Below are 56898 nucleotides of genomic sequence, written 5' to 3'. Positions count from 1 at the left end.
GATGGGGACGGTATCGAGCGGCGGCAAGGCGACGACCTTCGCGGGCCTCACTGCGGGCGCCTGGTTCGGCGAGGGCTCGATGCTCAAGAGCGAGCCGCGCCGCTACGACGTGGTGGCGCTGCGCGACACGCGGCTGGCGCTGATGGACCGCACCACCTTCTTCTGGCTGTTCGAGAACAGCGTCGGCTTCAACCGCTTCCTGGTCCGCCAGCTCAACGAGCGGCTCGGCCAGTTCATCGGTGCGCTGGAAATAGACCGCACGCTGGAGCCCACCGGCCGCGTCGCCCGTTCGATCGCCTCGCTGTTCAATCCGATCCTCTATCCCGACCTGACGCGGCATCTGGAGGTCACCCAGGAAGAGATCGGCGCGCTCTCCGGTCTCTCCCGGCAGAATGCCAATCAGTGCCTGAAGCGGCTGGAGAAGGAGGGGCTGCTCCGGCTGGAATATGGCGGGGTGACCATCGTCGACCTCGAAAGGCTGCGCCTTTACGGCGAGTAGTCCCGGTGGTCCGAACTAGCGCCAAACGCCTGATTTTCAATCGACTTCCGGGTTAGACTTCGGGAGGCGCGGATGCTATGGCCTGCGCCGCGCAGGGGGGGCTTCCGGCGCACCCGACAGATGGGGCCAAGTTGTCCTCGATTGCCCTTAAATTGCCCTTGAATTTGCCCCTGGGCCCGCCCGGCAGGCTCCTGGAGAGACCATGACGGCTCAAAATCCCAAGCGCGTTGCGCTGATTACCGGCGTTACCGGGCAGGACGGCGCCTATCTCGCCGAATACCTGCTCGGGCTCGGTTACACCGTGCACGGCATCAAGCGGCGCTCGTCCTCCTTCAACACCGCGCGCGTCGACCACCTCTATCAGGACCCGCACACCGGCAACGTGCCGTTCCTGCTGCACTATGGCGACATGACGGACTCGACCAACCTGATCCGGCTGATGCAGCTGATCCGGCCGACGGAAATATATAACCTTGCCGCCCAGAGCCATGTCGGCGTCAGCTTCGAGAGCCCGGAATATACGGCCAATGCCGATGCCGTCGGCGTGCTGCGCCTCCTGGAAGCGATCCGCATCCTCGGCATGGAAAAGGAAACCCGCTTCTACCAGGCCTCGACGTCGGAGCTTTACGGCCTGGTGCAGGAAGTGCCGCAAAGGGAGAGCACGCCGTTCTATCCGAGGTCGCCCTATGGCGTGGCAAAGCTCTACGGCTACTGGATCACGGTGAACTACCGCGAGGCCTATGGCATGTTTGCCTCCAACGGCATCCTGTTCAACCATGAGAGCCCGATCCGCGGCGAGACGTTCGTGACGCGCAAGATCACGCGCGGCGTGGCGCGCATCGAGACCGGGCTGGAGCAAACGCTCTATCTCGGCAATCTCGAGGCCAAGCGCGACTGGGGTCATGCGCGCGACTATGTCGAGGGCATGCACAGGATCCTGCAGGCGGATGCACCCGATGATTTCGTGCTGGCGACCGGCGAGACCCATTCGGTGCGCGAACTGGTGGAACTCGCATTCGCCGAAGTTGGCCGGACCATCGAATGGCGCGGCACCGGCAAGGACGAGACCGGCGTCGACGTCAGGTCCGGCAAGACGGTCGTGCGCATCGATCCCGTCTACTTCCGGCCGACCGAGGTCGACCTTCTGATCGGCGATGCCAGCAAGGCGCGGGAGAAGCTCGGCTGGAAGCCCAAGACGACCTTCAAGGAGCTTGTCAGGGAAATGATGGCCGGCGATCTCGCGATCGCCCGGCGGGAGGCGGCCAATGGCAGGGATCCCGTTTGAGCTGAAGGGCAAATCGGTCTACGTCGCCGGCCACCGCGGCATGGTGGGCTCGGCGCTGATGCGACGGCTGGCGCGCGAAGATGTCGAACTGGTGACCGCTACGCACAGCGAACTCGACCTGTGCGACCAGGCGGCGGTATTCGAATGGTTCGGCCAGCGCAAGCCGCAGGTGGTGTTCCTGGCGGCAGCGAAGGTCGGCGGAATCGTCGCCAACAACACGCTGCGCGCCGAATTTCTCTACGACAATCTCGCGATTGCGGCCAACGTGATCCATGCCGCCCATCTCAACGGGTGCGAGAAGCTGATGTTCCTCGGTTCGTCCTGCATCTATCCCAAACTGGCAGCCCAGCCCCTGCGCGAGGACAGCATGCTGACGGGACCGCTGGAGCCGACCAATGAACCCTACGCGATCGCCAAGATCGCCGGCATCAAGATGGCGGAGGCCTATCGCAGCCAGTATGGCAGCGATTTCATCAGCGTCATGCCGACCAACCTCTACGGGCCCGGCGACAATTATCATCCGGAGTACAGTCATGTCGTGGCGGCGCTGATCCGCCGCTTCCACGAGGCCAGGACCTCAGGCGCGCGCAATGTCGTGGTCTGGGGCACCGGCACGCCGCGGCGCGAATTCCTTTATGTCGACGATCTCGCCGATGCCTGCGTCCATTTGATGAAGAACTATTCGCAGCCCGAGCTGATCAATATCGGCACCGGCGAGGACATCACCATTGCTGAATTTGCGCGCTTGGTGGCGGCCGCGGTCGGCTACGCCGGCGAGATCAGCTTCGACACGTCCCGGCCCGACGGCACGCCGCGCAAATTGCTGGACGTCAGCCGACTCGCCAGGCTCGGCTGGCGCGCGAGCACGCGGCTGGAGGAGGGAATCCGGTTGGCATATCAGGCATTTCTCAGCGAGCAAAGGCCGGCGGCAGAATAGGAGACAGGGCGTCGGCTCGCACGCGCCCAATGTCTCCTTCTAGGAAGTAAGCATTATCCGCTTTCGAATGAGAAGCAAACATGCATTGGCATTCGGCCACTGGCGAGTTGTTCCGTAACATCTATTCTTGGAGTCCGGACCCGTTCTCGACAAAGCGCCTATTCGCCTCCTCCTCAAGGCTCTCCCAGGTCGCCTGAACAGAGTTCTTGGGATCGAACCGTCCGGCAACCCTAAGCCGGTCGAAGATCAGTCGCAGCAGGGCGGCGCGATACGCCGGATCGTTGCGTTCTGAAATCATCCAGCGCCCGGCGACAGATGTAGCAAGGTACTTGTGCTGTTTCAGCCGGTTCAGGAAGGCGCGGAGCGGGTGCAGCGCCCCGGCCTGAGTGAGGGCGAGCCGCCGCGTAATGGGGGAAAACCACCTCCACGGGCTGGCTCTCGCGACCAGAAAACGATCCAGCACGGCATCGAACAGGCGCCGGCGTTCACCGGAATTTTGTCCCGCTTGTACAAGCACTTCAATCATCCACGCCGCCAGACACGACCATGCCATCAGCTTTTGCTGGTCAGTCCAGCTCTCTCGCTTCAGATGCAGGTTCGCGCCATGCATTCGCTTGTAGTAGATCGGTCCCGGCACGAACTGGAACTCGCCCTGGAGGGCGAGTTCTGCCATCAGTCGGATCTCGGTGCCATAGCTGTCAAAAGGATCGAAATCGCTCAGCAATAGCCCGGATGTCTGCGCCAGCGCCGAGCCCCGCATGAGGCCTCGAAACGGCACGCAGTCCAATGATTCCAGATAGGCGAGCGCGCGCTCGACCGCAGACCCGGTGACGGAAAATCCGTACTGGGTGAAGCTCGAAACACCCGACCAGTCCATTTTGGCGAAGCAAACTGCAGCGCGCGGTGAGCGAGTGGCCGCCTCCACCAGATCGGCCACATAAGTCGGCGAAACCTGGTCGTCGTGTTGTTGATAGATATAGAAATCGCCGCGCCGCTCGCGCATCGTCCAGTCGGTGTTGCCAGCCCACCCAAGACGAGACGGCTGGACCTGCATCCGGAACCGCGGATCGAGACGCAAGAAAGGTTCGCATGCGCGGGCCGTCTCCTGATCGCCGGCGTCAACCGAGATCAGCACATCCAGATTCTGATAGGTCTGCGTTCTGACACATTCCAGGGTGACCGGTAGCGCGTCCTGCCCCCGATACACGGGCACACCGATTGTGACGAGAGGACTGCTCATCGAATGTCGCCCTGCAGGGTGCGGGCGCTGCTGACCTCCACGAAGTGAGGAGCCATCGTGAGGCTGGGATCATTGGCGTACATGCAGCCGAGGTGGACCTTGCCTTCGTTCGCGATCGGTTTCCGGTTGAGCAGTCGCTCGTTGCGATCAAATAGCGTGACGCCGATGCCGCGTTCGGCCAGTGACGATGCCATGCAACAACCCTGAAACCCTCCACCCAAAATTCCGATGCGCATTTACTAAACCGAATTCCATCCTGAGGGCTATCTCAAACAGTGGGCGTCGCCAAGTCGATCGACGTCCCGACTGCGGTTACATGCCGGCCTTTGCCACGCGGGGCGGATTTCTTGCCAGCGCCGTCGCCATCGCCGAAATCAGCGGCCTCATGAAAAATGCCTCGTCCGCCGGATAGATCGCGGCTTGCAGGCCGTGCGATTTGAGCTCGTCGGAGACCGCCGGCCCGACGGAAGCGATCGGCGTTTGCGCCAGGCCCTCGCGCAGCTTTTGCTCCCAGCCATGTTTGCGGGCGGTGTCGATGAGGCGTCGGATCTGGCCGAGATTGGTCAGCGCAACCGCATCGATCCGGCCGCGCGCCATCTCTTCGATCGCGGTGACGATATTGGTGTCTGCGGCCTTGGCGTCATAGACATAAGGCAACACGGTATCGACCTCGGCGCCTTGCGCCCTGATGGTGCCGATCAGCGCGCCGTGGTCCTTGTCGGGATAGAGCTGCAGGCCGACGCGGCGGCCGGCAAGGTCGAGGCGCGACAGCATCTCGGCGACGCCTTCGGACGTTGGTTTTTCCGTCGTCATCTGCGGCTCGAGCCCGATGTCGCGCAAGGCCTTGCCGGGTTTGGGGCCGCGCGTGAATTTCCTGCTCTTGCCGAGCGCGGCCACGAAATCCTGCTCGACGCCGATCCGCCGCACCACCTTCATCAGGCGGCGCAGGCCTTCGCCGGTCATAAGCACGAGGTCGTCGAAGGGGTTGTCGATGGCGCGCCTGATCCAGGCTTCGATCGGCGCCGGATCGGGCGCATCGTTGATGGTGAACATCGGGCATTGCAGCACGTCTGCGCCCTGTTCCGACAGCAGGCGGGAGAACTGCGCCTCCTCGCGCGTTTCGAGGATGAGGACGCGATAGCCGTTCAACTTGTCAGCCATGATTCCGCTTCTTCCGTGCAGAGGTTCGATTTGTTCATTTTGGTCCCCCGGACGGGGTTGGCGCAAGAGTTCCGGCAGTGTTAGAGCAGGGCCGCAACCTTGCCCGTTCGTTTGGGCTCCTGTCTGCCCGAATTCTGCTCGCCCAAATTCTGCTCGCCCAAGCCTTGATCAAATGCCCCACAGCCAATTTGTTCTGACCCTGTCCTGTCCCGATCGTCCCGGCATCGTGTCGGCGGTCTCGACATTCCTCGCCCAGAACGGCCAGAACATCCTCGACGCGCAGCAGTTCGACGACATCGAGACGAAGAAATTCTTCATGCGCGTGGTGTTCACGGCCGCCGATCTCGCGGTCGAATTGTCGGCGCTGCAAACCGGCTTTGCCGCGATCGCCCAGCGCTTCGCCATGGACTGGCAGATGCGCGACCGCGCCGCCAAGCGCAGGGTGATGCTGCTGGCTTCCAAATCCGACCACTGCCTTGTCGACATTCTCTACCGCTGGCGCACCGGCGAGCTCGACATGATTCCGACCGCCGTCGTCTCCAACCATCCGCGCGAGACCTACGCTGGCCTCGACTTCGGCGACATCCCGTTCCATCATCTGCCGGCGTCGAAGGAGAACAAGCCGCAGCAGGAGGCGGCGATCTGGAAGCTGGTCGAGGATACGGACACCGATCTCGTGGTGCTCGCGCGCTACATGCAGATCCTGTCGGACGACCTCTCGGCAAAACTCTCCGGCCGCTGCATCAACATCCACCATTCCTTCCTGCCCGGCTTCAAGGGCGCGCGGCCCTATCACCAGGCTCATGAGCGCGGTGTAAAACTGATCGGCGCCACCGCGCATTACGTGACGCGCGATCTCGACGAGGGACCGATCATCGACCAGGATGTCGAACGCATCAGCCATCGCGACACGCCCGACGACCTCGTGCGCAAGGGGCGCGACATCGAGCGCCGCGTGCTGGCGCGCGCCGTGCGCCATCACCTCGAGGACCGCGTCATCCTCAACGGCCGCAAGACCGTGGTGTTCATGGATTGATCTGCCGTTCAGTCCGGCGATTTGAACGTCGGCCTGAAGCTGCGCGGACTCCAGCCGAGATCCTCGATCGCGGGCGCGGCATCGAACGTCATGTCTTTCATCATGCGGATGCCCATGGCGACATTGGCGCCCGGAAACAGCGGCCTGACGGTCACGAAGCCGGCTCGCCACAGCCACGGCGGCATGGACACGAAACGCCTCGGCAGCGACAAGCCGTCGAACACTCGCCCGATCATTTCCCGGTAGGTCACGGTGTCGGGGCCCGGCAGGGAATAGAACTTGCCGGTTGCGGCTTCGCTTTCGGCTGCGGCGATCGCAGCAATCGCCAGGTCTTCGGCATGGACGGGCTGGCGCAGGCCGGGGCCGCCGCCAACCAGCGGCATGAACCTGAACCTTCGGATCAGCCGCGACAGCGGCGTGATGTTGGTGTCGCGGCCTTCGGCGTAAATCAGTGTCGGCCGCAGGATGGTCCAGCCGATCCTGTGCTGCGCGCAGAGATCCACGATCTGCTGCTCGCCGGCCGCCAGCCGCCGGATCATGGTGCGCTCGGCTGCAACTTCGGTGTCCTGCTTCGTGATTACGCTGGTGGAGCTGAACGCCACCAGCCGCTTGAGCGCCGGGTGGATCAAATGCGGCAGGGCCTCCGCCAGCAACACGGCGTCGGTTGTGCAGAATAACGTCGCGAACGGCGGAAGTTTCAGCGCGTCTGCATGGTGCAGATCGCCGCGATACCAGTCCACACGACCATCGCTGCGCGGCACACGCGACAATGCGAGCGGCCGCTGACCGCGTTTCATCAGATGCTCGACAATGTATCCGCCGACGAGTCCGCTGCCGCCTATCACCAGGCTGCTGGTCGGCTGTGTTTCTCCTGACACTTCCTCAATCGTCCCCGGTGCAGGAATTATTCTCGCGTGCAAAGCCTTGCCTAATTCGTTGCGGTGCTGATGCGCACAATTGACATGCAAATACCCGATCTGTGACACGGTCGATAGTTCTTTGACCGACGCTCGTTAACGGTTTTCCTCCTGTGTCTGCCCTGGATGGACCGCCCCGTCCCTCGGCGCATCACGCTCCGATGCCGGCAGCAATCGTTGTCGTTCGCGTTCCCTCATGTACTCGTCGTATTTCGCCGTGCCGGGGCGCGGCGGGGCGTCCGCTGGCATCCCGCCCGCCCAGACCGGGATGGCGTCGCTGACGCCGGCCGCAAGCCGCTCGTTGATGGTTCCGCAGCCAGCCAGGCCGCCCGCTTGGGCCGCGATGCAAATCACCAGGAGGATTGCGCGGTCATATGGTAGTAGTCTGGTTATTGCTCAACTTTCCGTAGCGGAATCGGGTGATGCTGTATAGACCACCCGACAGCGGCCGGTGAAAGATACGGAAAAATTGATAATCGGGTTTCGACGGCGGGGAAGCGCCAGCCCGCCAGCCGTTAGCGGTATTATTTTGCTGCACCGCTTGGCCTCCCGTTACGGTCGCCTGCCGGCCGGGTTCCAGGGGCAGGGTTCCAAAGGCAGGGACGGCCCCCCGTCAGAAGGGCAGCCCCACATAGTTCTCGGCGACCAGCCGCATCGCCGTCTCGGACGAGAACAGGTAGGACATCTCCGTGTCCTGCAGCCTGTCGTCATAGGAAATGCGGTCGGGAAACCGGTGCAGCAGCATCGTCATCCACCAGGAGAAGCGCTGCGCTTTCCAGACCCTCGCCAGCGCCTTTTGTGAATAGGCGTCGAGGCCGGCATCGTCGCCCTTGCGGTAATGATCGATCAGGGCGTGATACAGATAATAGATGTCGGAGGCGGCGCTGTTCAGGCCGCGGGCGCCGGTGGGTGGCACGATATGCGCGGCATCGCCGGCCAGAAACAGCCGGCCATGCCGCATCGGCTCGGCGACGAAACTGCGGAGCGGAGCGATGCTCTTTTCGATCGATGGTCCGGTGACGAGCCGCCCCGCCACTTCCCCCGGCAGGCGGCGCTTGAGTTCGGCCCAGAAGGCGTCGTCCGACCAGTCTTCCGGCTTGTCGGTCAGCGGAACCTGAATGTAGTAGCGGCTCAGCACCTGAGAGCGCAGCGAACACAGGGCAAAACCCCGCTCGTGCTTCACATAGATCAGCTCAGGTGACACCGGCTTGGTGCGCGAGAGGATTCCGAGCCAGCCGAAGGGATAGACCTTTTCGTGCTCGCGCAGCACGTCTTTCGGAATCGACTTGCGGCTGACGCCATGGAAGCCGTCGGCGCCGATCACGAACTCGCAATCGACGCGCACGACCTTGTCGCCCGAGCGATAGGTTACGTAAGGCGCATCGGAGGCGATGTCGTGCGGCGTGACGTCTTCGGCGTTGTGGACCACCTGGCCGCCAAGCCGGTCGCGCGCCTCATAGAGGTCCCGCGTCAGTTCGGTCTGTCCGTAGACGATCACCGAATTTCCGCCGGAATACTTGTGGAGGTCGACACGGTCGAGTCGGCCATCATGAGCGATTTCGAAGCCGTGGTGGATCTCGCCTTCGCGGTCCATGCGCTCGCCGCACTGCGCCTCGCGCATCAGCTTGGCGAAGCCGTGCTCCAGCACGCCCGCGCGGATGCGGGAGAGGACGTGGTCGCGGCTGTATTTTTCCAGCACGATGGTGTCGATGCCCCGCAGATGCAGGAGCTGCGACAACAAGAGCCCCGACGGCCCGCCGCCGATGATGCAGACCTGTACCTTCATCCTTCGTATCCTCCCTGAGCCCTGCAACATTGCCCGGTCTGCGACCATAAGCGGATGGAGGGATCGGCCTTTGTCTTGTACAATTCGAACATGAGGTCGGCACGGTCGAATACGGCCATTCAGGTCTACAATCTGTTCGGCGAGTCCAGCGACCTGCCGGACGTCGTGCATTGCGAGACCATCGCCTCGCGTGCGGTGCTGCATGACTGGAAGCTTGCGGTGCACCGTCATGCCCGGCTGCACCAGGTGCTGCTGATCGAGCGCGGCGGGGGCGAGGCGACGCTCGACGGCCGCGTGCACCCGCTGCGTCCGATGCATGTCGTCAACGTGCCCGTCGGCGACGTGCATGGTTTCAGGTTCCTGCCGGGCACGCAGGGCTGGGTGGTTACCATCGCCGCCGAAATCCTCGACGAGACGCTGCTCGCCCCGGAGGGCCTGCGCGGCGTGCTGTCGCGATGCGCGATCGTGCGCGGCACGCGGCAGATGCGCGCCACCATGAAACAGATTTTCGCCGAGTTCGCCGGGCGGGACTTTGGCAGGGCCCATGTGCTTCGCGCGCTTTCGGCGAACCTGATCGGGCTCGTCGCGCGCGAACTCGCGGGCGAGGGAGGCGGCGACGGCGCGGCGGATTCCGAATTGTTCCGACGCTTCGAGGCGTTGCTCGAGCAGCATCATCTCGAGCGCTGGAGCGTATCGCGCTATGCCGCGCAGCTGTCGATCACGCCGACGCATCTCAACCGGGTCACGCGTGCGGCGACCGGGGACACCGCCTCCCATCTGATCCTCAACCGGCTGATCCGCGAGGCGCGGCGCAATCTCGTCTATACCAACCTGCCGGTGTCCACGATCGCCTACGCCCTTGGCTTCGATGACCCGGCCTATTTCAGCCGGGTCTATGCCGCCGCGACCGGGCTGCCGCCACGCGCCTTTCGCGCCCGGCTGCACGGCGGCGAGGAGTGATAGTTGGGAGGCCGGGGGAGTGCATCGCGGCGCGCCCGGTGCCCAACCCATTGCTTTTTCGTTCGTTCTTCTCGGCTTGGGTTTCTTGTTGACCAGTCCTATTGATTTGTACAATAGTACAAATATCATGCTTAGGGGGAAAACGTGAAGACCGCGCAGACGGTCCCACGACGTCATTGAGAGGAGGAGAGAGTGCCCACACCGACATTGTCCCGCCGCGCCGCAGTTGCCGGCGCGTTCAGTCTGGCTGCGCTGTTCAGCGTGCCTGCCCACGCCCAGGAAACGTTCAAGATCGGTCTCATCGTGCCGATGACCGGTGGCCAGGCCTCCACCGGCAAGCAGATCGACAACGCGATCAAGCTCTACATGCAGCAGAAGGGCGACACCGTCGCCGGCAAGAAGATCGAGGTCATCCTCAAGGATGACGGCGCCGTCCCCGACAACACCAAGCGGATTGCGCAGGAGCTGATCGTCAACGACAAGGTCAACGTCATCGCCGGCTTCGGCGTCACGCCGGCTGCGCTCGCTGCGGCGCCTCTGGCGACGCAGGCCAAGATTCCGCAACTCGTGATGGCGGCGGGCACCTCGATCATCACCGAGCGCTCGCCCTATATCGTGCGCACCAGCTTCACGCTGGCGCAGTCCTCCACCATCATCGGCGACTGGGCCGCCAAGAACGGCATCAAGAGGGTGGCGACGCTGACCTCCGACTATGCGCCGGGCAACGATGCGCTCAACTTCTTCAAGCAGAATTTCACCGCCGGCGGCGGCGAGATCGTCGAGGAAGTCAAGGTGCCCCTGCAGAACCCGGACTTTGCGCCGTTCCTGCAGCGGATGAAGGATTCCAAGCCGGATGCGATGTTCGTGTTCGTGCCGGCGGGGCAGGGCGGCAACTTCATGAAGCAGTATGCCGAGCGCGGGCTCGACAAGAGCGGGATCAAGGTCATCGGTCCCGGCGACGTCATGGATGACGACCTGCTCAACAACATGGGCGACGCCGCACTCGGCGCAGTGACCGCGCACCTCTATTCGGCGGCGCATCCCTCCGCGATGAACAAGGAATTCGTCGCCGCCTACAAGAAGGCCTTCAACAACCGTCCGGGCTTCATGGCGGTCGGCGGCTATGACGGCATCCACCTGATCTACGAGGCGCTGAAGAAGACCGGCGGCAAGACCGATGGCGATGCGCTGATCGAGGCCATGAAGGGGATGAAGTGGGAGAGCCCGCGCGGTCCGATATCGATCGACCCGGAGACCCGCGACATCGTGCAGAACATCTACATCCGCAAGGTCGAGAAGGTCGACGGCGAACTCTACAACGTGGAATTCGCAACCTTCGAGGCCGTGAAGGACTCCGGCAAGACAAAGAAATGACGCGCGAAAAACGCGTCATTGCCCCGCTCTCTCAGTGCGTCATGCCCGGGCTTGACCCGGGCATCCACGTCTTACTCAATCTAAGTCGTGAGAGAGACGTGGATGGCCGGGCCAAGCCCGGCCATGACGGCTAACTGAATTCGCCTCGTTGCTCGTGTTGACTATCGCGCTCCCATGACCACCGTATTCACCATCCTGTTCGACGGCGTGGCCTATGGCATGTTGCTGTTCGTGCTCGCCTGCGGCCTGGCGGTGACGCTCGGGCTGATGAACTTCGTCAACCTCGCCCACGGCGCCTTCGCCATGGCCGGCGGCTATGTCTGCGCGGTGCTGGTCAACAGCCAGGGTTGGCCGTTTTTTGCTGCGCTCCCGCTTGCCTTTGTCGTCAGCGCGGCGATTGGAGCGGCGCTGGAGCGGATGCTCTACCGCCACCTCTATACCCGCAGCCATCTCGATCAGGTGCTGTTCTCGGTCGGCCTAACCTTCATGTCGGTGGCGGCGGTCGACTACATCATGGGATCGTCGCGCATCTTCATCAAGCTGCCTGCGGCGCTGGAAGGGCAGTTCGACCTGTTCGGCGTCGGCATCGGCCGCTACCGGCTGATGATCATCGTGATCTGCGGGCTCCTGACGGTGGCGCTGCAACTCATCCTGGCGCGCACCCGCTTCGGCAGCCGGCTGCGTGCTGCGGTGGACGATCCCCGCGCGGCGATCGGGCTCGGCATCAACGTGCCGCAGGTGTTCGCCTTCACCTTCGCCTTCGGTTGCGGCCTCGCCGGACTCGGCGGCGCGCTGAGCGCGGAGATCCTCGGACTCGACCCGTATTTTCCGCTGAAATTCATGATCTACTTCCTGATCGTGGTGACGGTGGGCGGCTCCTCCAGCATCACCGGGCCGTTTCTCGCTTCGCTGCTGCTCGGCATCGGCGACGTTGCCGCCAAGTATTACGTGCCCAAGATGGGGCCGTTCGTGATCTACACCATCATGATCGTGATCCTGATCTGGCGCCCCAACGGCCTTTTCGGCCGCAGCGCTGCGCGGTGACCCCATGAGCGCGGCAAACGATGTTTCCACTTCCGCAATGGCCGGCAGCCGCTGGCGCATCAGCGAGGTTCTGTTCTGGGCGGTGGTGCTGGCCTGCCCGTTGCTGTTTCCGTCGCGCTATCTGATCATGACGGATATCTTGCGGCTGGCGCTGTTCACGCTCTCGCTCGACCTGATCCTCGGCTATGCCGGCATCGTCTCGCTCGGGCACGCCGCCTTCTTCGGCGTCGGCGCCTATTCGGCGGGCCTTCTTGCCCTTCATGGAATCATCAACGAGCCGGTCATTGCGCTCGTCGTTGCGGGCCTGGCCGCCATGGTGCTCGGTTTCTTCACGAGTTTCCTCGTGATCCGCGGCGTCGACCTGACGCGGCTGATGGTGACGCTCGGCATCGCGCTGCTGATGGAGGCGCTTGGCGAGCGCTTCTCCAACATCACCGGCGGCACCGATGGCTTGCAGGGTATCGAGATGCAGCCGATCCTCGGCCTGTTCGCCTTCGACATGTTCGGCAAGACCGGGTTCTGGTACTGCCTCATCGTGCTGTTCCTGCTGTTCCTGCTGGCGCGGCGCATCGTGCACTCGCCGTTCGGCCTGTCGCTGCGTGCGATCAAGAACAATCCGCTGCGCGCCGCCGCCATCGGCATTCCCGTCAATGGCCGGCTGATCGCCGTCTATACGCTGGCGGCCTTCTATGCCGGCATTGCGGGTGCGCTGTTCACCCAGACCACGGCGCTCGCCTCGCTCGACGTGTTCTCGTTCGAGCGTTCGGCCGACCTGATGCTGGTGCTGGTGATCGGCGGCACCGGCTATCTCTATGGCGGGCTGATCGGCGCGGTCGTGTTCAAGATGCTGCAGGAGCTGTTCCAGGCGATCACGCCGCAGTACTGGCTGTTCTGGATCGGTCTCGTGCTGGTCGTCATGGTGATGGTCGGCCGGGAGCGCATCCATCGCTGGGTGCTGTGGCTGCCCAATCTGGCGATCGCGAGGTTGACCGGCCGCAAGTCGGCGATTGCCGTGCCGGAGGATGAGGCATCATGACCGCGGCGCTGGAAACAAGGGGCCTGCAAAAATCGTTCGGCGGACTGAAGGTCACGCGCGACCTGTCGCTCAGGGTGGAGCAGGGCGCGCGCCATGCGCTGATCGGCCCAAACGGCGCCGGCAAGACCACTGTGATCAATCTGCTCACCGGCGTGTTGCAGGCCGATGCCGGGAGCATCCTGCTCGAGGGCCAGGACATCACCGATCTCGCCGTGCACAAGCGGGTGCTGCGCGGCCTGTCGCGCACCTTCCAGATAAACCAGCTCTATGCCGATCTGACCCCGCTGGAGACGATCGGGCTCGCGGTTTCCGAACGGCTCGGCCGCGGCGGCGACTGGTGGCGGCGCATGGGCACCCGCAGCGACGTCAACGAAGAGCTCGCCGACATCCTGTCGCGCTTCCATCTGCTCGACGTCATGAACGAGCTGACCGCCACGCTGCCCTATGGCAAGCAGCGGCTGCTCGAGATCGCGGTGGCGATTGCCGCCAAGCCGCGCGTGCTCCTGCTGGACGAGCCCGCGGCCGGCGTGCCCGAAAGCGAGCGTCACGACATCCTCGCTGCGGTCGCGGCGCTGCCGCGCGACGTCACGGTGCTGCTGATCGAGCACGACATGGATCTCGTGTTCTCCTTTGCCGACCGCATCTCGGTGCTGGTAAACGGCGCGATGCTGGTGGAGGGGCCGCCGGAGGCGGTGGCGCGCGATCCGCAGGTGAAGACGGTCTATCTTGGCGAGGGCGCCGATGCCTGAACTGCTCACCATTGAAAACCTGCGCGCCGGCTATGGCGAGGCGGTGGTGCTGCCCGGCATGACGCTCAGTCTGCGCGAGAGCCAGGTGCTGGCGCTGCTCGGCCGCAACGGCACCGGCAAGACCACGTTGATCAATTCCATCGTCGGCATCACCCGCCGCTTCGGCGGCCGCCTCGCCCTTGGCGGCGCCGATATCACGACACTGCGGCCCGACCAGCGGGCGCGTGCCGGGATCGGCTGGGTGCCGCAGGAACGAAATATATTCCGCTCCCTCACGGTGGAAGAGAACATGACGGCCGTGGCGCAGCCGGGGCCGTGGACGGTGGACAGGGTCTACGAGATGTTTCCGCGCCTGAAGGAGCGGCGCAACAATTACGGCAACCAGCTTTCCGGTGGCGAGCAGCAGATGCTGGCGATCGGCCGGGCCCTGACCCTCAATCCGAAGGTCCTGCTCCTGGACGAGCCGACCGAGGGGCTGGCGCCCATCATCGTCGAGGAATTGCTGCGGGCGTTGGGCACCATTACCCGCGCGGGTGGCATCTGCTCGGTCATTGTCGAGCAGAATGCGCAAAAGATTCTGGGGTTGGCCGACCGTGTTGTGATATTGGAGCGCGGCGCCATCGTTCACGATGCGCCGAGCAGCGCGCTCAAGGCCGATCCTTCGGCGCTGGAGCGCCATCTCGGCGTCTCCGGCGGCGCCGGCCACTGACGAATTTTCGGAGCTAACGACCATGCAGCGAACCAAGCCCCCCTTCCGCGCCGACGAGGTCGGCAGCCTCCTGCGCCCGGCCAAGATCAAGGAAGCCCGCGCGAAGCTGGAGAAGGGCGAGATCGGCGCCGACGAGCTGCGCAAGATCGAGGACATGGAGATCGAGAAGGTCGTGCACCGGCAGGCCTCGGTCGGCCTGAAGCTGGCAACCGACGGCGAGTTCCGCCGCTCCTGGTGGCATTTCGACTTCCTGGCCAAGCTGACCGGCTGCGAGCTGTTCCACCCGGACCAGGGCATCCAGTTCGCGGGCGTGCAGACCCGGCACGACGCGGTGCGCGTGATCGGCAAGCTCGACTTCCCCGACAATCACCCGATGCTGGACCACTTCCGCTTCCTGAAGAAGCACGCCGACACCGCCCACGTCACGCCCAAGATGACGATCCCTTCGCCGGCGGTGCTGCATTTCCGCGGCGGCCGCAAGGCGATCTCCAACAAGGTCTATCCGGACCTCGAGGAATTCTACTCCGATCTCGGCAAGACCTACCGCAAGGCGGTCAAGGCCTTCTACGACGCCGGCTGCCGTTATCTGCAGTTCGACGACACGGTGTGGGCCTATCTCTGCTCGCAGGAGGAGTTGAAGAAGGCGCGCGAGCGCGGCGACAACCCCGACGGCCTGCAGGAGATCTACGCCCGCATCATCAACTATGCGCTGGCCGAGAAGCCGGCCGACATGGTGGTGACCACCCATGTCTGCCGCGGCAATTTCCGCTCGACCTGGATTTCCTCCGGCGGCTACGAGCCGGTGGCGGAGGTCATGCTGGGCGGCACCAATTACGACGGCTATTTCCTCGAATATGATTCCGATCGCGCCGGCGGCTTCGAGCCGCTGCGCTATCTGCCCAGGGGCAACAAGGTCGTGGTGGTCGGCGTCATCACCTCGAAGTTCGGCGAGCTGGAGAAAAAGGACGACATCAAGCGCCGGCTCGAGGAGGCCTCGAAATTCGCCCCGCTCGAGCAGCTCGCGCTGTCGCCGCAATGTGGCTTTGCCTCGACCGAGGAAGGCAATATCCTTTCCGAGGAAGAGCAGTGGGCGAAGCTGCGACTGGCGGTGGAGATCGCCAACGAGGTGTGGGGGAAGTAACACCACGCTTTCGATTCGTCATTGCGAGGAGCGATAGCGACGAAGCAATCCATCTTTTTTGCCGTGACAAGGTTGGATGGCTTCGCTGCGCTCGCAATGACGGAGTAGGTGGACGTCGTCTTGGTCAGATCGCCTTCAGCTTGCGATAGGCGAACCACACCATCTTCAACAGCAGCCAGCCGTCGCGGAAGCGCGAGATCTGCGTCTCGCCGAAGGTGCGCGCCTTGTAGTGGATCGGCGTCTCGATGATCTTCAGGTTCTGCTTGGCCGCGCCGAAGATCAGGTCGAAATCGCCGAACGGGTCGAAATTGCCGAAATACTCGCGCTCCCGCGCCAGCACTTCGTAATCCCTGCGCAGCAGCACCTTGGTGCCGCACAGCGTGTCCGTCATGCGGGTGTTGACGAGATAGCTGAACAGATAGGCGAAGCAGCGGTTGGCGATGAAATTGAGCGGCCGCATCGCCTCGTTCTCCATGGGGTAGACGAGGCGAGTGCCGTTGACGAACTCCGCCTTGCCGCTTTCGATCACCGCGTGATATTTCGGCAGCGCTTCCGGCGGCATGGTGAGGTCGGCGTCGAGGATCATCAGCACATCGCCGGTCGCCGCCGCAAAGGCCTTGCGTACCGCATCGCCCTTGCCCTTGCCGTCCTGCCGCAGCACCTTGATGTCCCACTGGTCCTTGTAGGCATCGCGGACGCGCTCGCATTCGGCAAAGGTGTCGTCGCTGGAATTGCCCTCGACGAAGATGATCTCCTGGTGCGAGCCGAATTTCGGCATGCGCAGGATGGCATTCTCGATGTTGCCGCGCTCGTTGCGGCAGGGGATGACGATGCTCGCCGAATATTTGCGGTCGGGGAACAGCCGTACCGGCCGGCCGACGACATAGCTGCGCAGGGCCAGCTGCCGGATGCCCGGCAGCGGCGCGATATACTTGTTGATCAGCGGCCCGAGCCCGAGCCAGCGCCGCGGCAGCAGCTGCCGCTGCTCCTGGCTGATCATCTCGAAATCGGCGAGGTCCATCAGGTTGAGGAAATCGGCGGTGGCGATGTAGTTGACCTGCGGTTGCCTGTTGCGGAGGCCGACGGCCTCGGCCGCCTTCAGGATCGGCTCCCATAGATGGGAGTAATAGGCGATGATCAGCCGCGTCGACGGCGCGCAGAGCTGGTGGATCAGCCGCAGCGTGCCGTCGATGTCCTCGAGCAGGCCGATCGTGTCGGCGAGCACGATGTAGTCGAACGGGCCTTCGATTCCCTGCAGCGTCGCGGGATCCTCGACGTCGCCGAGCACGAAGTCGAGATGCGGATAGAGCAGCCTTGCGCGTTCCACCGCCTTCGGGCTGAAGTCGACGCCGACGCCATAGGACGGCTGCAGCGCCGCCAGCATGTGACCGCTGCCGCAGCCGAGCTCCAGCACGCGCTTGCCCGGCGGGATCAGGAAGCGCATGAACTTGCGGTCGTCGTCATGATAGGCGGCATTGAACCTGCGCCAGCGCTCGATCTCCTCGAGCGTGGCATCGACGCGCTCGCGCAAGGCGCGCTTGCGCGGATTGTCCGGTTGCGGCGTGGTGACGGGTAGCGGTGCTGAATTCATCTTGAACTCGAACGGTCTTGAAGCTGCGTCGCTTTAAGCCCATCGCGGCGCCGCTTTCCAGACCTGAAGGCCGGGTTTTGTTGTTCTTTTTTGATGGTTATTGCGGCTTCTCCGCCAGATAGACCTCGCCGAGCAGCGAGGAATTCGACCACGGCACCTGCTGGCTCTTCGTCGCAGCGACGACTTCGGCGCGCACGCGCGTCAGCATTTGCTGCACTTCGAGGCCGGGCGTGCCGATGTGGCGCGACAGCGCGGCGGAGAACGGACTGTTGGCGCCTTCGCCGTCGAGCGCGACCTTGCCGGGCGCGGTCGCGAACGCGATCAGCGTGCCTGCGCCGAGCGTCGAGCCCGATCCGAGCGAGGAGGGCGCCGCGAGGCCGCTCGCCTCGATGGCGCGGCCCGTGCCGGCTGCGGCGACTTGCGGCGCCATCGGATTGTTGCGGCAGGCATCGAGGATCAGGATGTTGGTGCGGAGCTGGTCGTCGAGGCCCGCCATGATGGTGTCCATGTCCATCATGGTGTCGGTCATGCTGGCGCCAGTCTTGAGCTGCGCGTCGACCGGTACCAGATAGTTGCGTCCGTCGATCTGCACGCCGTGGCCGGCAAAATAGACGATGGCGACCTGCGAGCGCGTCGCCTCGCGCAGGAATTCCCGGATCATGGTCTGCATGCCAGCGCGGTCGAGATCGATGCCTTCGGTGACGGCAAAGCCGATGTCGCGCAGGCCTTTCGCGACCGCGCGCGCATCGTTCGAGGGATTGGGCAGCGCCTTGACGTGGGTGTAGGCGCCGTTGCCGATCACCAGCGCCACGCGGCGGCCTGCCACGGCGCCGGGCGGCGACGCAGGCGAGGGTGCTGCCGTCTTGGCCGGCGATGTCGACGCGGGTGCCGTCCGCGGCGGATCGGCTTCCGACAGCAACGCCAGCCGCACCTTCGCGGTCGCCTGATTGGCCTTGCTGTTGGCATCGGAAGCTGTGCCCTGCAGCGTGGCGGCATAATCCTGCTTCGCGCTGGCGGTGTCGCCCTTTGCCTCATGGGCGAGGCCGCGCTGGATATAGGCCGAGATCAGCACGCTGCCGGGCGGCGTCATGATGTTGACCGGCACTTTCGCTCTCGCCAGCCGGATCGCCTCGGTCGTGTCGGCAATCGCGCGGTCGAAGTCGCCCCTGGCGCGCCAGATCACGGCGCGGTTGGTCAGCGGCTGCGGCAACGCCGGATCGATGCGGATCGCTTCATTGATGTCGGCGAGTGCGCCCTCGATATCGCCCAGCGCCTGTTTCGAGGCGCCGCGGTTCTGGTAGGAGAACGCCGACTTCGGCCCCATCTTGATCGACATGTCGTAGTCGGCGATCGCCCTGGCGTAGTCGCCCTTGCCGCGCCAGGCATTGCCGCGGTTGTGATAGATGATGCCGACGTCGCCGGTGGCATCCATCCGCAGCGCGTCGTTGAAATCGGCAATCGCGATGTCGTACTCGCCCTTGTCGTAATAGGCCGAGCCGCGAAGATTGTAGGCGGGCACGCTGGGGTGCAGGCGGATCGCTTCGGAGGCATCGGCGATCACCTGCGTGTAGTTGCCCTTCTTGTTCCAGCCGACCGCGCGCCAGAAATAGATGGTCATCAGCTTCTCGCCGGTGAAGACTCTCAGCGCGATGATCTTGTTGCAAGCATCGATCTGCTGATCGGGCGGCGTCGTGTCGGTGGTGCAGAGCGGCCCGAGCTGGTTGCGTTGTTGCGCGGAAGAGGGGACAGGCCATAGCGCGGATGCCAGCAGCACGAGCAGCACAATGAACCGGCGCATGAGGTTTCGTCCCGCCAACCGCGATGAGAGCCTTGCGGTTTGGTTGCGGGCCGCAGGATCGGGGTTCAAGCTGCCGGACGGGCGACGCATGGCATTTGGCCGGTTGGGCAGGGGATGATAGGACAGGCCGGACAGGACCAGCCTGCCCACCGGCATCCCACCTCGATTCCCATGAAAAACGACCAGATACTGGCTGAGATCACCGAATTCTGCCGCCGTTCGGATATGGCGGAATCGACCTTTGGGCGCTGGGCTGTCAATGACGGCAAGCTGGTTCACCGCCTTCGCGAGGGCAAGCGCATCACGATCGACACGCTGGAACGGATCCAGGCCTATATCGCGGCCTCCACGCCCGGCGGGCTGCCGCTGGTGCGCGGGCTCGAAGTGGTGCCGGAGAAGCGCGATCCGCGCGGCAATTTCCGCTTCTTCGAGAACCGGCAGAAATACCTGCTGTTCGTCCACACCTGCAGCGAGAAGCGGGTGATCGCCGACCGCGTGGCGCTGGAGCTTGCCAGCATCCACCCAAGGCCGCCGGCCTTGCGGGTGTTCGACGCCGGCGTCGGCGACGGCACGGTGCTGGCGCGCGTGCTGCGCGCCATGCACGGGCGCTTTCCCCACATGCCGTTCTATATCGCGGGCAAGGAACTGAGCCTGGAGGACGTCCGGCTGACCCTGGACAAGGTCCCCGACCGCCTGTTCGAGCATCCGGCGACCGTGTTCGTGCTGACCAACATGTACTACGCCGAGGCGCCGTGGCTGGCGCCTGCCACGCCTGCCGCCGCGGCCGGCATGATCTGGCATGAGGTGGCGCTGCAGGGAGCCTCTTCCGGGGAGTTCGAGGCCCAGATCGCCGAATTGGGGCCGTTCCTGGAGCAGAACTGGCGGGCCAATATCAGCCCCAAATCGGGCATGCCGATCTATGAACGGCCGGTGGCGCTGGTCCTGTACCGGGAGGACCACCGGTTCCTGCTCGATTCGATCATCCCGCGGGCCGGCCGGACCGAGGCCAATTTCGACCTCGTCATCGCTTCCCAGCCCTACCGGGCGAAATCCTCTGTGAATTTCAGGGCCAAGCGCATCATCGCGCCCCTGGCCCGGGCCCTGCGGGCCGGGGGCCGGCTGATCGGAATCCACTCCTATGGCCACGATCCGGGCCACGAAATCATCCAGGCGGTCTGGCCGGGAGAAAATCCTTTCACAGTGAGCCGGCATGAGCTATTGCGCGCGGTGAAATACGAGCTGGGGTCGGCCGGGCGCGATCTTAACTTTAATGCCTATGCCGATAACCGTTCCATCTTCCGATATGATATGGAAGCGCTGCCCAACGAGGTGACCGGCGCCATCGGAACCTCGACGGCCTTTGCAGCGTGGAATGCGGCGGTGTATGTCGCCCAGATCGAAGACGACCGGTTGGCGGAAATGACTGAAAACAGCAAAACCCTCGAGGCGACGCGAGAGGTTCTGCGCAAGCATAACGGGCTGTGGTTTTACGACGAATCCTACGTCATCTCGCGCCGTCGAGACTGACATCAACACTCCACTCATGAACGAAAGCCGCCGGCGGTCCGGCGCAAGAAGAGGTTTTTGATGCGCGCGTCCTATCTGTTCACCAGCGAGTCCGTCTCCGAGGGGCATCCGGACAAGGTTTCCGACCAGATCTCCGATGCGATCCTCGATGCCTTCATCGCCAAGGACGTCGAGCTCGGCATTGCCGACGACAGCCTGATCAACACCCGCCTCGGCTGCGAGACGCTGTGCACCACGAACAAGATCGTGATCGCCGGCGAGGGCCGCGGCCAGCTGTTCCGCACCATCAACGGCAAGTCGGTGGTCGACCGCGAGCTGATCAGCAAGATCGCGCGCGATGTGGTCAAGGACATCGGCTACAACCAGGACGGCTTCTCCTATCACGGCGCCGACATCGAGGTGCTCTTGCACGGCCAGTCGCCCGACATCGCGATGGGCGTCGACGCCAAGAAAAAGAAGAGCGGCGAGGAAGAGGGCGCGGGCGACCAGGGCATGATGTTCGGCTATGCCTGCACCGAGAGTGAGGTCTACGAGAAGGGCACCTTCATGCCCGCACCGATCTTCTTCGCGCACAGGGTCTTGAAGACACTCTCCGAGAAGCGTCGCAACGGCCAGCTCGCCGATTTGCAGCCGGACGCCAAGAGCCAGATCACCGTCAAGTATGTCGACGGCAAGCCGGTTGGCTGCACCAAGGTGGTGGTCTCGACCCAGCACAACGAGAAGAGCCGCAACAACAAGAAGTACACCCCCGGCCTGATCAAGGAGATGATCTCGACCGCGGTCGAGTCGGCGCTGCCCAAGGGCTGGATGCCGCAGCGGCCGAGCGACTTCCTGGTCAATCCGACCGGCAATTTCGTCGTCGGCGGTCCCGACGGCGACTGCGGCCTGACCGGGCGCAAGATCATCGTCGACACCTATGGCGGCTACGCCCCGCATGGCGGCGGCGCGTTCTCCGGCAAGGACGCGACCAAGGTCGACCGTTCGGCCGCCTATGCCGCGCGCTATCTCGCCAAGAACGTGGTCGCGGCCGGTCTTGCCGACCGCTGCACCATCCAGGTGGCCTATGCGATCGGCGTCGCCGATCCGATGTCGCTGCTGGTGGAAACCCACGGCACCGGCAAGGTCGACGAGAAGAAGCTCGAGAAGGTTCTGCCCGAGCTGTTCCGCCTGACGCCGACCAACATCCGCCGCACGCTGCAGCTCAACCGGCCGATCTACCGCCGCACCGCCTCCTACGGTCATTTCGGCCGCAAGCCGGACCGCGACGGCGGCTTCTCCTGGGAGCGTACCGACCTCGCCGACGCGCTGAAGCGCGCGGTTTGATCTTTTCACCTCGCCCCGCTTGCGGGGAGAGGTCGCCGCGAAGCGGCGGGTGAGGGGGAGCCTCCGCGAATTCAGTGCGCGGATAAAGCCCCTCACCCCGACCCTCTCCCCGTAAGGACGGGGAGAGGGAGTAGATCGCGCCATAAAGCGTTCAGCCTGCCTTGCTACTGACACGCCAGATTTCACTCGATCAGGAAATTCCAAATGACCGCCGCCGCCAAGAAGCCCGCCTTCACCGATTACATCGTCAAGGACATCGCGCTCGCCGACTTCGGCCGCAAGGAGATCTCGCTGGCCGAGACGGAAATGCCCGGCCTGATGGCGACGCGCGAGGAATACGGACCGAAGCAGCCGCTGAAGGGCGCGCGCATCGCCGGCTCCCTGCACATGACGATCCAGACCGCGGTGCTGATCGAAACGCTGGCAGCGCTCGGCGCCGATATCCGCTGGGTCTCCTGCAACATCTACTCGACGCAGGATCACGCGGCCGCTGCGATCGCAGCCGCCGGCATTCCGGTGTTCGCCGTCAAGGGCGAGACGCTGACCGAATACTGGGACTACACCGCGAAGCTGTTCGACTGGCACGGCGGCGGCACGCCAAACATGATCCTCGACGACGGCGGCGATGCCACCATGCTGGTGCATGCCGGCTACCGCGCCGAGCAGGGCGACACCGCCTTCCTGGACAAGCCGGGCTCGGAGGAAGAGGAAATCTTCTACGTGCTGATCAAGAAGCTCCTGAAGGAGAAGCCGAAGGGCTGGTTTGGGGAGATCGCCAAGAACATCAAGGGCGTCTCGGAAGAGACCACCACCGGCGTGCATCGCCTCTACGAGATGGCCAACAAGGGCACGCTGCTGTTCCCCGCCATCAACGTCAATGACAGCGTCACCAAGTCGAAGTTCGACAACCTCTATGGCTGCCGCGAGTCGCTGGTCGACGGCATCCGCCGAGGCACCGACGTGATGATGTCGGGCAAGATCGCGATGGTCGCGGGCTTCGGCGACGTCGGCAAGGGCTCGGCGGCTTCGCTGCGCCAGGCCGGCTGCCGCGTCATGGTCTCCGAAGTCGACCCGATCTGCGCGCTGCAGGCCGTCATGGAAGGCTATGAGGTCGTGACCATGGAAGATGCGGCGCCCCGCGCCGACATCTTCGTCACCGCCACCGGCAACAAGGACATCATCACCATCGACCACATGCGCGCGATGAAGGATCGCGCCATCGTCTGCAACATCGGTCACTTCGACAACGAGATCCAGATCGCGGGGCTGCGTAACCTGAAGTGGACCAACATCAAGCCGCAGGTCGACGAGATCGAATTCCCCGACAGGCACCGCATCATCCTCTTGTCGGAAGGCCGCCTGGTGAACCTCGGCAATGCCATGGGCCATCCGTCCTTCGTGATGTCGGCGTCGTTCACCAATCAGACGCTGGCGCAGATCGAATTGTGGGCCAACAACAAGAACGGCAAGTACGAGAAGAAGGTCTATGTGCTGCCGAAGTCGCTGGACGAGAAGGTCGCCCGGCTGCACCTCGCCAAGGTCGGCGCCAAGCTGACCGAGCTGCGCAAGGACCAGGCCGACTATATCGGCGTCAAGCCGGAAGGCCCGTACAAGAGCGATCATTACCGGTACTGATGGGCCGGAGGCCTTTCCTCCGTCATTGCGAGCGAAGCGAAGCAATCCATCCATCCCCGCGGGGATAGATGGATTGCTTCGTCGCTTCCGCTCCTCGCAATGACGGTGGAAAGACACACGCCTTCGTTCTCACGGCCTGAACTCGCCTGAGTTTTGCCAATTCGTTGGCCCTCTCTCGTGAAGAGGGCGCAGGGAAAGCCGGGCGCTGACTGCGCCCGCATCGCCGTGTGCGAAAAGTGCTACAGAAAGTGCACACGGGTTTGACAGGTACAGCCGAGACATCCCGGCTTTCCCCGCGCAATGGCTTTACGGCTTATGTCGCGCTCTCCCCGGGGAACGGCCTTTCTTGCCCCCGTTGCCCTGCCAGCACAGGCCGGCGGGGATAGACGCCAGGGTCGCGGCGCCAGGACCACACGATTTCACCGTACGCTGCCAACGTTTCGTCGGGCAGAAGTGTTTCCGCCTGACGCCGCAGCGTCCATCGCAACCCGCGCCACGTTCCGTGACGATCGCGCGAACGCCCCTCATGGTGGCGCGGGCTGAGGCGCTTATGCCGCAAATCAGAATTTATGTAAAGCAGAATATTTTTCATTCCGGGGCTTGACGCGATTCCGTCAATCCGAAGGTGATTTGCCCGTCGTGCCGAATTGGCGACATTGTTGAATCCCATGCCGTTTCCCCGGTCGATCCTGGAACCGTAGCCGCGGGAGTGCGCCTTGCCGAAATCCAATCCGGGGTTCTACGTGGGCCGTGTGGCCGGCAAACCACAACCGCTCCGCGATCGTTCAACGCAATCGATCGCGCAATTGCGGCGGACGAATCGAATCAACTAGACCCATCGATGGGGCTGGGAAGCGGAGTAACAGTATGAGAGTCGCTTCCTTGGAAAGTGTACTGACGGCGGCCACACTGGTTGCGGCCATCGTTGTCGTGTTGTGGGGAATGAAGATTTTCTACGGCGCGTGAACTGGCAGGAACTGGCGTCGAACAGAGACCTCCGGTCAAGAAGGGGTTCGCGACAAAGGCAACACTTCCGCGGCGGCGGAAGCTCTCTTTTTTCGCAATGCGGGGATTTCGGCCGGCCGAGGCGAGCCGAGCACTGTTCGAAGCATTGCGACCCACAAAGCCAAGAAGAAACCGATTTCAAGCCCTCATGCATTTCAGCTTCTATCTGATGATCGCAGCCCTGGTCCTCATGGGCTTGCAGCTCGCCTACGCATTCTATCAATTGGCGGCGTTCGCTCTCTGAGCCGGCCAGAGCATCTCGGTTCTGATTGAAACAGTCCCTAGGATGGGTTGAGCGTTTGGCGAAACCCATCGCTTTTGCTGGACCAATGATGGGTTTCGCTGTCGCTCAACCCATCCTACGGGCTACGCTCCATTCCGGAAGCGCCAGACTAATGCGCCATCAGGACCGGCAGGTCGGCGTGCTCCATGATGTGGCTGGTGGCGCCGCCGAAGATCATTTGCCGCAGCCTGTTGCGCGTGAACGCGCCCTTGACGAGGAGATCGCAGCCTTCGGCCCTGGCGGCGTCGAGTACCGCTTCGCCGGTCTCGCGGTCGCCGAGCTTGACGCGCAGCGGCCTGGCGGCGATGCCGTTGTGTTGCAATTGCTTGAGAATGTCGTCGGCGGACGGGCCCGGTACATCCTGCCCGCCGATCACGGTCAACAGCGTCACCCGGTCGGCCAGATGCAACAGCGGCATGGCAAAGGCGTTCGCGCGCGCCTGCTCGGTGCTGCCGTTCCAATGCACCATGACATTGCTGGCGATCTGCTTCGGCGCCACGGGCGGCGCCAGCAGGACCGGCCGGCCGCTCTCGAACAATGCGGATTCGATGGCGCGCCGGTGCAGGCCCGACGAATCCCCATCCAGCCGGCTGATGACCGTCACATCGAACGCGCGGCCAAGGTTGCCGATGAAGCTCTCATCTTCGGGGGCTGTGGCAAGCCATCCGCAGCTCGGATGCTCGGCGGGCGTGCCGGAGGGCGGGATGCCGTGCTCCTGCATGAAGGCTTCGAACAGGCGGCGCAGCTCCGCGACCTCCTCGTCGCGCTGCGCGTCGTAGGCGTCCATGGTGAGGCCCGCAGTCAATTCCGCCACGACATAGGGAGGAATGGCAATCCGCAGCGGAAAGCCCTCGATGTAGGCGCCGGTTCGGCGCGCCAGCAGTACGGCCGTCTCGAGGGCCGATTTCATCGTTGCAATGTGTTGGGTCGGCGCCAGGATCGTCTTCATCCCCGGATCTCCACTTCGCTTCGCGCGCCTGAAGGGACAGGCGACATCGATGCCGACAGGCTAATCCCTGGAAGGGGACAACGAAAGTCCGATCGCGCGGGTGGCGGAAGCCTGCACACAGGCGCAAGCTTCCGCTTCGGGTCGAGCCGCAGCTTTCAGGCTCCGCGGGTCACTTGATCCCGAGGCCGGCTTTGGCGCATTGCTCGTCCTGGTCGCCGGTGACGCCGCTCACGCCGACGCCGCCCGTGACCTTGCCGTCGACCATGATCGGCAGGCCGCCGGGCGAGGCAAACACGCCGGGGAGCGTGGCCGTGGCCGGCCCGCCCTTGTTGATGACATCCGCAAAGACGCGCGTCGGCCGCCGGTAGGTTGCCGCCGCCCGGGCCTTGCCGACGGCGATATCCACGCTGGCCGTCTGCGTGTTGTCCATGCGCTCGAAATAGACGAGGAAGCCGTGATTATCGACCACGGCGACCGCCACGTTCCAGCCGTTCTTCTGGCATTCGCCGACGACGTCGGCTGCGATCTTCTTTCCGCCCGCAGCGTTGACCGCGGTGCCGTAGTCGGGACGCTTGTCCTGCGCCGATGCGGCGGTGGCAAAGGCTGCGAGTGCGGCGGCGACCAGAATTGCCTTCATCTTGTGACCCCTCCCTTGGGATTGTTGTGTGGGGGAACCATAACAGACGGAGAGCCATCGCGGTGCGATCAATGATCGCACAGCCTCGCCAAGCCAATCCTGGCTTGCAGCGGTCGCACTTTTTGCTGCGACGCGGTGCCGAGTGCGCACGGGCAGGCTGCCCCAGCCCCAACTGCCGAGGTTCGACTTCCTCGATGACGACGAAGGTCGGCTCGAGCGCAAGAGCCAGTTTGCGCGTTGGAACTGGCCGATTGCGCATCAGCTAACGCCCGTCGGCTGGCCCCGTGCACCGGTCGGAAGCACAATGACGCGCCGCTCATGTGTATCCAGGGAACCACATTAACCAGTAAACTTTCGGGCTCCATTTGTCGGTACAATTGCCCAAGGACCTTCCCCCGGTGTATCCCCACACGATGCGGCGCGGACCACGACTTGGGAATTGCAGTTGGGCCCCGAGATTCGGCGTTATTGCCGTCTTGCTGGGCATATGTGCGGGCTGTAACACGGCAAGAAGCGAGAAATGGGACACCGCTAAATACGGCAATCCGGTCATATCGAGAACAGGCGACGCCATTCTCATCACTGGAGAGGAGCCCCCTTCAGGCCTCTATTTTCGACGGAGCGACCTCGCGCCGAGCAAGAACTATCGTCTGGAGATCTTGGGGGATTTCCGCTACGGCGCGCCCACACTGCGAATTCAGCGGGACGAGCGGGAATTCGAGTACAGAGCTGCGCCGGATGGGAAGCTTGAGCTGGACATTCGGGAAACGAAAAATCTTGAGGTGCTAATCTACAGTGACAGCCGATTTTCGTATCGGGCCAGGCTGGCGCTATCAGAGTGCAAGGAATGCGCTGGTTTACCCGATGTCGTTGGTTGGAAGGTTGCCAAATATGGCTCCCCCACGGTCACCGCGATTGAAAAAGGGCTGACGATCGCCGGAAATGGAACCCCGTCGGGAGTCTATTTCCGACGTAGCGATCTCGATAAACAAAAGTCCTACGAGCTGGAGTTGTCCGGGAAGTTGATCTCCGGTGGCGCCACCGTCCGCCTGCAGCGCGATGATGCTCCCTTCGAATACATTGCTGCGCCCGACGGCACCACGCCAATCATGATTTCGGGTATTGAGAGGCTGGAAGTACTCATCTACAGCGATTCAGCGTTCACTTACCGAACGGGCGAATTGGCGCTGCGAAAATGCGAACAGTGCCTGGACGGTCAGCTCAAGCTGCCCGGCTGGAACACTGCAAGGTACGGCGAGCCAGTCGCAAGCATAGCTCACGACAAGATCAAGATCTCGGGCACCGGTCGCCCTGCGGGCCTCTATTTCCGTCGGGATGATCTCGACAAAGGGAGGACCTATCGACTCCGGATATCAGGCCTCCGGCGATCGGGATCTCCCATGTTGCGGTTGCAGAGGCGAGACGGATCGCTGGAATATCTCTCAGCCCCAAGAGGCGATTTAGAGCTCTATATTTCCGACACGACACGTCTGGAGCTTTTGATCTACGGCGAAACCCGGTTCTCATACCAGGCTGGATTGCGGTTTCGCGAATGCGCGGATTGCCTGACGGACGAAGGATTGAGGGACATCATCAGGGCGGCGATTCCCGGATTGAACGAAACTCTCAAGGTTGATCGCTTGGCGGCTGCTCACAAGCTGGTGATTTGGACTGCCCGGACAGTCGATCTCGGGGAAAGTGTCCCCAAGTTCCCCAACGTTGTAAACGCCTTTCCGTATCTGTCTGCATCGCAGTTGTATGACGCCGTGTGGAAGCCGGATGCCGGAGGCGCGTTGTGCGGCGGCTTCGCCATTTTCTTCCAGAAGGTGCTGAACCTGTTTGGCATCGATGCCTTCACCATCGACATAGGTTTTCCCGGCACATTCCTGACGCACGTTACGACCGTCCTGCCTGTAACGACCGGTTCTGGCACAAGCTTCTATATCTTCGATCCCACGTTCGGCGGAACGTATGCGACGCGCGACGGTCGTTACGTCGATCTGGGTAGTATGCTGTCGCAAGCGGCGGATGTGCACTTCGTGGCTGAGCCCGTTATGCGTACCGCGATCATCAAAGGAAAATCCCCGGCTATCGCACGAAAGAGCTACCGCAAGCTTGGCCTGGCTCCGAAGTGTCGGCGATCGAAGGATCTCCGCGGGTACCTGGTATGCGACGATCTCGCCTATGATCGACGTTTCGTGCTGAAGGCGTGGTCTCCTCTGCTGCGCAGGCACAGAATTTCGCCGAAGACGGACCTGATACTTGCCCTTCTACGGCATAAGGTCATTTCCAGCACCGTCCCCGCTGACTTGAAGACAGCATTCGCTGCTACGCTGTCTGAATCGACGGTCACCAAGTCTTCAATCCCGTGATGCATGCGGGGCGCGACTTGGCCTGGTTGAAAGCGCTATCCCCGAGCCCTCGCGTCCGGCACGCGTCTTGACGAAGGAGAAGGTCTCCTACGCGATGAATTGCTTCACAAAGCCCGAGTATCGCTGCCGCCAGTCAGGTGCCCATAATTCGTCCACCTCCGGGCGATCCGGGCAATCACCTGCGGGGCTTTCGATAGCGGCGATCAATTCATTGACGCTGCGAAAGCGCTCGAACGTCTGATCGGGATACTTGAAAGGTCCGCCGACCTCATCCCAGATGAAAATCCGGTTCGCGATGCCAATCGATTCCGCCAGGACGGTGGAAGGTCCGCTCACTATGGTGTGCGCCAGGACGAGCGACGCGTAGAAGTCCGGATTGCAGTCCAGCTCGATGGTTCGCCCCTGCCACGTGATGCTCGAATGTCCGCCAAAATTCCGGTCGCGTGGGTTCGCTCGCAAACGTATCCGATAGCGTCCGTCGAAGTGATGATCAAGTTTTCCCGCGAGCTCGAGATATTTCGTAGCCTCTCCAAGTTTGGCGACAATCAGGATTTCCGGAGGGCCAGCCTGCAGTGGCTTTCGATGCAGGAGCAGCGATTCCGCGCGATGCGGGTTGCCAATGACTACATGGTGCAAGGGAGCGTTGATCTTCTTGGTCCACCACCTGCCGTAGGTGAGAAGATATTCGGGAAGGGTAGCCCTATATGCATCGCTGGCAAGCAGGGTCGGCGCAAAGTTGTACTCCGGCTGACCAGCTCCAAACTGACCGTGCTGATACTCCGCTACCGTAATTCCCATTTCGCGGGCTACCTGAATCGAAGGCGCGTGACCTCCAGTCGTACCGGCCATCACCAGCAAAATTCGCGGATTGGCCCTTTCGAATAGCCGGTGAAACCGCCTCCGTTCGAGTTGAAAGCGGCGCAAATTGCGGGAAATGATTGTGGTGAAATAGCCTTGGCGTTCCAACGGTAGCTGAAGGCCGAACAGCTGCTTGACCCGGGCGGTCAAGAAACGGGTGAGTCCATTCGCAACGGCATCGAACGGGCCAGAATTGATCATCGCAGATCGAAACTTGCGCAATGCCAGCTCCGGCAGCGAATACAGTACATCGGGGTTGCGGCGGTTGCGCGGCACCGAATACTGCAAGGGAAACAAGTCCTCTATCACCACAGTGTCTTCGGGGTACTGAAGCGCAAAATCATCGCTCAGCCGGTTGAATGCCATGCCGTCACGCTGAACCATCGTTGACGTGGTCCCGAAGATCATGATGGGCCGGCGCAGTACGCCCCGCCGGAGCACCTCTCTGTTGTGTCGCGCCGCCTTGAGCAGAGCCGCAGCCGCGCGGTGGTGGTGCCAGGGCTTCGGCAATGGCCCGATAAAGGCAGCCCATTCATAGGCGAGTTCATGGATGAGATAGCTCAGGAAGACGTGCCGCACGGCAGGCCAGGCCAGCCAACCCGTTACCGGGCACTTGAAGGAAAGAATCTCGGCTGAATCCTCCACCAAGAGGATCTCGGGCAGAGTCAATGCGACGCCAGCCGCCAAATTACGTCGTCCTTTCGCGCCGAGTTTCCTACAAGTGAATGTGTCGTGCAACTACATGCGGACGCGGTCGCATTTCAATCAGGGCCTTCGCAATTTCAAACGTGTCGTTGTCGTCGATGTCGAGACCCGTAATTCTGGGCGCGACTATCGGAACGATGCGCGATCCCATGAAGTTCCGATCCCAGCGCACCCAACGCTCGTGCCTGAAGATTTCAAGATTATAGGGTTGATACACCTTCGGAAACTGGGAGCGAAACATCTTCGACTGGTTTGGATCCCATCCCTCTCCGTAGGGCTGGAGAAAACCTTGCGCATCAATGTGGTGGAGTCTCGGGTCTGCCTCGCTGACAATCCGCACCGAATCTATGTCGTCATTCCGGATCAAGAGATCAATTCCTTGCAGCGTGTGTATCAGGCTACGAAAAGGATTGACTGGCTTAAGGCTGATCCACAAGTCTGGCAGAGATATATTGGACCTCGGGAGGTTGGCCGCCAGGTCGGCCATGATGGCCTCCCAGTTTGCGGTATCCGTGCTGGCTTGCTCTCCACGCAGGTAGGGGCATTCTGCTCCAAACTTCAGCGCGATTTCGCGATACTTTTCCGAGTCCGTGCTCACGATAATTCGATCGACGGCCAGGTTCTTGGCGAATGCAATTGAATAGGCCAAGAGCGGATATCCATCGATTTCGAGTATGTTCTTGTCAGGCAATCCCTTGGAGCCCGACCTGGCTGGGATAAGTGCGTAAGATTTCATGCCTCTCCTTACGCCCATTTATTCTTGCCTGACAATGATGCCCGGAGTTGCTATTCTTGCCCAAGTCGCGGCAATAGTTGCGATTGGGCTGCGCGGTATGGTCGCCTACCTACCTGTTCATGGTCGGCAGTAATGAAGGGCCCTGGTATCGTACGGGAACGATGATGTTGAAACAAATTTTCGCGCCGCAGCTTGTCGTGCTCTATGCCTTCGTGGCGTCCACGCTCTATGTGCATTTCCGCGGGCGCCAGCGCCTGCGCTTTGCCCGGCAGATCGGCGATCACTCGACCTATCTGGCGCCTTACAATGTGCTGATGTACGCCGGCTCCGCGGTTCCCAACACGCCGGTGATACCGGTCGAGAAATTTCCGGAACTCGCCAAGCTCAGCGAGAACTGGGAGACGATCCGCGACGAGGCGGTGCGGCTGTTCGACGAAGGTTTCATTCGCGCAGCAGCGAAGAACAACGACTGGGGCTTCTATTCCTTCTTCAAGAGCGGCTGGAAGCGCTTTTACCTGAAGTGGTACGACGACTTCCTGCCGTCGGCGCGGACGCTGTGCCCGAAGACGGTCGAACTGCTCAATTCGATCCCCACCGTGCACGGGGCGATGTTCGCCATGCTGCCGCCCGGCGGCAAGCTGGGCGCGCATCGCGATCCCTTCGCGGGTTCGCTGCGCTATCACCTTGGCCTCGTGACGCCGAATTCGGACAAATGCCACATCTTCGTCGACGGCGTCGAATGCGTCTGGCGCGACGGCGAAGCGTTCATGTTCGACGAGACGTTCATCCACAGCGCGGAGAATGCGACCGACGTCAACCGCATCATCCTGTTCTGCGACGTCGAGCGTCCCATGAAATACGGCTTCATGACCGCGATCAACCGCTGGGTCAGCCACCACATCGTAAAGGCCTCGGCCACCCAGAACGTGGAAGGCGAGCATGTCGGCGCACTCAACAAGGCGTTCGGCAAGCTCTACGAGTTCCACCTTGCCAGCCGCAAGGTCAAGGAATGGAACCGGACGGTCTATTACACGCTGAAGTACAGCATCGGCGTGCTGATCATCGGGCTGATCGTGGCGTCGGCCCTGCGGTGATGCGTAGGGCGGATTAGCGAAGCGTAATCCGCCGCTCTCGTGCCGGAAGAAAGGCGGATTACGCTTGCGCTAATCCGCCCTACAAATCCCGGCTTACTCCGGCTTGCCGATATTGACCTTCAGCGTGCCGACGCCGTCGACCCCGCATTCGATCTTGTCACCGGGCTGCAGCTGCGACACGCCGGCGGGCGTGCCCGTCATGATGATGTCGCCGGCGGCGAGCTTCACCTGCTGCGACAGCTGCCAGACGATCTCCGGCACGTTCCAGATCAGCTCGGTGAGGTCGCCCTTCTGCGTCTCCTTGCCGTTCACCGTCAGCCAGATCTTGCCCTTGACGGGATGGCCGATCTTGGCGGCCGGCTGGATCGCCGAGCACGGCGCGGAATAGTCGAAGGACTTGCCGATCTCCCACGGGCGCTCCTTCTTGCGCGAGGCGATCTGCAGGTCGCGGCGGGTGAGGTCGATGCCGACGGCGTAGCCGTAGACATGATCCAGCGCCTTGTCGGCGGGAATGTTGAGGCCGCCGCTCTTCATCGCGACGATCAACTCGACCTCGTGATGCAGATCCTTGGTCAGCGGCGGGTAAGGGATGGTGGCCCCGTCAGGCACCAGCATGTCGGCATGCTTGGCGAAGAAGAACGGCGGGGCGCGCTCGTCATTGCCCATCTCGCGGATGTGCTCGAGATAGTTGCGGCCGACGCACCAGATGCGGCGGACCGGATAGGCCTTGGTCTCGCCGACCACGGGAAGGGACGGCTGCGGCGCTGCGGGAATGACGTACGAGGTGGCGTTCATCTTGGGGGTCTCGGGGTTGGACGAGGAAAAAGGCGGGATAGTCTTTACGCGGTTGCGCCGACCGGCGCCAGACTGGGCTGGCTGCCGTCGCGGTGTTGCAGGCGGAAGAAGGATGCATAGCGGCCGTTGCGGCGCAGCAGCTCTTCATGCTGGCCGCGCTCGACGATCTCGCCGCCCTCGACCACCAGGATGGCGTCGGCATGGGTGATGGTGTGCAGGCGGTGCGCGATGACGATGGTGGTGCGGTTCCGGCAGAGATGCTCGATCGCCTCCTGCACCTGCTTCTCGGACTCGGAGTCGAGCGCGGCAGTGGCCTCGTCGAGCAGGATGATCGGAGCGTTGCGGATCAGCGCGCGCGCCACCGCGATGCGCTGGCGCTGGCCGCCGGAGAGCTGCGTGCCGTGCTCGCCGACCGGCGTGTCGTAGCCGAGCGGGAAGCTCATGATGAAGTCGTGGGCGCAGGCGGCCTTTGCTGCGGCGACGATCTCGTCTTCGGTGGCGCCGATCTTGCCGAAGGCGATGTTCTCGCGGATGCTGTCGCGGAACAGGTAGACGTCCTGACCGACATAGGCGGTCTGCTGCCGCAGCGACTTGCGCGAGACCGATGAAACAGGCTGGCCATCGATCTGGATGCTGCCATCGGTCACCTCGTAGAAGCGCAGCACCAGCGCCAGCACCGTCGACTTGCCGCCGCCGGAGGGGCCGACCAGTGCGGTGACCTTGCCTGGCTCGGCGACAAAGCTCATGCGGTTGAGCACGGTCTCGCCCTCGCGATAGGCGAAGGTGACGTTGCGGAGTTCAATGCGCGCATCGGACAGTTTCAGCGGCGGCTTGTCGTCATCGGCCTGCTCGCTGGCGGGGCTGTCGATGACTTCCAGCAGCATGCGCGCGCCGACCAGCTGGCTGTTGAGGTCGATGTTGAGCCGCGCCAGCCGCTTGGCGGGCTCGGTCGCCAGCAGGAAGGCGGACATGAAGGAGAAGAACTGGCCGGGCGTCGCGCCCAGCGCGACCACGCTGTAGCCGCCATAGAGCAGGCAGCCCGCCACCGCGAACCCGCCCAGCATCTCCATCAGCGGATTGGAGCGGTTGGCGACGCGCGCCATCTTGTTGGCGTTGCGCTCGACGGCGCCGATGTTCTCGTCGATGCGCTGCTGCATGGCGCCTTCCAGCGTGAACGCCTTGACGGTGCGGATACCCTGCAACGATTCCTGCATGGTCTCGAGGATGTCGGCGGTGCCGGTGAACTGGTTGTAGGCGAGGCCCTTGATGCGCTTGACCAGCTTGCGCATGACCAGCATGGCCGGCGGCACCACGACGAAACCCAAGAGCGACATCAGCGGGTCCTGCCAGATCATCACCCCCAACAGGCTGATCAGCATCAACAGGTCGCGCCCGATGGCGTTGATCAGCATGTTGAGCACGTCGGTGATGGACTTGGCGCCCGCCGTCAGCCGCGCCAGGAATTCCGTGGAGTGCCGCGTGGAGAAGAAGGCGATGCTCTCGTTCATCAGCTTGGCGAACAGCTGCCGCTGATTATTGGCGAGGATGGCGTTGCTGATCTTCGAAAGGATGACCATGTGGCCGTAGGTCGCCACGCCCTTGATGAACAGCAGGAGCACGGTGACGCCGGAAAGCATCGCGATGCCGGCGACGTTCTTGTCGACATAGGCCTGGTTGATCGCCTGGCCGAGGACATAAGTTGCCGTAGCAGTGGCGCCGGCGGCGACGGCCATGAAGGCAAATGCCGTGAGATAGCGCCGCCAATAGACGATGCCCTGTTCCATCACCAGGCGGCGAATCAGGACCGCGGCCCCATAGGGATCATCAGTGATTTTCTTGGGAAACTGGGCCATCCGCGATCCCTGACACGCCGGGAAGCGGCGCGTCGCAGCTTGCGGTGTCTTGCCCGCTTAATCGCGGCTTTTCAAGCCAAATAACACCTTGATTTCAGGCCGATTGTGCCTGCTCTGCGAGTCCGCCGCGCTCGCGCAGCAGCTTCTCTTCCCAGGCCAGCGCGTGGGTGGCGATGGTGTCGAGATCGTCGTATTGCGGCGTCCAGTCGAGCAGCATGCGCATGCGGCTGGTGTCGGCCACCATGGTCATGATGTCGCCCGGCCTGCGCGCGGCATATTGAACCGCGAAGTTGCGGCCCGAGATGCGGCGCACCGCCTCGATGGTTTCGAGCACCGAATAGCCGCGGCCATAGCCGCAGTTCAGCGTCACGGAATCGCCGCCGCCGCGCAGGTAGGACAGCGCCGCGCGATGGGCTTGTGCGAGGTCGCTGACATGGATGAAGTCGCGGATGCAGCTGCCGTCGGGCGTCGGATAGTCGGTGCCGAACACGTCGATCTTGGCGCGCTGGCCGGTGGCGGCCTCGATTGCGATCTTCAGGAGATGGGTGGCGCCGACGGTCGCGAGACCGACGCGGCCTTCCGGGTCGGCGCCGGCGACATTGAAATAGCGCAGCACGGCATACTTCATGCCATGCGCGGCGGCGACATCGTGCAGCATGATCTCGCTCATCAGCTTGGAGAAGCCGTAGGGCGACAGTGGCCGGGTCGGCGCGGTCTCGGTCACCGGCACCTGGTCGGGATTGCCGTAGACGGCGGCGGTGGAGGAGAAGATGAAGCGGTTGATGCCGCTCTTCACCGCCGCGTTGAGCAGGTTGCGGGTCGTGAAGGTGTTGTTGCGGTAATAGCCGAGCGGATCGCGCATGGAATCCGGCACCACGACGCTTCCGGCGAAATGGATGATGCTCTCGATGCCGTGCTGCTCGATCACGCCCTCGACTAGATTTTCGTCGCCGGCATCGCCAATGAACAGCGGCACGCCTTCGGGGAGGAAGGCGGAAAAGCCGGTGGAGAGATTGTCGATCACGACGACGCTTTCGCCGGCTTCCACCAGCGCAAGGACCATGTGGCTGCCGATATAGCCGGCGCCTCCGGTGACGAGCACGGTCATGGGCTTTGCCTCTCCTTGTTAGGGAGTGGCGATGCTAGTGGCGGTGCGGTGAAAAGGGGGTTTCGGCGCGCCTGAACTGGTCACTATGCTTAATGTTGCGTATAGGAGCCTTACGAAACGGAGCCCGACGTGCCGATCGAGACCAATCTGCCCGCCGATCTGCAGCTGATCGTGCCAAACCTGCACAGGCGCTATTCGGGCGTGACCGCCACCAACCGGATGGTGGCGCCAAAACTGGCAAAGATGTTCCGCGCGGCGTGGCTCGGTTCCGATGCGCCCGACGGCATTGCGCGGATGGGCTTTGCGGATCTGATGAAGCTGTGGCGGCGGCGCACGCCGCTGATCTGGCACGCGCGGCGCAATGACGAGATGATCGTCGGCGTGGTGCTGCGCGCGCTCGGCTGGCCGCTCAAATTGGTGTTCACCTCGGCGGCACAGCGGCATCACACCTGGATCACGCGCTGGCTGATCCGGCAGATGGACGCGGTGATCGCCACCAGCGAACTCTCTGCATCCTTCCTCAAGCGCGAGGCAACGGTCGTCATGCACGGCGTCGACACCGATGCCTATGCGCCGGCGGCCGACCGCGCCTCGGCGTTTGCAGAGAGCGGGCTGCCCGGCCGCTATGCGATCGGCTGTTTCGGCCGGGTACGTGCGCAAAAGGGCAGCGACGTCTTCGTCGACGCCATGTGCCGGTTGCTGCCGCGCTATCCCGATTTCACCGCGGTCATGGTCGGCGCGATCGTGCCGGAGCAGCAAGCGTTCGCAAGCGAGCTGAAGAAGCGCATCGCGGCGGCGGGCCTGCAGTCGCGCATCGTCATCACGGGCGAGCTCGCGATCGAGGACGTGCGGCGCTGGTACAGGCGGCTGACGATCTACGCCTTCACCTCGCGCAATGAGGGTTTTGGGCTGACGCTGATCGAGGCGATGGCGGCGGGCGCTGCGCTGGCGGCCGCCCGCGCCGGCGCCGCCCAATTCGTGGTCGAAGACGGCGTCACCGGCGTGCTGACGCCGCCGGGCGACGTCGATGCGCTGGTGGCGGCACTCGAGCCGCTGATGCGCGATCCCGCTGCTGCTGCAGCGATGGGGGAGCGGGCGCGGGCGCGCGTAGAGGAAAAATTCAGCCTCGATGCGGAAGCCAGCGCGATTGCGAATGTTTATCGCGGATTGCTGGAGTAATCCTCAATGACCGGCAGTCACTGGAAGGACCTGTTTCGGGCCTGGTCCGTATTGCCCAGGCCCGTTGCTGTGCCGCCGGAGGCGATCGCCGCTATCAAGGCAGAGGTGCGGGGAGTCAGAGGACCGATCCTGCTTCTCGGGCTGACCAGGCAATTGATGGACACGAGCGACGATCTGGTTGCAATCGATCGCAGCGTCGAGATGGTCCTCAATCGCGCCGGGGCTGTGCGGACTGTCGCCGGAGACTGGACTGCGCTGCCGTTTGCGCCCGCTTCGTTTGCCGGCTGCATCGGCGATGGCAGCCTGATCTCATTTGCTTTTCCCGATCGCCTGCGGAGCGTCCTGAGCGAAGTCGCTCGTTGTCTGATCCCGGGCGGCCGATTCGCCTGTCGTGTCTTCCTTCGACCCGATCCGACGCCTGGCCTCGGAGACTTGTTGAGTATCGCGCGCAGCGGTGGAATGACCTTTCAGCACTTCAAGTTCAAGTTCGCGATGGCCATGGCTGCGGAAGCGGGGTCGCCCAACATCGCCGTCGCTGCCTTGCCTGAACTGCTCGCTGCGCGTTTGCCCGGTCGCGATGAGCTTGCCGCGCAGACGGGCTGGGATCTTGCGGAGATCGAAACCATCGACGTCTACCGATCGTCCGACGCGACCTATTGCTTCCCCACCCGCGCAGAGCTGACATCGTTGCTGCCGCGCGCTTTCACGGCGCACCGATTTGTCCCGGTCGCAAATCATCCGCTGGGCCAGGAATGGCCGGTGCTGGTGCTTGATCGATAGGTATTATGGTAGCGGCTTCGTTGCCAGCCAGCAACAGGCTGCACGATTCGATCCCCGGCATCCCGTGCGCGTGGACGATAGATTGATCGCCGCGCTCCACGGCGCGTAGGCTTCCCGCAACAGGGATGCACATGAGCGGATTCGAGCGACGGGGGCGGTGGACGGCCACCACCATGCTGTATGGCGTGGTGGGTGCGTCGTTTCTGTCGACCTGTGCCTGGGCCGGTCCGAATGATTTCCAGTGGCTTTCACCCGTGCCGGTGTCCAGCTATGCGCCTGCCGTCGATGGCGTGAACGCCCGGACCGAGCCTTTCGGCGGGCGCATCGCCAATCGCTCGATCGTCGGCAATCAGGGGGCCGTCACGTTCCCGATCAGCGGATCGCTGGGCGCGCAGATCGATGCCGCATTCGGAAGCCTGGACCGTCGCGGCTTCGGCAATCTCGCGGGCCATTTCTTCTGGCGCAATCCCAATCAGGCATTGTTCGGCTTCTATGCAAGCCACACCCGCTGGGACCAGTTCGGCGGAGCCCATGTCAATCAGGCGGCGGCGGAAGGAGAATTCTATTCCGGCCGGTTCACGGTGCAGGGGATCGCCGGTATCGAGTGGGGTAACCGCGCGTCCTCCGCATCCACACTTACGTCGATCACGCCCCCCGGCCCGCCAAATTTTCCATTTGGCTATCCAGCCGGCATTGCGACGACGTCTTCGTATTTGTCGGCCTTCGACGTCAAGACTCGATTCTTCGACCAGATCAATTTCAAGTACTATTTCACGGATAATGCGCTCGGTTATGTCGGCCACCGCTATCTGGGGGGCAAGCATGCCCTAGCGCTGGGCGGCGAATATGCTTTCCCGATTGATCGGGTCATGATTTCGGCGTTTGTCGAGGCTCGGGTCGGCGAAAGCAATTTCAACGGTGTGTGGGGCGGTCTGAAGTTCTACTTCAACGGCAAGAACAAGCCGCTCCTTGCCCGACACCGGCAGGATGACCCGAATATCTGGAGCGCCGATACGCTCTTCAGCATTACCAACTCGGCGACTTCCTCCAGTTCGTCGTCGTCGACAACCTTCTGCAACCCCGGCGATTTCCTGATATCGCCCGGTACCTGCGAGTCCGGTAGTTTCTAGGCTTCTTCGCGCCAGGGGTCGCTAGCTCAGGTTGGAAACGAACGGATCGAGCTTGCCGCCGGGACCTCGCGAAAGGCTGTCGACCCTTACCGGAACGGTTTCCACCGACGGATGCAGTTGCTGCTTGGCGTAGGCGCGCAAGCCCTCCGCATCGATCGACCGCTCGCCATCGGGCACATAGCGAAATTCGATCCGCTCGTAGTCGACCTGCACGACTTGGAATTCCTTGCAGGGAACGAATGACCGCATGGCGGTCGCGTTCCAAACCCGCGGCCATGCGCGCTTGCCATCCCTGAAGACGAACGCATTGCGCGTTCGGCCCAGCACCTGCGACAGGACCGGCAAGGTTCGTCCGCAACTGCAAGGCCTTTCGTCGGCAATCGCCACGTCCCCAATGTCATAACGGATGAACGGCGTGGCATAGTTGTAGAGGCTGGTGACCAGCACGCGGCCTGCCTCGCCGGCCGATACGGGCCCCCCGTTCTCACCCACGATCTCGACCAGCGTCATTTCCGAGCAGACATGGTAGTGCGGCGTCAGCGGACATTCGGTCGCGACGTAGCCGGTTTCCTCGGTCGAGTAGATGCCGATGAGCTTGCCGCCGAGCTTTTCGGCCACGAGCTCTCTCGCTCCCGGAAGGATGGTTTCCGAAATGGAAAAGATCTTCTCGAATGTGAAGGGGGCTGCCGCATCCGCCATTGCGTAGCCGAGGGCCATCGCGTTCGAGGGCAGCGTCATCAGGTACGGAGTCTTGTGGCGTGAGAGCCACTCGATCTGCTGGTCGACGGTGGCGCGCATGTCGAGGCCGTAGACCGCCGCATCCGGAGCCGCCTGGGACCAGCCGCGCGACACCTGCCCCTCCGGATAGTGCGGCACCGGGTCCATCCGGTAGATGCGCAATTGGGCGAGCGGCTTTGCGGGGTCGGCGCCGTGCCAGCGCGCAAGGCGGGTGAGCGCGGCGTTATAGGCGAGCTTCGCCAGCGCGTTGACGCCGAACATGATCGCTTCTCCGCCTGAGCCGGATGTCTTGTGTTCCGACACGGGTCCCAGTCTGGACTGATCCAGGTTCGCCGCGGACATTCGTTCGACCGATTGCGTCACCTCGCTGCGGGTGAGAATGGGCACCTCGTTCCAGCGCCTCAGATCGATGCTGCCGTCAGGCGCAACGAGACAATTGAGCCGTTCCGCGTAAAACGGGCTGTTGGCGCGAGCATGCGTCACCAGCTGGCGAACGAGCCCGCGTTGATACTCATCGAGCGCCGCGCGAGGCATGAATTCGGTCTTGCCCAGGGCGGCCAGGTAGCGCTGAAAGACTTCGTTCATGGCTCCAGCATTTGACCGGCTCGAACGGGCAAGCGAGCCGCTAACCCTCTACGAGAGAATATTTCCTTTGAGGATGTTGGCAACGAACGCATCGAGGTCGCCGCCCGTGAACAGGAAGCCGGGCAGGCCGGCGGCTTTGGCCGCTTCGATGTCGCTGTCGCGGTCGCCGATGACGAAACTGCCCTGGTGTCGCACCGGCCAGTGCGCCATCAGATCGTGGATCATGCCGGGGGCCGGCTTGCGCCAGTGATGGGGCTCGAGATAGCCCTCGACGACACCATCGGGGTGATGCGGGCAATACCGGATGTCGTCGATGTGCGCGCCCTGGGCTCGCAATTCGGCGCACATCCAGTCATGCAGCGCGCCGACATCGGCCTCGGTGAAGAAGCCGCGCGCGACGCCGGACTGGTTGGTGAAGAAGAACACGAGATAGCCGGCGTCGTTGAGCCGCTTGATCGCTTTCGCTGCATTGGGCATCCAGCGGATGCGCTCTTTCGTGCCCATGTAGCCGTCGTCGTGATTGACGACGCCGTCGCGGTCGAGAAACGCGGCAGGACGGAGCTGCTGCGTCATGGCGCGCGGCTTCGGCTTGCGGCCGCCAGCACGTGCTCGGCGGTCTCGACCACGCTGGCGGCAGAGATGTCGCGCATGCAGCGGTGATCGTTCTGAGTGCAGATCGTGCGCTGACAGGGCTGGCAGGCGAGCTGCGTCGTGGTCTGCACGGTGGCTGCAAGTCCGTTGAGCGGCGCCCAAAGATAGGGGCTGGTCGGGCCGAAGATGCCCATGGTCGGCGTGCCGATCGCGGCTGCGATGTGCATCAGTCCGGAGTCGTTCGAGATCGCCACGCTGGCGGATGCCATCGCAAGGATGCCGTTGCGCAGATCGTTGCCGGTGAGGTCGCGCACCCTGGGGCCGCCGGTGGCGACGATCTCCTGCGCCAGCGCCTTCTCGCCGGGACCGCCGATCACCCAGACGTCGAAACCGCGGTCGATGAGAAGCCGCGCCGCTTCGCCGTAATAGGTCCAGCGCTTGGATTCGCCCATCGAGCCGGGGGCGAGCGCAATGGCGCGGCCGGTGCCGAGCCCGTTGGCCTGCCGCCAGCGGCCGGCTTCCTCGGCGGGGACCCGCAGCTGCGGCTCCGGCCATTCCGGCGGCAGCGGGGCGCCGTCGGGCAGGGCCAGCGCAGCATTCTTGTCGATGAAGCGGGGCAGGGCCTTTTCGCCCCAGCGCCAATGGTTGATCAATCCGAACCGGGCCTCTCCCACGAAGCCGACCCGCTCGGGGATGCCGGCCAGCGCGGGCGCAATCGCCGCCTTCCAGGTCCGGGGCAGCACCAGCGCCGTGCCGTAGCCCCGCTGGCGCAGCTCGGCGGCCAGCGCCCGCTGCCTGCCGATCGCTAGCCGCCCGCGCGGCAGGTCGGCCAGAATGCCCTTCCGGACCCCGGGCATGTAGTCCACCAGGGGCGCGCACAGCGAGGTCGTGAGCACGTCCACGGGGCGGTTGGGCCAGCGCTCCCTGAGGACCCGCACCACCGTGTGCCCCCGCACGAAATCGCCGATCCACATGTAGGGAACGATCAGAATCGGCCGGACATCGGCTGGATCGGGATGAATTGAATTATTGTTCATAATTTGACGCGGGTCGGGGTCCGGCCCCGTCGGTAGCGGCTCCCGCAGGAGAGGTAAAGCGTTGGAAAAGCCGGTTCCGATCTTCACCACATGGGTCAACCCAGGTTGCCCGCCGCGCGGGACTGGGGCAAAGCTGCCGTGAAACCATCAAGGCAGGGACGGGCATGTTGCTGGTGACCGGGGGCGCCGGTTTTATCGGGTCGAATGTCGTGGCCGCGTTGAACGACGCCGGCCGCAGCGACGTGGTCGTTTGCGATCTGCTCGGCCATGACGGCAAATGGCGAAATCTCGCCAAGCGCCAGCTTGCCGACATTGTGCCGCCAACGCAGCTCAACGATTGGCTGAAGGGCCGCAAGCTCGATGCCGTCATCCATATGGGCGCCATCTCGGAGACGACGGCGACCGACGGCGACCTCGTCATCGAAACCAATTTCCGCTTCTCGATGCGGCTGCTCGACTGGTGCGCGGCCAATAACGTGCCGTTCATCTATGCCTCGTCGGCGGCGACCTATGGCGACGGCGCGCAAGGTTTTGGCGACGATCCGTCGCCCGCGGCGCTCAGGCAGTTGCGGCCGATGAATCTCTACGGCTGGAGCAAGCATCTGTTCGACCTGGCCGTGATCGACCGCGCCATGCGCGGCGAAAAACTGCCACCGCAATGGGCGGGCCTGAAATTCTTCAACGTGTTCGGGCCCAACGAATATCACAAGGGCACGATGATGAGCGTGCTGGCGCGGCGCTTTGCCGACATCAGGGCGGGCCGGCCGGTGCAGCTGTTCAGGTCGCACCGCGAGGGCATCGCCGACGGCGACCAGCGCCGCGACTTCATCTATGTCGACGACGTCGTGCGCGTGATGATGTGGCTGCTGGCGACGCCGAAGGTTTCCGGCCTCTTCAATGTCGGCACCGGCACGGCGCGCAGCTTCAAGGACATGATGCTGGCCGCCTACGGCGCGCTCGGCGCCGCGCCCAACATCCAGTATATCGACATGCCCGAGCAGATCCGCGGCAGCTACCAGTATTTCACTGAGAGCAAGGTCGATCGGCTGCGCGGTGCAGGCTACAATGGCGGCTTCACGGCGCTGGAAGAGGCCGTCGACACCTACGTGAAGGGTTTCCTCGATCGCGCCGACCGCTTCCGCTGAGCGGCGCAGGAGACGACGAGTACCGATGTTCGATTTCGACGCACTCGCTCAAGCAATCGGCCGGCAGACGGTGCTCTGCATCGGCGATCTCATGGTCGACGAGTTCGTCTATGGCGAGGTGTCGCGGATCTCGCCGGAAGCGCCGGCGCCGGTCATTGCCGCGCAGCGCAGCGAGACCAATATCGGCGGCGCCGGCAATGTCGCGCGCAATATCGCCTCGCTCGGCGGCCGCTGCATCTTCACCGGCCTGATCGGCGAGGATGAAGTGGGCGTGAAGCTCGCGGTCACCCTGCAGCAGGAGCCCGGCATCGAGAGCGTGCTGGTGCACGACCCCGCCCGCCCGACCACGCGAAAAGTGCGTTTCGTCTCCGAGCATTTCTCCACCCACATGCTGCGCGCCGACTGGGAGCTGGCACAGCCGGCCGCCGGCGAGATCGAGCAGAAACTGATCGACGCGGTGCTGCCGAACATCGCGCGCGCCGACATCGTGCTGCTGTCGGACTACGCCAAGGGCGTGCTGACCGCGCGGGTGATCCGCAACGTGATCGACGCCGCAAAAAGGCTCGGCAAGCGCGTGATCGTCGATCCCAAGAGCGCCAATCTTGCGATCTATCGCGGCGCGACCCTGCTCACGCCCAACCGCAAGGAATTTGCCGAGGCGACGCGCAGCCGTGCCGACAGCGAGGCGAGCATTGCGGAAGCGGCACGCGACGCGATGTATCTCGCCGATTGCGAGGCGATGCTGGTGACGCAGAGCGAGCACGGCATGACCCTGGTGACGCGCCAGGGCGAGGCCATCCACGTCCCGGCGCTGCCGGTCAAGGTACGCGACGTCTCCGGCGCGGGCGATACGGTCGCGGCGGCGCTGGCGCTGGCGCTGGCCGCCGGCGCCGACTGGGAGACGGCGCTGCGCGTGGCAAACGCCGCGGCGGCGGTGGCCGTCGGCAAGAAGGGCACCGCGACCGTCACGACCGCCGAGTTGCGGCGAAAAATCCTGCCGCATGCCTCGCTCGCGGCCGAGGAGAAGATCGCCGCATCGGACGTGCTCGATGCCCATCTTGCCGAATGGCGGGCCCAGGGCCTGCGCGTCGGTTTCACCAATGGCTGTTTCGACATCCTGCATCCCGGCCACGTCAAGGTGCTCACCGCCGCGCGGGGCGCCTGCGACCGCCTGGTGGTCGGCCTCAACAGCGACGCCTCGGTGCGGCGGCTGAAGGGCGAGGGCCGTCCGGTGCAGGACGAGCGGGCGCGCGCCGAAGTGCTGGCGGCACTGGAAGCGGTCGACCTCGTCGTCGTCTTCGAGGAGGACACGCCGATCAAACTGATCGGACAGATCAGGCCGAGCGTGCTGGTCAAGGGCGGCGACTACACCCGCGAGCAGGTGGTCGGCCACGAGATCGTCGAGGCACATGGCGGCGAAGTGCTGCTGGTCGACATTCTTGAGGGCCACAGCACTACCTCGCTGGTGAAGCGCGCCCGCGAGGGGCAGGCATGAGTGGCGCGGCGGCCGCGCAGGCATCGCCGCTCATGGAATGGTGGCGGTGGTTGCGCCATCCCGCCTTCTGGATGCCGGTGGCCGATGCCTTCGCGATACTGACGGCGGCTTCCCTGCCGTGGTCGACGTCGGCGGTCGGAATCTTCACCGCCTGCTGGCTCGGCTCGTCGGCGCTGATCATCGACTATCCCGCCTGGTTCCGCTCGCTGAAACAGCCGATCTGCGCCATGCCGCTGGCGCTGTTTGCGCTCGCGGCAGCGGGCACGCTGTGGTCGGAGGCGTCGTGGGACGCGCGGATCTATGCCCTCACTCCCGCGATCAAGCTGTTGTTCCTGCCTGGGCTGTTCCAGTATTTCGAGCGGTCGACCCGCGGCATGTGGGTGTTCGTCGCCTTCCTCGGCTCCTGCACGCTGCTGATGGCGTTGTCCTGGCTGGTGCTGCTCGAGCCGGGTCTTGCGATCAAGGGCGGCGAGCCTCAGCGCGGCGTCTTCGTCAAGAACTACATCGATCAAGGTCAGGAGTTCGCACTCTGCGCGGTGGCGCTGACCTATCCAATCTACGTGCTGCTGCGCGAGCGCAGGTTCTGGCCGGCGCTGTCGTTTCTTGGCATAGTACTCGGACTGCTTGCGAACATGATCTTCGTCATCGTCTCGCGCACCGCGATGGTAACAATGCCGATCATGCTGGCGGTGTTTGCAGCGCTGCATCTGCGCTTGCGAACCAGCGTGATGATTTTTGCCGCAGCCGCGTTGCTGGCTGGCGCGTCCTGGGCCGCATCATCCCAGTTGCGTAGCACTGTCCACAGCGTTTTCAGCGACTATCAACGTTACAAGAAAGAGAATGCGCCGACATCGATCGGTCTGCGCCTGGAGTACTGGCAGAAATCCCTGCAATTCATCAGGGAGGCGCCACTCGCCGGCCACGGCACCGGCTCGACCCGAACGCTGTTTGAAGGGGTGGCGGCCAAAGGCGACCCCGAGTTGGTCGCTTCCGCGAATATCATCGGCAATCCGCACAACCAGACCCTCAATGTCGCCGTGCAGTGGGGCGTGATCGGCGTCGTCGTGCTGTGGGCGATGTGGATCTCCCACCTGCTGTTGTTCCGCGGCGAGAGCCTGGTTGCGTGGATCGGCCTTCTTGTGGTCGTGCAGAATATCTTCACCTCGCTGTTCAACTCGCACATCTTCGACTTCCACCAGGGGTGGATGTATGTGCTTGGCGTCGGCGTTGCCGGCGGCATGATGATGAAGCGGCGATCGGGCGAGGCGAGCAGTCTGCAATGACGGAGAGTGATGCAAAGCGCGAAGGCTGGTCGATCGGTTCCGCGCTGGCCGCCTTCATGGCTGCCCGTCGCGATCCCGCCGCGCAGATCAGGAACATCGACCTGCTGACGGTGCTGATCGCGGTGCTGCTGCCGTGGTCGACGTCCGGGGTCGCCATCGCCAGCCTGCTGTGGCTGATTGCGCTGATCCCGACGCTCGATGTCAGGGCTTTTGCGCAATCGCTGAAGCGGCCGGTCTCGGCGCCGCCGATCGCGCTGTTCGTGCTGGCATTGGCCGGAACGCTGTGGTCGGACGCCCCCTGGGGCGCGCGCCTCTATGCTGTCGGTCCCGCGGCAAAACTGCTGGTCCTGCCGCTGCTGCTCTATCACTTCGAGCGGACGCCGCGCGGCAAATGGGTGTTCGTCGGCTTTCTCGTCTCATGCGCGCTGATGCTGGCGATGTCGTGGATCGTGGCCTTCGCACCGGCCTTTACGTTCAAGCCAGTCAACGAGCGCGTCTGCGGCGTCTTCGTCAAGAACTACATCGACCAGAGCCAGGAATTCGCGCTGTGCGCGCTGGCGCTGGCCTTTCCCGTGATGGCGCTGTGGAAGGAAGACAGGCGCCGGCCGGCGGCATGGCTGTTTTTGCTGGCGCTCGCCTTCGTCGCCAACATGGTGTTCGTGATCGCCTCCCGCACGGCACTGGCCACCATGCCCCTGATGCTGGCCGTCTTCGCCTTCCGCTATCTGCCGTGGCGGGGCATCGTCGCCGTCGGCATCGTCACGCTCGTCGCGGGCGCTGCCTGGGCCACGGCGCCGCGGATGTGCCGGACCATCGACACGATCGCCCGCGATTTCGAACTCTACCAGGAGCGCAATATCCCGACCTCCGCCGGCCTGCGCATCGAATACTGGACGAAGTCGCTTCGCTTCATCGGCGAGGCGCCGCTGGTTGGGCATGGCACCGGCTCGATCCGCGGCCTGTTCGAGAAAGCGGCGACAGGCGGCGCTGCGGGCGCTTCGGCGCAGGTCGTCGCCAACCCGCACAACCAGACGCTTTCCGTCGCCATCCAGTGGGGCGCGATCGGCGTCGTCCTTCTCTATGCGATGTGGCTGTCGCATCTCCTCTTGTTCCGCGGCGAGGGCCTTGTCGCCTGGGTCGGGCTCCTGGTGGTGGTGCAGAACGTCCTATCCTCGCTGTTCAATTCGCATCTGTTCGATTTCCATGAAGGGTGGATGTACGTATTGGGCGTCGGCGTTGCCGGCGGAACGGTGCTGGGCGGCGCTGGCATGGGCGGACGAGATGGGGTATCAGCGGCCACGCAGCGAGGAAGCCGGGACAGTATCCGGCCGGCGACATGATGAATTTTAGGAATCTGACCCAGCGCAATTTGCTGATCGCCACGCATGACGCGCTGGCGACGGCGGCTGCTCTGTTTGCCAGCTTCTTCCTGCGCTTCGACGGCGACCTGTTCTGGAGCCGGGTGCCGCTGCTGCTGCAGATCATGCCCTACTTCATCGCCTTCAGCGTGGTGGTCGGCTATCTCTTCAAGCTGACGACCACGAAGTGGCGATTCATCTCGCTGCCGGACGCGCTCAACATCGTGCGCGTTGCCACCGTGCTGACGCTGGCGCTGGTGGTGCTGGACTATCTGATCGTCGCTCCCGCCGTCGGCGGCACCTTTTTCCTCGGCCGCATCACCATCATCCTGTACTGGTTCCTGGAAATCCTGTTCCTGAGCGCGGCGCGCTTTGCCTACCGCTACTTCCGCTACACGCGGGTGCGCCGCCACGCCAGGACGGAAGGCGCTTCGCCGGCGCTGCTGATCGGCCGCGCCGCCGATGCCGAGGTGCTGCTGCGCGGCATCGAAAGCGGCGCCGTCAAGCAGCTCTGGCCGGTCGGCGTGCTGTCGCCGTCGCCCTCCGATCGCGGACAGACCATCCGCGACGTGCCCGTTCTCGGCGGCATCGACGACGTCGAGGACGTCATCCGCGACTATGAGCAGCGCGGCAAGCCGATCGCGCGCGTCGTGATGACGCCGTCGGCCTTCGAGCCGGAGGCGCGGCCCGAGGCGGTGCTGATGCGCGCGAAGCGGCTGGGGCTGATCGTCAGCCGCATGCCGTCGCTGGAGAGCGGCGACGCCCCGCGTCTGACCGCGGTCGCGGTGGAAGACCTGCTGCTGCGGCCGAGCGAGAAGATCGACTACGCCAGGCTCGAGGCGCTGGTGAAGGGCAAGTCCGTCATCGTCACCGGCGGCGGCGGCTCGATCGGCGCGGAGATCTGCGACAGGGTCGCGACCTTCGGTGCCGCGCGGCTGCTGGTCATCGAGAATTCGGAGCCGGCGCTCTACGCCGTCACCGAGGCGCTCGGCGCGCGCGACGGCGGCGCCATCATCGAGGGCCGCATCGCCGACATCCGCGACCGCGAACGCGTCATGCGGCTGATGGACGAATTCAAGCCCGACATCGTGTTCCATGCCGCGGCGCTGAAGCACGTGCCGATCCTCGAGCGCGACTGGAGCGAGGGGGTCAAGACCAACATCTTCGGATCGGTCAACGTCGCGGACGCGGCGCTCGCCGCCGGCGCCGAGGCGATGGTGATGATCTCGACCGACAAGGCGATCGAGCCGGTGTCGATGCTCGGGCTCACCAAGCGCTTTGCCGAAATGTACTGCCAGGCGCTCGACCATGACCTTGCCGCGCAGGTCGCGGGTCGGCCGCGCATGCGCCTGATCTCGGTGCGCTTCGGCAACGTGCTGGCCTCGAACGGCTCGGTGGTGCCGAAGTTCAAGGCGCAGATCGAGGCGGGCGGGCCGGTGACGGTGACCCATCCCGACATGGTCCGCTACTTCATGACCATCCGCGAGGCCTGCGATCTCGTGATCACGGCGGCGGCGCATGCGCTCGCACCCGTGCGGCCGGACGTCTCCGTCTATGTGCTCAACATGGGCCAGCCGGTGAAGATCGTCGACCTCGCCGAGCGCATGATCCGCCTGTCCGGCCTCGAGCCCGGCCTCGACATCGAGATCACCTTCACCGGCATGCGGCCGGGCGAGCGGCTCAACGAAATCCTGTTCGCGAACGAGGAGCCGACGGTCGAGATCGGCCTTGCCGGCATCATGGCGGCCAAGCCGAACGAGCCGCCGATGCCGACCTTGCGCAAATGGCTCGCAGCGCTCGAGGAGGCCATCGCCAGGGACGATCGCGCCACCATCAAGGCGGTGCTCAAGGATGCCATCCCGGAATTCGGTGCGGCAGCGCCGCCGGAGGAAACGCCCTCCGTCATCCGCCTGTCAAAGGCCTGACCCGGTCCGGATCACGCCCTGAGCTGAAAAATCCGCCGCGCAAAGCGCAGGAAGAAAGCCGCATCGATCGGCGGGGCGCCAAGATGCTCGCGGCGCGAGCGCAGGCATTCGAGGTTGCCGCGAATGGTCACGCCCAGCCCGCTGGTGGAGATGCCGCCGACCTGGAAATCGACGAAGACGCGCGGCAGATAACGCGCCCGGAAATCGTGCAGCGCCAGCGCGCGCAGCATGTAGTCGTAGTCGGCCGTCGTGACGTAGCTGAGGTCGTAGTCGCCGACGGTCTCGGCGACCTTCCTGCGCATGTAGAAGGCCGGATGCGGCGGGACCCAGCCGAGCTGGAACGAATAGCGGCGGAACGTCCCGCCGTGCCAGACGCGCGTGCGGCGCTTGGTGCGGTGGTCGGTCACCATGTCGATGTCGCCATAGACGATGTCGGCTTCCGCCAATCCGGCGGCGATGTCGGCGAGCACGCCGGGATCGTGGAAGGTGTCGTCGGAGTTGAGGAAGCCGATGGCATCGCCGGCAAAGCGGCGAAAGCCCTTGTTCATGGCGTCATAGACGCCCTTGTCCGGCTCGGAGAAGACGCGGATCTCGGGAGAGGCGAAGGATTCGACGATTTTAAGCGTGCCGTCGCGAGAGGCGCCGTCGATAACGAGCATCTCCTTGTCGGCATGCGATTGTTTCAGGAAGGATTCGATGGTGAAGCCGATCGTCGCTTCGGAATTGAAGCTCGCTGTGACGACACTGATCTTCATCCAATCTCTCGAAATAGTACGTCCCATCCGTAAACGGGCATCAGTATGAAATTATGTCGGGTCTAGTTCTGCCGGGTTCGAAATCATTGCGCCTGTTCCGGCACGGTGATGGGGGCCGAACCCTTCGCGGCCTTCTCTGCGCTGAAAATCCATACCAGCCCGCCGCAGGCGCCGACGATGAAGGATACCGCGCCGAACAGCAAGGACACATTCACGCCTTCATTGGCCAACAGCCCGGCATAGCCGAACGCCAGGCCCATGGTGGCTTCTCGAACGCCCCAGCCGGCGATCGAGATCGGCATCATGGTGATCAGCATCACCGGCGGGACGAGCTGGAACACCTGCCCGAACAGCACGGGAGCGGCGATCGAGCGGACCACGCACCAGGCGATCACGACGGCGAGGACATGGACCAGCAGCGACAGCACGGCGATCTTGGGTCCGCGATCGCGGCTGAAGATGACGCGGTTGGCGATGACGGCGCAGGCATGGAGATGATGCGTGCCCCACCAGCGTTTCAGCCACGGCCAGTTGAGCCGGCCGAGCAAGAGAAAGCCGAGGCCGCCCGCCAGCGCCGCGAAATCGACGAACAGCAATGCGGCGCGGCCGTTCGGGTCCGATATCAGGCGGTAGCTCCACGGCAGGCTCGCCACGATCACGATCGCAAGCGCAATCAGTCCGATCGCGCGGTCGACGAAGATCGAATAGGTCGCCGCGCGCCAGCCTGCGCCGGCGCGGGCGACCAGCCAGAGCCGCACCGCATCGCCGCCGATCGAGGAGGGCAGGGTCTGGTTGAAGAAGGCGCCGATCAGGTTGTAGCGCGTCGCCTGGGTCAATTGCAGCGGTGCGCCGCATTCGGCGCTGACCTCGCGCCAGCGCAGCACGCCGACGAAGATCTGCAGAAAGGTCGCCGCGATGGCGAGCCCAATCCAGCCCAGGCTCGCCACGTTGAAGCGCGAGGCGAGCTCGTGAAAATCGACCTTGCGCAGCGCCAGGTACAGCAGGCCTGCGGAAACGAGTATTTTCAGCGAGGAAAGCGCTATCCGGCGCATCAAAGGCAACTGGGATCGGTTTGAGGAGACCAAAGCGCGGATCGCGACGATCTGCACTGAATTTGCCCGTCTTGGTATGGTTTCGTAACCGTTCTGGCAATAGCCGGCAGGCGGGTATTGCGAGGTACTCCGGGCGGCAGGTAAAGAGGCCCCGCGGGCGGGCCAGGGTGCCATCGGGGATTTGATGTCGGATCGGACGATACTGGTGACGGGTGCGGCGGGCTTCATCGGCTTCCACGTCGCCCGCGCGCTGCTGGCCGAAGGCCGGCGCGTCGTCGGCCTCGACAATCTCAATGCCTATTACGATCCGTCGCTGAAGCAGGCACGCCTCGGCATGCTGCGCGCGAGCGAGGGCTTCGAGTTCGTGCAGGCCGATCTCGCCGATCGTGCAACGATCGCCGCATTGTTCGCCAGCCATCGCTTCGCGAGCGTAATTCATCTGGCGGCGCAGGCCGGCGTGCGCCATTCCATCGACCATCCGCATGACTATGCCGACGCCAATCTCGAGGGCTTCGTCAATATCCTCGAAGGCTGCCGCCGCAACGGTTGCGGCCACCTGCTCTATGCTTCGTCATCGTCGGTCTATGGCGCCAACACCAAGCTGCCGTTTTCGGTCGGCGACCGCACCGATCATCCGGTCAGCCTTTACGCCGCGACCAAGAAGGCGAACGAGCTGATGGCGTATTCCTACAGCCACCTCTATCGCCTTCCCGTGACGGGACTGCGCTTCTTCACCATCTACGGGCCGTGGGGACGGCCCGACATGGCGATCTTCCTGTTTACCAAGGCGATCCTCGAAGGCAGGCCGATCAAGCTCTTTAACCACGGCAACATGCGGCGCGATTTCACTTATATCGACGACGTTAGCAGCCTCGTGTCGCGCCTCGTCGACCGGATTCCCCGCGAGGGCGAGGCCGAAGGCGGCCCGCCGGCGCGGATTTACAATGTTGGCAACAATCATCCGGAAGAGCTGTCCCGCGTGGTAACCCTTCTGGAGAAGGAGTTGGGTCGCACCGCTGTAAAGGATATGTTGCCGATGCAACCGGGCGACGTGATGGAAACCTTCGCCGACGTCGGCGACCTGATGCGCGATGCCGGCTTCAGGCCGCAGACTCCGATCGAAGAGGGCATTCGCCGCTTTGTGAACTGGTATCGCGAGCACTACGGGATTTGAGGCGCCAATGGACACACGAATTGTTCCGCTGATCATGTGTGGCGGCGCCGGGACGCGGCTGTGGCCGGCGTCGCGCGAAGTCCATCCCAAGCAGTTCCTGCGCCTGTTCGGTACGCACTCGACGTTCCAGGACACGCTGATGCGGGTGTCCGACCGCACGTTGTTCGAGCGGCCGATCGTCATCACCAACGCGGCCTATCGCTTCATGGTGCTGGAGCAGTTGGCCGAGATCGGACTGGAAGCCGACGTTCTGCTCGAGCCGGCGCGGCGGGATTCGGGACCTGCAATCGCCGCAGGAGCCACCTTCGCGCAAGGCCGCGACAACGGCGCGATCGTGCTCGCGCTTGCCGCCGATCACGTGGTGCGCGATGCGCCGGCCTTTGTCGCCGCCTGCCGCCAGGGCCTGGCCGCCGCAGCGGAAGGCCGCATCGTGACCTTCGGCGTCCAGCCCGAGCGTCCTGCCACCGAATACGGCTATATCAGCCCGGGCGATGCGATCGCCGGCGACGTGCGGGCGGTCGCAAAATTCGTGGAGAAGCCGGATCCCGCGACGGCCGCCGCCTACATCAAGGCCGGCTATCTCTGGAACAGCGGCAACTTCATGTTCCGCGCATCGGTGCTGCTCGACGAATATCGCAAGGTCGATGCGCAAAGCATCGAGGCGGTCGCTGCCGCCGTCGGCAAGGCCGGGCGCGATCTCGGCTTCGTCACGCTGGATCCGCAAGCCTTCGGATCGGCCAAGGCGATCTCGATCGATTATGCGGTGATGGAGAAGACCTCGCTCGCCGCGGTCGTGCCGGTTTCCTGCGGCTGGTCCGATGTCGGCTCCTGGCACGCGGTATGGGAGCTGTCGAAGAAGGACGAGCAGGGCAACGCCGCGCACGGCACGGCGGTGTTCGAGGATTCGCGCAACTGCAACGTCTCGACCGACCGCGCGCTGGTTGCGCTGGAGGGCGTCGACGATCTCGTGGTGGTCGCAACGCAGGACGCGGTGCTGGTGTCGCGCCAGAAGGACGCCAATGGATTGAAGCGGCTGGTTGCGCGATTGAAGACCGTCGCGCCGCAGGTGACCGAGGATCACATCAGGGTGCATCGCCCCTGGGGATCCTACCAGTCGGTCGACAACGGCGACCGACATCAGGTCAAGCGGATCATCGTCAAGCCGGGCGGACGGCTGTCGCTGCAGAAGCACCACCATCGCGCCGAGCACTGGATCGTGGTGCGGGGAACGGCGCAGGTGACGGTCAACGAACTCGTCAAGACCGTGCATGAGAACGAGTCGGTCTACATTCCGATCGGCGCCGTGCACCGGCTGGAAAATCCCGGCAAGATCCAGCTCGAGCTGATCGAAGTCCAGACCGGCAGTTATTTCGGCGAGGACGACATCATCCGCATCGAGGACGACTACCGGCGCCAGTGAGTGGAACCTGCGACGTTGAATCGCGGGCGGATGCCGTATTCGAACCTATTGCTTGTCCGGCTGCTAGTCTTGTAGCTGTATGACTCGGTGGCGGTTGAATCTTGATTCGCCGCGGGAAAGTGGAACCGGTCTGGGGATGGCTTCTGTGTTGTGCCTTTCGAGTCGAACCGGCCGTTGCCGCTGATCTCGGCGGAGCGCGAGCGTGTGCTTGGCGTTGGATGGGTTGACCGACAGGGTGACAAGAAAGAAATGATCCTCGTTACCGGCGCCAGCGGATTTATTGGGACAGCACTGGTTGGCGAGCTGACGCGGCGGGGCATTGCGTTCCGGGCCGTCACCCGTGCCGGGCGCGACAGCCACTTCCCCATTCGTCACATCGGCCCCGATACCGACTGGACGGCGGCATTGCACGGCGTCGACGCCGTCGTGCACCTGGCATCGAGTGCGCACGCACCCGATCAGGCCCCGGCACCATCGGTGGATGCGACGCTGAATCTCGCACGGCAGGCGGTCGAGGCCGGAGCAAGGCGCTTCGTCTTCATCAGTTCCATCAAGGTCAACGGCGAAACGACCGAGTTGGGGCGTCCGTTCACCGCCGACGATCCGCCCAATCCGCAGGACGCCTATGCCCAGGCGAAGCTGGAAGCCGAGCAGGGCTTGTTTGCGCTTTCGCGGGAGACCGGCCTGGAAGTCACGGTGCTGCGTCCGCCGCTGGTCTATGGCCCGGGCGTGAAGGCCAATTTCGCTGCGATGATGGAGTGGGCCAATCGCGGAATTCCGTTGCCGCTTCGCGCCGTCGGCAACAGGCGCTCCTTCGCCTATGTCGGCAATTTGGTCGACCTGATCATCCTCAGCCTGTCGCATCCCGACGCGCCCGGGCAGGTGTTCTTGGTCAGTGACGGCGAGGATATGTCCACGGCCGAACTGTTCCGCAGGATGGCCCATGCGCTGGGGCGCACCTCCTGGATCATGCCGGTGCCCGCCGCCGTGGTGACCTTCGCGGCCACCGCAATCGGGCAGCGCACGCTCGCAACCCGCCTCGTCGGCTCCCTGCAGGTCGATCTCGCCAAGACCCGCGAGATGCTCGGCTGGATGCCGCGCAAGAGCGTCGAGGAGGGCCTCAGGCTCACCGCACGCTCGTTCCAGCAGGTGGAACTCGCCCTTGACCCGATCGTCAGATCGGCTTAGGCGACCCGCAGCCGCGCCCTGAAACGGGCGCGACAGGATCTCCGGAGCCATCGGTCATTCCTGCCCCAGCCGGCACCAGGTTGATGAAGAGAGCGTTCGACTTCGTGGTTGCAGCGTTGGGGCTGGTTTTGCTCATGCCCGCGATGCTGATCATCGGCTATCTCGTGTCGCGATCCTCGCCCGGCGGCGCGCTGTTCGTGCAAGCGCGCGTCGGCAGGTCCGAGAAGCCGTTCGACTGCTACAAGTTCCGCACCATGGCTCATGGCGCGCCCGTCGCGGGCTCGCATGAAGTCGCAGCATCCTGGGTCACGCCGATCGGCAAGCGGCTGCGCTCGCTCAAGCTCGACGAGTTGCCGCAATTGCTCAACGTGCTGCGCGGCGAGATGAGCCTCGTCGGGCCGCGGCCCTGCCTGCCCAATCAGGCCGAGGTGATTGCCGCGCGCCGCGCCCGCAACGTGTTCGCCATTCGGCCCGGCATCACCGGCATTGCGCAGCTTGCCGCAATCGACATGTCGACACCTGAGAAGCTTGCGGAGGCCGACAGCCGCTACATGCACAGCCGCAGCTTCCTCGGCGATCTCAGGATCATCGCCGCCACGGTGCTCGGCGGCGGCGGCGGCGACGCCTTGAAGGGCTGAGGCGGGTGCCGGGCGTCCGGCCGTAGTGTATGATCGCTGCCGTCGGCGCCGCGGCCCAGGCCGGCACCAGGTCCAGGGCTTGGTAACCGAGTGCAGCAAATTGTGTCTTCCAGAGCCATGACCAGCCTGCTAAGCGGCTGACGGGGACAGCGGCGTGCTTCGCCGCAGTTTTGGAATTTGCGAGCCTTTGCAGAGGCTTGTGCAGGCGACAAAAGGGGAATTGGATGCGAGTCGGCGTGATCGGCGCGGGCGTGATGGGGACCAATCACGCGCGTGTCCTGGGGGGATTGCCGAACACCACCTTGGTCGGGATCGTCGATCCCTTGCCCGAGCACCGGGCGAGGGCGACCGAGCATGCCGGCTGCCGCGCCTTCGAAACGCTGGAGCAACTGGTCGCCGAGGGCGTCGACGCCGTGACGATTGCGGCACCGACGCATCTGCATCACGAGGTCGCGCTCGCCTGCATCGAGCGCAAGATCCACATCATGGTCGAGAAGCCGGTCGCCTCCACGGTGGCTGAGGGACGCGAGATCGTGGCTGCGGCGGCGCGAGCCGGCGTCACGCTGATGGTCGGCCATGTCGAGCGTTTCAATCCGGCGGTCGCCGCCATCAAGCAGGCGCTGTCGGGCGAGGACATTCTCTCGATCGCGATCACCCGCGTCGGTCCGTTCCCGCCGCGGATGTCGAATGTCGGCGTGGTGATCGATCTCGCCGTGCACGACATCGATTTGATCCGCTGGTTCACCGAGTCTGAAATCATCGAGGTGCAGCCGCAGCTTTCCAGCGCGGTAGCCGAGCGCGAGGACATCGCGCTCCTGCAGTTCCGCACGGCATCGGGCGTGCTTGCCCACATCAACACCAACTGGCTGACGCCGTTCAAGGCGCGCAGCGTGACGGTGGCGACCCGCAACAAGTACATCATGGGCGATCTGCTGACCCGGCAGGTCACCGAATGCTTCGGCTTCAAGCAGGACGGTTCCTATTCGATGCGGCATCTGCCCGTCGCCCATGACGAGCCGCTGCGTGCCGAGCTGATTGCCTTTCTCGGCGCCGTGCGCGCCGGCAGCGCGCCCGCGGTGTCCGGCGACGAAGGCGTCGCCAGCCTCGAGATCGCGATCCGCTGCCTCGAGCATCCCACAAAGCCCGTAGCGTCCGCCGAGCGCAAGGGCCCGCGCCGCATCGTCGGCTGATCGTTCAGTTCCGGAATTCCTGAAAGCATCATGAACCAGCACATGCCTCCTGAACCGGTGCCCTTCATCGATATCGGCGCGCAGCGGCGCCG

50 protein-coding genes (2 of these 50 cut by a window edge) are annotated in these 56898 nt (G+C 63.8%); 30 read left to right on the top strand and 20 right to left on the bottom strand.

What is annotated here, in order from left to right; genetic code table 11:
- From HZB49_RS16635 to HZB49_RS16625, 3 genes are all read left to right on the top strand, one after another.
- A protein-coding gene (locus tag HZB49_RS16635; protein ID WP_291613233.1) for a Crp/Fnr family transcriptional regulator crosses the window boundary here: on the top strand, positions 1–499 show its 3' portion. Its footprint begins 176 nt before the window's first position; only the last 499 of its 675 coding nucleotides appear in the window; its start codon lies off the left edge, out of view; the stop codon is at positions 497–499.
- Positions 500–701: 202 nt separating this feature from the next.
- Positions 702–1784, top strand: a complete 1083-nt coding sequence (gene gmd, locus HZB49_RS16630) for a GDP-mannose 4,6-dehydratase (RefSeq protein WP_291613231.1) — start codon at positions 702–704, stop codon at positions 1782–1784.
- A complete protein-coding gene (locus HZB49_RS16625; RefSeq protein ID WP_291613229.1) occupies positions 1765–2721 on the top strand; it encodes a GDP-L-fucose synthase in 957 nt (318 codons plus the stop codon). The genes gmd and HZB49_RS16625 overlap by 20 nt, the downstream gene beginning before the upstream one ends.
- A 121-nt stretch (positions 2722–2842) precedes the next feature.
- On the opposite strand, the gene HZB49_RS16620 is transcribed toward HZB49_RS16625, so the two are convergent.
- From HZB49_RS16620 to HZB49_RS16610, 3 genes are all read right to left on the bottom strand, one after another.
- Positions 2843–3961, bottom strand: coding sequence for a glycosyltransferase (locus HZB49_RS16620; RefSeq protein WP_291613227.1), 1119 nt, complete (start codon positions 3959–3961; stop codon positions 2843–2845).
- Positions 3958–4197 (bottom strand): NAD-binding protein, encoded by a 240-nt coding sequence (locus tag HZB49_RS16615; RefSeq protein ID WP_291613224.1) that lies wholly within the window; start codon positions 4195–4197, stop codon positions 3958–3960. The genes HZB49_RS16620 and HZB49_RS16615 overlap by 4 nt, the downstream gene beginning before the upstream one ends.
- 76 nt (positions 4198–4273) lie before the next feature.
- On the bottom strand, positions 4274–5122 hold the full coding sequence (locus HZB49_RS16610; protein WP_291613222.1) for a uroporphyrinogen-III synthase: 849 nt from the start codon (positions 5120–5122) through the stop codon (positions 4274–4276).
- A 172-nt stretch (positions 5123–5294) separates the two neighbouring features.
- On the opposite strand from HZB49_RS16610, the gene purU reads away from it, so the two are divergent.
- Complete coding sequence (gene purU / locus HZB49_RS16605) at positions 5295–6158, top strand: formyltetrahydrofolate deformylase (protein ID WP_291613220.1); 864 nt, start codon at positions 5295–5297, stop codon at positions 6156–6158.
- Positions 6159–6166: 8 nt separating this feature from the next.
- On the opposite strand, the gene HZB49_RS16600 is transcribed toward purU, so the two are convergent.
- From HZB49_RS16600 to pobA, 3 genes are all read right to left on the bottom strand, one after another.
- On the bottom strand, positions 6167–6955 hold the full coding sequence (locus HZB49_RS16600; protein WP_291613218.1) for an NAD-dependent epimerase/dehydratase family protein: 789 nt from the start codon (positions 6953–6955) through the stop codon (positions 6167–6169).
- 216 nt (positions 6956–7171) lie between these two features.
- The gene (locus HZB49_RS16595) at positions 7172–7438 is read right to left on the bottom strand and encodes a hypothetical protein (protein WP_291613349.1); all 267 of its coding nucleotides are present in this window, start codon (positions 7436–7438) and stop codon (positions 7172–7174) included.
- A gap of 250 nt (positions 7439–7688) precedes the next feature.
- Positions 7689–8861, bottom strand: a complete 1173-nt coding sequence (gene pobA / locus HZB49_RS16590) for a 4-hydroxybenzoate 3-monooxygenase (RefSeq protein WP_291613216.1) — start codon at positions 8859–8861, stop codon at positions 7689–7691.
- Between the two features lie 54 nt (positions 8862–8915).
- Between pobA and HZB49_RS16585 the strand changes: the two genes are divergently transcribed.
- The 7 genes from HZB49_RS16585 to HZB49_RS16555 all read left to right on the top strand — a co-directional run bounded on the left by HZB49_RS16585 (position 8916) and on the right by HZB49_RS16555 (position 15874).
- Positions 8916–9821 carry a helix-turn-helix domain-containing protein gene (locus HZB49_RS16585; RefSeq protein WP_291613214.1) on the top strand — a complete coding sequence of 302 codons (906 nt, stop codon included), beginning with the start codon at positions 8916–8918 and terminating at the stop codon, positions 9819–9821.
- A gap of 243 nt (positions 9822–10064) precedes the next feature.
- Positions 10065–11195 (top strand): ABC transporter substrate-binding protein, encoded by a 1131-nt coding sequence (locus HZB49_RS16580; RefSeq protein ID WP_291613347.1) that lies wholly within the window; start codon positions 10065–10067, stop codon positions 11193–11195.
- Positions 11196–11369: 174 nt separating this feature from the next.
- Positions 11370–12239 carry a branched-chain amino acid ABC transporter permease gene (locus tag HZB49_RS16575; RefSeq protein ID WP_291613212.1) on the top strand — a complete coding sequence of 290 codons (870 nt, stop codon included), beginning with the start codon at positions 11370–11372 and terminating at the stop codon, positions 12237–12239.
- A 4-nt stretch (positions 12240–12243) separates the two neighbouring features.
- On the top strand, positions 12244–13275 hold the full coding sequence (locus HZB49_RS16570) for a branched-chain amino acid ABC transporter permease (RefSeq protein WP_291613210.1): 1032 nt from the start codon (positions 12244–12246) through the stop codon (positions 13273–13275).
- Positions 13272–14024: an ABC transporter ATP-binding protein gene (locus HZB49_RS16565; protein ID WP_291613208.1), complete on the top strand. Its 753-nt coding sequence runs from the start codon at positions 13272–13274 to the stop codon at positions 14022–14024. The genes HZB49_RS16570 and HZB49_RS16565 overlap by 4 nt, the downstream gene beginning before the upstream one ends.
- Entirely contained in the window at positions 14017–14733 is a 717-nt protein-coding gene (locus tag HZB49_RS16560; RefSeq protein ID WP_291613206.1) for an ABC transporter ATP-binding protein, read from the top strand. Before HZB49_RS16565 ends, HZB49_RS16560 begins: the two co-directional genes overlap by 8 nt.
- Positions 14734–14755: 22 nt before the next feature.
- Positions 14756–15874 (top strand): cobalamin-independent methionine synthase II family protein, encoded by a 1119-nt coding sequence (locus HZB49_RS16555; protein ID WP_291613204.1) that lies wholly within the window; start codon positions 14756–14758, stop codon positions 15872–15874.
- Positions 15875–15998: 124 nt separating this feature from the next.
- Here HZB49_RS16555 and HZB49_RS16550 read toward each other — a convergent pair whose 3' ends face one another.
- Both HZB49_RS16550 and HZB49_RS16545 read right to left on the bottom strand, forming a co-directional pair.
- Entirely contained in the window at positions 15999–17465 is a 1467-nt protein-coding gene (locus HZB49_RS16550; protein ID WP_291613202.1) for a glycosyltransferase, read from the bottom strand.
- A 97-nt stretch (positions 17466–17562) separates the two neighbouring features.
- Complete coding sequence (locus HZB49_RS16545; RefSeq protein WP_291613201.1) at positions 17563–19263, bottom strand: caspase family protein; 1701 nt, start codon at positions 19261–19263, stop codon at positions 17563–17565.
- Positions 19264–19434: 171 nt separating this feature from the next.
- On the opposite strand from HZB49_RS16545, the gene HZB49_RS16540 reads away from it, so the two are divergent.
- From HZB49_RS16540 to ahcY, 3 genes are all read left to right on the top strand, one after another.
- Positions 19435–20790 (top strand): hypothetical protein, encoded by a 1356-nt coding sequence (locus HZB49_RS16540; protein ID WP_291613345.1) that lies wholly within the window; start codon positions 19435–19437, stop codon positions 20788–20790.
- Between the two features lie 60 nt (positions 20791–20850).
- The gene (gene metK / locus HZB49_RS16535) at positions 20851–22113 is read left to right on the top strand and encodes a methionine adenosyltransferase (RefSeq protein ID WP_291613198.1); all 1263 of its coding nucleotides are present in this window, start codon (positions 20851–20853) and stop codon (positions 22111–22113) included.
- Between the two features lie 204 nt (positions 22114–22317).
- Positions 22318–23748, top strand: a complete 1431-nt coding sequence (gene ahcY / locus HZB49_RS16530; protein ID WP_291613196.1) for an adenosylhomocysteinase — start codon at positions 22318–22320, stop codon at positions 23746–23748.
- A gap of 1397 nt (positions 23749–25145) precedes the next feature.
- Here the strand turns inward: ahcY and HZB49_RS16525 are convergent.
- Positions 25146–25985, bottom strand: a complete 840-nt coding sequence (locus HZB49_RS16525) for a universal stress protein (protein ID WP_291613194.1) — start codon at positions 25983–25985, stop codon at positions 25146–25148.
- A gap of 169 nt (positions 25986–26154) precedes the next feature.
- On the bottom strand, positions 26155–26622 hold the full coding sequence (locus HZB49_RS16520; protein ID WP_291613192.1) for a heme-binding protein: 468 nt from the start codon (positions 26620–26622) through the stop codon (positions 26155–26157).
- A 476-nt stretch (positions 26623–27098) separates the two neighbouring features.
- On the opposite strand from HZB49_RS16520, the gene HZB49_RS16515 reads away from it, so the two are divergent.
- Positions 27099–28994, top strand: coding sequence for a hypothetical protein (locus HZB49_RS16515; protein WP_291613190.1), 1896 nt, complete (start codon positions 27099–27101; stop codon positions 28992–28994).
- Between the two features lie 87 nt (positions 28995–29081).
- Here HZB49_RS16515 and HZB49_RS16510 read toward each other — a convergent pair whose 3' ends face one another.
- A complete protein-coding gene (locus HZB49_RS16510; RefSeq protein ID WP_291613188.1) occupies positions 29082–30539 on the bottom strand; it encodes a hypothetical protein in 1458 nt (485 codons plus the stop codon).
- A 28-nt stretch (positions 30540–30567) separates the two neighbouring features.
- The gene (locus tag HZB49_RS16505) at positions 30568–31293 is read right to left on the bottom strand and encodes a hypothetical protein (RefSeq protein WP_291613187.1); all 726 of its coding nucleotides are present in this window, start codon (positions 31291–31293) and stop codon (positions 30568–30570) included.
- Between the two features lie 164 nt (positions 31294–31457).
- Between HZB49_RS16505 and HZB49_RS16500 the strand changes: the two genes are divergently transcribed.
- Positions 31458–32387, top strand: coding sequence for an aspartyl/asparaginyl beta-hydroxylase domain-containing protein (locus HZB49_RS16500; RefSeq protein ID WP_291613186.1), 930 nt, complete (start codon positions 31458–31460; stop codon positions 32385–32387).
- 93 nt (positions 32388–32480) lie between these two features.
- On the opposite strand, the gene HZB49_RS16495 is transcribed toward HZB49_RS16500, so the two are convergent.
- The 3 genes from HZB49_RS16495 to galE all read right to left on the bottom strand — a co-directional run bounded on the left by HZB49_RS16495 (position 32481) and on the right by galE (position 36143).
- Positions 32481–33182 carry a fumarylacetoacetate hydrolase family protein gene (locus HZB49_RS16495; RefSeq protein ID WP_291613184.1) on the bottom strand — a complete coding sequence of 234 codons (702 nt, stop codon included), beginning with the start codon at positions 33180–33182 and terminating at the stop codon, positions 32481–32483.
- Between the two features lie 44 nt (positions 33183–33226).
- Positions 33227–35035, bottom strand: coding sequence for an ABC transporter ATP-binding protein (locus HZB49_RS16490; protein ID WP_291613182.1), 1809 nt, complete (start codon positions 35033–35035; stop codon positions 33227–33229).
- A 94-nt stretch (positions 35036–35129) separates the two neighbouring features.
- Positions 35130–36143 (bottom strand): UDP-glucose 4-epimerase GalE, encoded by a 1014-nt coding sequence (gene galE / locus HZB49_RS16485; protein ID WP_291613180.1) that lies wholly within the window; start codon positions 36141–36143, stop codon positions 35130–35132.
- Positions 36144–36272: 129 nt separating this feature from the next.
- On the opposite strand from galE, the gene HZB49_RS16480 reads away from it, so the two are divergent.
- The 3 genes from HZB49_RS16480 to HZB49_RS16470 all read left to right on the top strand — a co-directional run bounded on the left by HZB49_RS16480 (position 36273) and on the right by HZB49_RS16470 (position 39232).
- Entirely contained in the window at positions 36273–37322 is a 1050-nt protein-coding gene (locus HZB49_RS16480) for a glycosyltransferase family 4 protein (protein ID WP_291613178.1), read from the top strand.
- Between the two features lie 6 nt (positions 37323–37328).
- Positions 37329–38102 carry a methyltransferase domain-containing protein gene (locus tag HZB49_RS16475; protein ID WP_291613176.1) on the top strand — a complete coding sequence of 258 codons (774 nt, stop codon included), beginning with the start codon at positions 37329–37331 and terminating at the stop codon, positions 38100–38102.
- A gap of 131 nt (positions 38103–38233) precedes the next feature.
- On the top strand, positions 38234–39232 hold the full coding sequence (locus HZB49_RS16470) for a hypothetical protein (RefSeq protein ID WP_291613174.1): 999 nt from the start codon (positions 38234–38236) through the stop codon (positions 39230–39232).
- Between the two features lie 21 nt (positions 39233–39253).
- Here HZB49_RS16470 and HZB49_RS16465 read toward each other — a convergent pair whose 3' ends face one another.
- From HZB49_RS16465 to waaF, 3 genes are read right to left on the bottom strand one after another with little or no spacing between them, the layout of a single operon-like run.
- Positions 39254–40555, bottom strand: coding sequence for a hypothetical protein (locus HZB49_RS16465; RefSeq protein ID WP_291613173.1), 1302 nt, complete (start codon positions 40553–40555; stop codon positions 39254–39256).
- A 48-nt stretch (positions 40556–40603) separates the two neighbouring features.
- A complete protein-coding gene (locus HZB49_RS16460) occupies positions 40604–41128 on the bottom strand; it encodes an HAD family hydrolase (protein ID WP_291613170.1) in 525 nt (174 codons plus the stop codon).
- Entirely contained in the window at positions 41125–42183 is a 1059-nt protein-coding gene (waaF, locus tag HZB49_RS16455) for a lipopolysaccharide heptosyltransferase II (protein WP_291613168.1), read from the bottom strand. The genes HZB49_RS16460 and waaF overlap by 4 nt, the downstream gene beginning before the upstream one ends.
- A 164-nt stretch (positions 42184–42347) precedes the next feature.
- Here waaF and rfaD point away from each other — a divergent pair, with 164 nt between their 5' ends.
- From rfaD to HZB49_RS16430, 5 genes are read left to right on the top strand one after another with little or no spacing between them, the layout of a single operon-like run.
- Positions 42348–43328, top strand: a complete 981-nt coding sequence (rfaD, locus tag HZB49_RS16450; RefSeq protein ID WP_291613166.1) for an ADP-glyceromanno-heptose 6-epimerase — start codon at positions 42348–42350, stop codon at positions 43326–43328.
- A 25-nt stretch (positions 43329–43353) separates the two neighbouring features.
- Positions 43354–44823, top strand: a complete 1470-nt coding sequence (gene rfaE1, locus HZB49_RS16445; RefSeq protein ID WP_291613164.1) for a D-glycero-beta-D-manno-heptose-7-phosphate kinase — start codon at positions 43354–43356, stop codon at positions 44821–44823.
- Positions 44824–44855: 32 nt separating this feature from the next.
- Positions 44856–46106, top strand: a complete 1251-nt coding sequence (locus HZB49_RS16440) for an O-antigen ligase family protein (RefSeq protein ID WP_291613343.1) — start codon at positions 44856–44858, stop codon at positions 46104–46106.
- A 56-nt stretch (positions 46107–46162) separates the two neighbouring features.
- A complete protein-coding gene (locus HZB49_RS16435; RefSeq protein WP_291613341.1) occupies positions 46163–47446 on the top strand; it encodes an O-antigen ligase family protein in 1284 nt (427 codons plus the stop codon).
- On the top strand, positions 47443–49389 hold the full coding sequence (locus tag HZB49_RS16430; protein WP_291613162.1) for a nucleoside-diphosphate sugar epimerase/dehydratase: 1947 nt from the start codon (positions 47443–47445) through the stop codon (positions 49387–49389). The genes HZB49_RS16435 and HZB49_RS16430 overlap by 4 nt, the downstream gene beginning before the upstream one ends.
- Positions 49390–49400: 11 nt before the next feature.
- Here HZB49_RS16430 and HZB49_RS16425 read toward each other — a convergent pair whose 3' ends face one another.
- Both HZB49_RS16425 and HZB49_RS16420 read right to left on the bottom strand, forming a co-directional pair.
- Positions 49401–50144, bottom strand: a complete 744-nt coding sequence (locus HZB49_RS16425) for a glycosyltransferase family 2 protein (RefSeq protein WP_291613160.1) — start codon at positions 50142–50144, stop codon at positions 49401–49403.
- A gap of 83 nt (positions 50145–50227) precedes the next feature.
- On the bottom strand, positions 50228–51196 hold the full coding sequence (locus HZB49_RS16420) for a lysylphosphatidylglycerol synthase transmembrane domain-containing protein (protein WP_291613159.1): 969 nt from the start codon (positions 51194–51196) through the stop codon (positions 50228–50230).
- Positions 51197–51380: 184 nt separating this feature from the next.
- Here HZB49_RS16420 and HZB49_RS16415 point away from each other — a divergent pair, with 184 nt between their 5' ends.
- From HZB49_RS16415 to HZB49_RS16390, 6 genes are all read left to right on the top strand, one after another.
- A complete protein-coding gene (locus HZB49_RS16415) occupies positions 51381–52370 on the top strand; it encodes an NAD-dependent epimerase (RefSeq protein WP_291613157.1) in 990 nt (329 codons plus the stop codon).
- 7 nt (positions 52371–52377) lie between these two features.
- Complete coding sequence (locus HZB49_RS16410) at positions 52378–53790, top strand: mannose-1-phosphate guanylyltransferase/mannose-6-phosphate isomerase (RefSeq protein ID WP_291613155.1); 1413 nt, start codon at positions 52378–52380, stop codon at positions 53788–53790.
- A gap of 249 nt (positions 53791–54039) precedes the next feature.
- Positions 54040–54978 (top strand): NAD-dependent epimerase/dehydratase family protein, encoded by a 939-nt coding sequence (locus HZB49_RS16405; RefSeq protein ID WP_291613153.1) that lies wholly within the window; start codon positions 54040–54042, stop codon positions 54976–54978.
- A gap of 83 nt (positions 54979–55061) precedes the next feature.
- Positions 55062–55616, top strand: coding sequence for a sugar transferase (locus HZB49_RS16400; RefSeq protein ID WP_291613151.1), 555 nt, complete (start codon positions 55062–55064; stop codon positions 55614–55616).
- 224 nt (positions 55617–55840) lie between these two features.
- Positions 55841–56806 carry a Gfo/Idh/MocA family oxidoreductase gene (locus HZB49_RS16395; RefSeq protein ID WP_291613149.1) on the top strand — a complete coding sequence of 322 codons (966 nt, stop codon included), beginning with the start codon at positions 55841–55843 and terminating at the stop codon, positions 56804–56806.
- A 30-nt stretch (positions 56807–56836) separates the two neighbouring features.
- Positions 56837–56898 carry the 5' portion of a DegT/DnrJ/EryC1/StrS family aminotransferase gene (locus tag HZB49_RS16390; protein WP_291613147.1) on the top strand. Its footprint extends 1084 nt past the window's final position, so 62 of the gene's 1146 nt are visible here — the first part of the coding sequence; its start codon is at positions 56837–56839; the stop codon falls past the right edge of the window.

The organism is Bradyrhizobium sp. (assembly GCF_016219575.1).
Lineage (GTDB): Bacteria > Pseudomonadota > Alphaproteobacteria > Rhizobiales > Xanthobacteraceae > Bradyrhizobium.
The sequence above is the reverse complement of the archived record's forward strand: the minus strand, read 5'-3'. Positions and strand labels throughout refer to the sequence as shown.

Excerpts from the sequence above, each read along its gene's own strand:
- gmd (WP_291613231.1), top strand. The coding sequence starts at position 702 with ATGACGGCTCAAAATCCCAAGCGCGTTGCGCTGATTACCGGCGTTACC.
- HZB49_RS16625 (WP_291613229.1), top strand. The coding sequence starts at position 1,765 with ATGGCAGGGATCCCGTTTGAGCTGAAGGGCAAATCGGTCTACGTCGCC.
- HZB49_RS16620 (WP_291613227.1), bottom strand. The coding sequence starts at position 3,961 with ATGAGCAGTCCTCTCGTCACAATCGGTGTGCCCGTGTATCGGGGGCAG.
- HZB49_RS16615 (WP_291613224.1), bottom strand. The coding sequence starts at position 4,197 with ATGCGCATCGGAATTTTGGGTGGAGGGTTTCAGGGTTGTTGCATGGCA.
- HZB49_RS16610 (WP_291613222.1), bottom strand. The coding sequence starts at position 5,122 with ATGGCTGACAAGTTGAACGGCTATCGCGTCCTCATCCTCGAAACGCGC.
- purU (WP_291613220.1), top strand. The coding sequence starts at position 5,295 with ATGCCCCACAGCCAATTTGTTCTGACCCTGTCCTGTCCCGATCGTCCC.
- HZB49_RS16600 (WP_291613218.1), bottom strand. The coding sequence starts at position 6,955 with ATGAAACGCGGTCAGCGGCCGCTCGCATTGTCGCGTGTGCCGCGCAGC.
- pobA (WP_291613216.1), bottom strand. The coding sequence starts at position 8,861 with ATGAAGGTACAGGTCTGCATCATCGGCGGCGGGCCGTCGGGGCTCTTG.
- HZB49_RS16585 (WP_291613214.1), top strand. The coding sequence starts at position 8,916 with ATGGAGGGATCGGCCTTTGTCTTGTACAATTCGAACATGAGGTCGGCA.
- HZB49_RS16575 (WP_291613212.1), top strand. The coding sequence starts at position 11,370 with ATGACCACCGTATTCACCATCCTGTTCGACGGCGTGGCCTATGGCATG.
- HZB49_RS16570 (WP_291613210.1), top strand. The coding sequence starts at position 12,244 with ATGAGCGCGGCAAACGATGTTTCCACTTCCGCAATGGCCGGCAGCCGC.
- HZB49_RS16565 (WP_291613208.1), top strand. The coding sequence starts at position 13,272 with ATGACCGCGGCGCTGGAAACAAGGGGCCTGCAAAAATCGTTCGGCGGA.
- HZB49_RS16560 (WP_291613206.1), top strand. The coding sequence starts at position 14,017 with ATGCCTGAACTGCTCACCATTGAAAACCTGCGCGCCGGCTATGGCGAG.
- HZB49_RS16555 (WP_291613204.1), top strand. The coding sequence starts at position 14,756 with ATGCAGCGAACCAAGCCCCCCTTCCGCGCCGACGAGGTCGGCAGCCTC.
- HZB49_RS16550 (WP_291613202.1), bottom strand. The coding sequence starts at position 17,465 with ATGAATTCAGCACCGCTACCCGTCACCACGCCGCAACCGGACAATCCG.
- HZB49_RS16545 (WP_291613201.1), bottom strand. The coding sequence starts at position 19,263 with ATGCGCCGGTTCATTGTGCTGCTCGTGCTGCTGGCATCCGCGCTATGG.
- HZB49_RS16540 (WP_291613345.1), top strand. The coding sequence starts at position 19,435 with ATGAAAAACGACCAGATACTGGCTGAGATCACCGAATTCTGCCGCCGT.
- metK (WP_291613198.1), top strand. The coding sequence starts at position 20,851 with ATGCGCGCGTCCTATCTGTTCACCAGCGAGTCCGTCTCCGAGGGGCAT.
- ahcY (WP_291613196.1), top strand. The coding sequence starts at position 22,318 with ATGACCGCCGCCGCCAAGAAGCCCGCCTTCACCGATTACATCGTCAAG.
- HZB49_RS16525 (WP_291613194.1), bottom strand. The coding sequence starts at position 25,985 with ATGAAGACGATCCTGGCGCCGACCCAACACATTGCAACGATGAAATCG.
- HZB49_RS16520 (WP_291613192.1), bottom strand. The coding sequence starts at position 26,622 with ATGAAGGCAATTCTGGTCGCCGCCGCACTCGCAGCCTTTGCCACCGCC.
- HZB49_RS16505 (WP_291613187.1), bottom strand. The coding sequence starts at position 31,293 with ATGAAATCTTACGCACTTATCCCAGCCAGGTCGGGCTCCAAGGGATTG.
- HZB49_RS16500 (WP_291613186.1), top strand. The coding sequence starts at position 31,458 with ATGTTGAAACAAATTTTCGCGCCGCAGCTTGTCGTGCTCTATGCCTTC.
- HZB49_RS16495 (WP_291613184.1), bottom strand. The coding sequence starts at position 33,182 with ATGAACGCCACCTCGTACGTCATTCCCGCAGCGCCGCAGCCGTCCCTT.
- HZB49_RS16490 (WP_291613182.1), bottom strand. The coding sequence starts at position 35,035 with ATGGCCCAGTTTCCCAAGAAAATCACTGATGATCCCTATGGGGCCGCG.
- galE (WP_291613180.1), bottom strand. The coding sequence starts at position 36,143 with ATGACCGTGCTCGTCACCGGAGGCGCCGGCTATATCGGCAGCCACATG.
- HZB49_RS16475 (WP_291613176.1), top strand. The coding sequence starts at position 37,329 with ATGACCGGCAGTCACTGGAAGGACCTGTTTCGGGCCTGGTCCGTATTG.
- HZB49_RS16470 (WP_291613174.1), top strand. The coding sequence starts at position 38,234 with ATGAGCGGATTCGAGCGACGGGGGCGGTGGACGGCCACCACCATGCTG.
- HZB49_RS16465 (WP_291613173.1), bottom strand. The coding sequence starts at position 40,555 with ATGAACGAAGTCTTTCAGCGCTACCTGGCCGCCCTGGGCAAGACCGAA.
- HZB49_RS16460 (WP_291613170.1), bottom strand. The coding sequence starts at position 41,128 with ATGACGCAGCAGCTCCGTCCTGCCGCGTTTCTCGACCGCGACGGCGTC.
- waaF (WP_291613168.1), bottom strand. The coding sequence starts at position 42,183 with ATGAACAATAATTCAATTCATCCCGATCCAGCCGATGTCCGGCCGATT.
- rfaD (WP_291613166.1), top strand. The coding sequence starts at position 42,348 with ATGTTGCTGGTGACCGGGGGCGCCGGTTTTATCGGGTCGAATGTCGTG.
- rfaE1 (WP_291613164.1), top strand. The coding sequence starts at position 43,354 with ATGTTCGATTTCGACGCACTCGCTCAAGCAATCGGCCGGCAGACGGTG.
- HZB49_RS16440 (WP_291613343.1), top strand. The coding sequence starts at position 44,856 with ATGGAATGGTGGCGGTGGTTGCGCCATCCCGCCTTCTGGATGCCGGTG.
- HZB49_RS16435 (WP_291613341.1), top strand. The coding sequence starts at position 46,163 with ATGGCTGCCCGTCGCGATCCCGCCGCGCAGATCAGGAACATCGACCTG.
- HZB49_RS16430 (WP_291613162.1), top strand. The coding sequence starts at position 47,443 with ATGATGAATTTTAGGAATCTGACCCAGCGCAATTTGCTGATCGCCACG.
- HZB49_RS16425 (WP_291613160.1), bottom strand. The coding sequence starts at position 50,144 with ATGAAGATCAGTGTCGTCACAGCGAGCTTCAATTCCGAAGCGACGATC.
- HZB49_RS16420 (WP_291613159.1), bottom strand. The coding sequence starts at position 51,196 with ATGCGCCGGATAGCGCTTTCCTCGCTGAAAATACTCGTTTCCGCAGGC.
- HZB49_RS16415 (WP_291613157.1), top strand. The coding sequence starts at position 51,381 with ATGTCGGATCGGACGATACTGGTGACGGGTGCGGCGGGCTTCATCGGC.
- HZB49_RS16410 (WP_291613155.1), top strand. The coding sequence starts at position 52,378 with ATGGACACACGAATTGTTCCGCTGATCATGTGTGGCGGCGCCGGGACG.
- HZB49_RS16405 (WP_291613153.1), top strand. The coding sequence starts at position 54,040 with ATGATCCTCGTTACCGGCGCCAGCGGATTTATTGGGACAGCACTGGTT.
- HZB49_RS16400 (WP_291613151.1), top strand. The coding sequence starts at position 55,062 with ATGAAGAGAGCGTTCGACTTCGTGGTTGCAGCGTTGGGGCTGGTTTTG.
- HZB49_RS16395 (WP_291613149.1), top strand. The coding sequence starts at position 55,841 with ATGCGAGTCGGCGTGATCGGCGCGGGCGTGATGGGGACCAATCACGCG.